This is a genomic window from Parasulfitobacter algicola (assembly GCF_013315265.1).
GTDB lineage: Bacteria > Pseudomonadota > Alphaproteobacteria > Rhodobacterales > Rhodobacteraceae > Parasulfitobacter > Parasulfitobacter algicola.
Genome location: NZ_JABUFE010000011.1, coordinates 56,293 through 113,963 on the forward strand (window position 1 = coordinate 56,293; position 57,671 = coordinate 113,963).

At 53.0% G+C, this 57,671-nt stretch carries 57 protein-coding genes and 1 tRNA gene (2 of these 58 only partly in view); 36 read left to right on the forward strand and 22 right to left on the reverse strand.

Annotated features, from left to right (window positions below; genetic code table 11):
* From purN to HRQ87_RS15840, 3 genes are all read right to left on the reverse strand, one after another.
* On the reverse strand, positions 1–546 hold the 5' portion of the coding sequence (gene purN / locus HRQ87_RS15830) for a phosphoribosylglycinamide formyltransferase (protein ID WP_174139416.1). The gene continues 42 nt to the left of window position 1, outside the view; 546 of the gene's 588 nt are visible here — the first part of the coding sequence; the start codon lies at positions 544–546; its stop codon lies off the left edge, out of view.
* Positions 543–1,589, reverse strand: a complete 1,047-nt coding sequence (purM, locus tag HRQ87_RS15835) for a phosphoribosylformylglycinamidine cyclo-ligase (RefSeq protein WP_174139417.1) — start codon at positions 1,587–1,589, stop codon at positions 543–545. The genes purN and purM overlap by 4 nt, the downstream gene beginning before the upstream one ends.
* A 68-nt stretch (positions 1,590–1,657) precedes the next feature.
* Complete coding sequence (locus HRQ87_RS15840; protein ID WP_174139418.1) at positions 1,658–2,074, reverse strand: ABZJ_00895 family protein; 417 nt, start codon at positions 2,072–2,074, stop codon at positions 1,658–1,660.
* Between the two features lie 105 nt (positions 2,075–2,179).
* On the opposite strand from HRQ87_RS15840, the gene HRQ87_RS15845 reads away from it, so the two are divergent.
* Together HRQ87_RS15845 and HRQ87_RS15850 are read left to right on the forward strand one after the other, a co-directional pair.
* Positions 2,180–2,256 (forward strand) — tRNA-Ile (locus HRQ87_RS15845).
* Positions 2,257–2,517: 261 nt separating this feature from the next.
* On the forward strand, positions 2,518–4,221 hold the full coding sequence (locus HRQ87_RS15850) for a VWA domain-containing protein (RefSeq protein ID WP_174139419.1): 1,704 nt from the start codon (positions 2,518–2,520) through the stop codon (positions 4,219–4,221).
* A gap of 280 nt (positions 4,222–4,501) precedes the next feature.
* Here HRQ87_RS15850 and HRQ87_RS15855 read toward each other — a convergent pair whose 3' ends face one another.
* From HRQ87_RS15855 to kynU, 5 genes are all read right to left on the reverse strand, one after another.
* Positions 4,502–6,121: an AMP-binding protein gene (locus HRQ87_RS15855; protein ID WP_174139420.1), complete on the reverse strand. Its 1,620-nt coding sequence runs from the start codon at positions 6,119–6,121 to the stop codon at positions 4,502–4,504.
* Positions 6,122–6,161: 40 nt separating this feature from the next.
* Complete coding sequence (locus HRQ87_RS15860; protein ID WP_174139421.1) at positions 6,162–7,265, reverse strand: glycine cleavage T C-terminal barrel domain-containing protein; 1,104 nt, start codon at positions 7,263–7,265, stop codon at positions 6,162–6,164.
* An 89-nt stretch (positions 7,266–7,354) separates the two neighbouring features.
* Positions 7,355–8,176 (reverse strand): alpha/beta hydrolase, encoded by an 822-nt coding sequence (locus HRQ87_RS15865; RefSeq protein WP_174139422.1) that lies wholly within the window; start codon positions 8,174–8,176, stop codon positions 7,355–7,357.
* A gap of 11 nt (positions 8,177–8,187) precedes the next feature.
* Positions 8,188–9,027, reverse strand: a complete 840-nt coding sequence (gene kynA, locus HRQ87_RS15870; RefSeq protein ID WP_174139423.1) for a tryptophan 2,3-dioxygenase — start codon at positions 9,025–9,027, stop codon at positions 8,188–8,190.
* Entirely contained in the window at positions 9,024–10,202 is a 1,179-nt protein-coding gene (gene kynU / locus HRQ87_RS15875; RefSeq protein ID WP_174139424.1) for a kynureninase, read from the reverse strand. The genes kynA and kynU overlap by 4 nt, the downstream gene beginning before the upstream one ends.
* Positions 10,203–10,378: 176 nt before the next feature.
* Here kynU and HRQ87_RS15880 point away from each other — a divergent pair, with 176 nt between their 5' ends.
* From HRQ87_RS15880 to HRQ87_RS15950, 15 genes are all read left to right on the forward strand, one after another.
* A complete protein-coding gene (locus HRQ87_RS15880) occupies positions 10,379–12,670 on the forward strand; it encodes a bifunctional salicylyl-CoA 5-hydroxylase/oxidoreductase (RefSeq protein WP_174139425.1) in 2,292 nt (763 codons plus the stop codon).
* Complete coding sequence (locus HRQ87_RS15885) at positions 12,667–13,410, forward strand: SDR family NAD(P)-dependent oxidoreductase (protein ID WP_174139426.1); 744 nt, start codon at positions 12,667–12,669, stop codon at positions 13,408–13,410. Before HRQ87_RS15880 ends, HRQ87_RS15885 begins: the two co-directional genes overlap by 4 nt.
* Positions 13,407–13,880: a MarR family winged helix-turn-helix transcriptional regulator gene (locus HRQ87_RS15890; protein ID WP_174139427.1), complete on the forward strand. Its 474-nt coding sequence runs from the start codon at positions 13,407–13,409 to the stop codon at positions 13,878–13,880. The genes HRQ87_RS15885 and HRQ87_RS15890 overlap by 4 nt, the downstream gene beginning before the upstream one ends.
* Before the next feature lie 2 nt (positions 13,881–13,882).
* Positions 13,883–14,677, forward strand: coding sequence for an enoyl-CoA hydratase family protein (locus tag HRQ87_RS15895; protein ID WP_425501592.1), 795 nt, complete (start codon positions 13,883–13,885; stop codon positions 14,675–14,677).
* On the forward strand, positions 14,677–15,831 hold the full coding sequence (locus HRQ87_RS15900) for an acyl-CoA dehydrogenase family protein (protein ID WP_174139429.1): 1,155 nt from the start codon (positions 14,677–14,679) through the stop codon (positions 15,829–15,831). Before HRQ87_RS15895 ends, HRQ87_RS15900 begins: the two co-directional genes overlap by 1 nt.
* Positions 15,828–17,465 (forward strand): AMP-binding protein, encoded by a 1,638-nt coding sequence (locus HRQ87_RS15905; protein ID WP_174139430.1) that lies wholly within the window; start codon positions 15,828–15,830, stop codon positions 17,463–17,465. Before HRQ87_RS15900 ends, HRQ87_RS15905 begins: the two co-directional genes overlap by 4 nt.
* A gap of 39 nt (positions 17,466–17,504) precedes the next feature.
* A complete protein-coding gene (locus HRQ87_RS15910; protein ID WP_174139431.1) occupies positions 17,505–17,741 on the forward strand; it encodes an Lrp/AsnC ligand binding domain-containing protein in 237 nt (78 codons plus the stop codon).
* 43 nt (positions 17,742–17,784) lie between these two features.
* Positions 17,785–18,921 (forward strand): ABC transporter substrate-binding protein, encoded by a 1,137-nt coding sequence (locus HRQ87_RS15915; protein ID WP_174139432.1) that lies wholly within the window; start codon positions 17,785–17,787, stop codon positions 18,919–18,921.
* Between the two features lie 57 nt (positions 18,922–18,978).
* Positions 18,979–19,899: a branched-chain amino acid ABC transporter permease gene (locus HRQ87_RS15920; protein WP_174139433.1), complete on the forward strand. Its 921-nt coding sequence runs from the start codon at positions 18,979–18,981 to the stop codon at positions 19,897–19,899.
* A complete protein-coding gene (locus HRQ87_RS15925; protein WP_174139434.1) occupies positions 19,896–20,879 on the forward strand; it encodes a branched-chain amino acid ABC transporter permease in 984 nt (327 codons plus the stop codon). Before HRQ87_RS15920 ends, HRQ87_RS15925 begins: the two co-directional genes overlap by 4 nt.
* A complete protein-coding gene (locus HRQ87_RS15930) occupies positions 20,872–21,621 on the forward strand; it encodes an ABC transporter ATP-binding protein (RefSeq protein ID WP_174139435.1) in 750 nt (249 codons plus the stop codon). The genes HRQ87_RS15925 and HRQ87_RS15930 overlap by 8 nt, the downstream gene beginning before the upstream one ends.
* Entirely contained in the window at positions 21,618–22,307 is a 690-nt protein-coding gene (locus HRQ87_RS15935) for an ABC transporter ATP-binding protein (protein ID WP_174139436.1), read from the forward strand. The genes HRQ87_RS15930 and HRQ87_RS15935 overlap by 4 nt, the downstream gene beginning before the upstream one ends.
* A gap of 3 nt (positions 22,308–22,310) precedes the next feature.
* The gene (locus tag HRQ87_RS15940; protein ID WP_174139437.1) at positions 22,311–22,727 is read left to right on the forward strand and encodes an acyl-CoA thioesterase; all 417 of its coding nucleotides are present in this window, start codon (positions 22,311–22,313) and stop codon (positions 22,725–22,727) included.
* A complete protein-coding gene (locus tag HRQ87_RS15945) occupies positions 22,717–23,118 on the forward strand; it encodes a RidA family protein (RefSeq protein WP_174139438.1) in 402 nt (133 codons plus the stop codon). Before HRQ87_RS15940 ends, HRQ87_RS15945 begins: the two co-directional genes overlap by 11 nt.
* 84 nt (positions 23,119–23,202) lie before the next feature.
* A complete protein-coding gene (locus tag HRQ87_RS15950) occupies positions 23,203–25,842 on the forward strand; it encodes a WG repeat-containing protein (RefSeq protein WP_174139439.1) in 2,640 nt (879 codons plus the stop codon).
* 2 nt (positions 25,843–25,844) lie between these two features.
* On the opposite strand, the gene HRQ87_RS15955 is transcribed toward HRQ87_RS15950, so the two are convergent.
* The 7 genes from HRQ87_RS15955 to HRQ87_RS15985 form a co-directional block, all read right to left on the reverse strand.
* The gene (locus tag HRQ87_RS15955) at positions 25,845–26,186 is read right to left on the reverse strand and encodes a hypothetical protein (RefSeq protein ID WP_174139440.1); all 342 of its coding nucleotides are present in this window, start codon (positions 26,184–26,186) and stop codon (positions 25,845–25,847) included.
* A gap of 177 nt (positions 26,187–26,363) precedes the next feature.
* Positions 26,364–26,735, reverse strand: a complete 372-nt coding sequence (locus tag HRQ87_RS15960) for a hypothetical protein (RefSeq protein WP_174139441.1) — start codon at positions 26,733–26,735, stop codon at positions 26,364–26,366.
* Positions 26,736–26,880: 145 nt separating this feature from the next.
* A complete protein-coding gene (locus HRQ87_RS15965; RefSeq protein WP_174139442.1) occupies positions 26,881–27,570 on the reverse strand; it encodes a DarT1-associated NADAR antitoxin family protein in 690 nt (229 codons plus the stop codon).
* Positions 27,570–28,106 carry a DarT ssDNA thymidine ADP-ribosyltransferase family protein gene (locus tag HRQ87_RS15970; protein ID WP_174139443.1) on the reverse strand — a complete coding sequence of 179 codons (537 nt, stop codon included), beginning with the start codon at positions 28,104–28,106 and terminating at the stop codon, positions 27,570–27,572. The genes HRQ87_RS15965 and HRQ87_RS15970 overlap by 1 nt, the downstream gene beginning before the upstream one ends.
* A 103-nt stretch (positions 28,107–28,209) precedes the next feature.
* A complete protein-coding gene (ettA, locus tag HRQ87_RS15975; protein WP_174139444.1) occupies positions 28,210–29,865 on the reverse strand; it encodes an energy-dependent translational throttle protein EttA in 1,656 nt (551 codons plus the stop codon).
* Between the two features lie 36 nt (positions 29,866–29,901).
* Positions 29,902–30,861 (reverse strand): hypothetical protein, encoded by a 960-nt coding sequence (locus tag HRQ87_RS15980; RefSeq protein ID WP_174139445.1) that lies wholly within the window; start codon positions 30,859–30,861, stop codon positions 29,902–29,904.
* 69 nt (positions 30,862–30,930) lie between these two features.
* Positions 30,931–32,220 (reverse strand): reverse transcriptase family protein, encoded by a 1,290-nt coding sequence (locus tag HRQ87_RS15985; protein WP_174139446.1) that lies wholly within the window; start codon positions 32,218–32,220, stop codon positions 30,931–30,933.
* Positions 32,221–32,547: 327 nt separating this feature from the next.
* Here HRQ87_RS15985 and HRQ87_RS15990 point away from each other — a divergent pair, with 327 nt between their 5' ends.
* Positions 32,548–33,516 (forward strand): OmpA family protein, encoded by a 969-nt coding sequence (locus tag HRQ87_RS15990; RefSeq protein ID WP_174139447.1) that lies wholly within the window; start codon positions 32,548–32,550, stop codon positions 33,514–33,516.
* A gap of 48 nt (positions 33,517–33,564) precedes the next feature.
* On the opposite strand, the gene ggt is transcribed toward HRQ87_RS15990, so the two are convergent.
* Entirely contained in the window at positions 33,565–35,358 is a 1,794-nt protein-coding gene (ggt, locus tag HRQ87_RS15995) for a gamma-glutamyltransferase (RefSeq protein ID WP_174139448.1), read from the reverse strand.
* Between the two features lie 163 nt (positions 35,359–35,521).
* Between ggt and HRQ87_RS16000 the strand changes: the two genes are divergently transcribed.
* A complete protein-coding gene (locus HRQ87_RS16000; protein ID WP_174139449.1) occupies positions 35,522–36,568 on the forward strand; it encodes a serine hydrolase domain-containing protein in 1,047 nt (348 codons plus the stop codon).
* 69 nt (positions 36,569–36,637) lie between these two features.
* Here the strand turns inward: HRQ87_RS16000 and mmsB are convergent, their stop codons facing one another.
* The 5 genes from mmsB to HRQ87_RS16025 form a co-directional block, all read right to left on the reverse strand.
* Positions 36,638–37,504 carry a 3-hydroxyisobutyrate dehydrogenase gene (gene mmsB, locus HRQ87_RS16005; protein ID WP_174139450.1) on the reverse strand — a complete coding sequence of 289 codons (867 nt, stop codon included), beginning with the start codon at positions 37,502–37,504 and terminating at the stop codon, positions 36,638–36,640.
* The gene (locus HRQ87_RS16010; protein ID WP_174139451.1) at positions 37,501–38,544 is read right to left on the reverse strand and encodes an enoyl-CoA hydratase/isomerase family protein; all 1,044 of its coding nucleotides are present in this window, start codon (positions 38,542–38,544) and stop codon (positions 37,501–37,503) included. The genes mmsB and HRQ87_RS16010 overlap by 4 nt, the downstream gene beginning before the upstream one ends.
* The gene (locus tag HRQ87_RS16015; protein ID WP_174139452.1) at positions 38,541–39,683 is read right to left on the reverse strand and encodes an acyl-CoA dehydrogenase family protein; all 1,143 of its coding nucleotides are present in this window, start codon (positions 39,681–39,683) and stop codon (positions 38,541–38,543) included. The genes HRQ87_RS16010 and HRQ87_RS16015 overlap by 4 nt, the downstream gene beginning before the upstream one ends.
* A 127-nt stretch (positions 39,684–39,810) precedes the next feature.
* Positions 39,811–40,728: a hypothetical protein gene (locus HRQ87_RS16020; protein ID WP_174139453.1), complete on the reverse strand. Its 918-nt coding sequence runs from the start codon at positions 40,726–40,728 to the stop codon at positions 39,811–39,813.
* Positions 40,729–40,777: 49 nt separating this feature from the next.
* Positions 40,778–41,890: a carboxylate-amine ligase gene (locus tag HRQ87_RS16025; RefSeq protein ID WP_343035346.1), complete on the reverse strand. Its 1,113-nt coding sequence runs from the start codon at positions 41,888–41,890 to the stop codon at positions 40,778–40,780.
* A gap of 135 nt (positions 41,891–42,025) precedes the next feature.
* On the opposite strand from HRQ87_RS16025, the gene HRQ87_RS16030 reads away from it, so the two are divergent.
* Together HRQ87_RS16030 and HRQ87_RS16035 are read left to right on the forward strand one after the other, a co-directional pair.
* Entirely contained in the window at positions 42,026–43,009 is a 984-nt protein-coding gene (locus HRQ87_RS16030) for a glycosyltransferase family 2 protein (RefSeq protein WP_174139455.1), read from the forward strand.
* Between the two features lie 304 nt (positions 43,010–43,313).
* Positions 43,314–44,291: a glycosyltransferase family 2 protein gene (locus HRQ87_RS16035; RefSeq protein WP_174139456.1), complete on the forward strand. Its 978-nt coding sequence runs from the start codon at positions 43,314–43,316 to the stop codon at positions 44,289–44,291.
* A gap of 79 nt (positions 44,292–44,370) precedes the next feature.
* Here the strand turns inward: HRQ87_RS16035 and HRQ87_RS16040 are convergent, their stop codons facing one another.
* Positions 44,371–45,870 carry a CoA-acylating methylmalonate-semialdehyde dehydrogenase gene (locus HRQ87_RS16040; protein WP_174139457.1) on the reverse strand — a complete coding sequence of 500 codons (1,500 nt, stop codon included), beginning with the start codon at positions 45,868–45,870 and terminating at the stop codon, positions 44,371–44,373.
* 127 nt (positions 45,871–45,997) lie between these two features.
* Between HRQ87_RS16040 and HRQ87_RS16045 the strand changes: the two genes are divergently transcribed.
* The 15 genes from HRQ87_RS16045 to HRQ87_RS16115 all read left to right on the forward strand — a co-directional run.
* On the forward strand, positions 45,998–46,432 hold the full coding sequence (locus HRQ87_RS16045) for a CBS domain-containing protein (RefSeq protein ID WP_174139458.1): 435 nt from the start codon (positions 45,998–46,000) through the stop codon (positions 46,430–46,432).
* A 78-nt stretch (positions 46,433–46,510) separates the two neighbouring features.
* Positions 46,511–46,999, forward strand: a complete 489-nt coding sequence (gene coaD, locus HRQ87_RS16050) for a pantetheine-phosphate adenylyltransferase (protein WP_174139459.1) — start codon at positions 46,511–46,513, stop codon at positions 46,997–46,999.
* A 474-nt stretch (positions 47,000–47,473) separates the two neighbouring features.
* Positions 47,474–48,709, forward strand: a complete 1,236-nt coding sequence (locus HRQ87_RS16055) for a tyrosine-type recombinase/integrase (protein ID WP_174139460.1) — start codon at positions 47,474–47,476, stop codon at positions 48,707–48,709.
* Positions 48,702–49,436 (forward strand): hypothetical protein, encoded by a 735-nt coding sequence (locus tag HRQ87_RS16060; RefSeq protein ID WP_174139461.1) that lies wholly within the window; start codon positions 48,702–48,704, stop codon positions 49,434–49,436. Before HRQ87_RS16055 ends, HRQ87_RS16060 begins: the two co-directional genes overlap by 8 nt.
* Positions 49,437–49,499: 63 nt before the next feature.
* Positions 49,500–49,703: a helix-turn-helix transcriptional regulator gene (locus tag HRQ87_RS16065; RefSeq protein ID WP_174139462.1), complete on the forward strand. Its 204-nt coding sequence runs from the start codon at positions 49,500–49,502 to the stop codon at positions 49,701–49,703.
* An 84-nt stretch (positions 49,704–49,787) separates the two neighbouring features.
* Positions 49,788–52,262 carry a hypothetical protein gene (locus HRQ87_RS16070; protein WP_174139463.1) on the forward strand — a complete coding sequence of 825 codons (2,475 nt, stop codon included), beginning with the start codon at positions 49,788–49,790 and terminating at the stop codon, positions 52,260–52,262.
* Positions 52,263–52,951: 689 nt separating this feature from the next.
* Entirely contained in the window at positions 52,952–53,458 is a 507-nt protein-coding gene (locus HRQ87_RS16075; RefSeq protein ID WP_174139464.1) for a hypothetical protein, read from the forward strand.
* Positions 53,459–53,460: 2 nt separating this feature from the next.
* Positions 53,461–53,865 carry a hypothetical protein gene (locus HRQ87_RS16080; RefSeq protein ID WP_174139465.1) on the forward strand — a complete coding sequence of 135 codons (405 nt, stop codon included), beginning with the start codon at positions 53,461–53,463 and terminating at the stop codon, positions 53,863–53,865.
* A 2-nt stretch (positions 53,866–53,867) separates the two neighbouring features.
* The gene (locus HRQ87_RS16085; RefSeq protein WP_174139466.1) at positions 53,868–54,134 is read left to right on the forward strand and encodes a hypothetical protein; all 267 of its coding nucleotides are present in this window, start codon (positions 53,868–53,870) and stop codon (positions 54,132–54,134) included.
* Positions 54,118–54,273 (forward strand): hypothetical protein, encoded by a 156-nt coding sequence (locus HRQ87_RS16090; RefSeq protein ID WP_174139467.1) that lies wholly within the window; start codon positions 54,118–54,120, stop codon positions 54,271–54,273. The genes HRQ87_RS16085 and HRQ87_RS16090 overlap by 17 nt, the downstream gene beginning before the upstream one ends.
* Positions 54,273–54,551 carry a hypothetical protein gene (locus HRQ87_RS16095; RefSeq protein ID WP_174139468.1) on the forward strand — a complete coding sequence of 93 codons (279 nt, stop codon included), beginning with the start codon at positions 54,273–54,275 and terminating at the stop codon, positions 54,549–54,551. Before HRQ87_RS16090 ends, HRQ87_RS16095 begins: the two co-directional genes overlap by 1 nt.
* Before the next feature lie 28 nt (positions 54,552–54,579).
* Positions 54,580–56,019 (forward strand): terminase large subunit domain-containing protein, encoded by a 1,440-nt coding sequence (locus tag HRQ87_RS16100; protein WP_174139469.1) that lies wholly within the window; start codon positions 54,580–54,582, stop codon positions 56,017–56,019.
* 24 nt (positions 56,020–56,043) lie between these two features.
* Positions 56,044–56,868 carry a hypothetical protein gene (locus tag HRQ87_RS16105; RefSeq protein ID WP_174139470.1) on the forward strand — a complete coding sequence of 275 codons (825 nt, stop codon included), beginning with the start codon at positions 56,044–56,046 and terminating at the stop codon, positions 56,866–56,868.
* 148 nt (positions 56,869–57,016) lie between these two features.
* Positions 57,017–57,208 (forward strand): hypothetical protein, encoded by a 192-nt coding sequence (locus tag HRQ87_RS16110; RefSeq protein WP_174139471.1) that lies wholly within the window; start codon positions 57,017–57,019, stop codon positions 57,206–57,208.
* A 334-nt stretch (positions 57,209–57,542) separates the two neighbouring features.
* Positions 57,543–57,671: the 5' portion of a type II toxin-antitoxin system death-on-curing family toxin gene (locus tag HRQ87_RS16115; RefSeq protein ID WP_174139472.1), read on the forward strand. The gene runs 291 nt beyond the window's last position; 129 of the gene's 420 nt are visible here — the first part of the coding sequence; its start codon is at positions 57,543–57,545; the stop codon falls past the right edge of the window.

Here is a 57,671-nt window from a genome sequence, read left to right on the forward strand (position 1 = left end):
GCGCAGAACGGTGGGGTATAGAATATGTTCCTGCACCAGAACGCGGGCTGTCAAAGTTTGCACCGTGTCTTTCGCCATAATCGGCACCCGCGCCTGCCCCAAAACAGGGCCGTCGTCCAGTTCAGCCGTTACTTCATGCACAGTGCAGCCGTGTTCGGCATCACCCGATTCAATCGCGCGCTTGTGGGTGTGCAGACCACGATACTTTGGCAATAGCGACGGATGAATATTCAGCATCCGCCCCTGCCAGTGCTTTACGAAACCCGGCGTTAGCACCCGCATGAAGCCTGCCAGACATATAATGTCAGGCGACGCTGCGATCAGCTGATCTTTTAGGGCTGTCTCAAAGCCTGGGCGATCCTCAAACCGCCGGTGATCCACTGCCTGGGCTGGGATTCCCATCGTGCGGGCTTTGTCCAGACCACCTGCTTTTGGATCGTTTGACAATACAAGAACCGGTCGTGCCGGATGGTCGCCAGTCATGCTTTCAGCCAGCTTGACCATATTCGACCCCCCGCCTGAGATCAGAATGGCAACACGCTTCAAATCAGACGACCTGTCGTTTTTACGCCCTCACCGGTTTCAACCCGACCAATCACACTGACCGTTTCGCCCGCATCCTGTAGCTGCTGCAAAAGACCGTGCATGCGGTGTTCATCCACCACCAGCACCATGCCAATCCCTGCGTTAAAGGTTTTCAGCAACTCCGCCTGATCCAGGCCACCCGTGTCAGCCAGCCATTTGAAAACCGAAGGCAGTTCCCAGCTTGACAGATCAATCGTTGCACCCAGCCCATCGGGCAAAACACGCGGCAGGTTTTCCGTCAAACCACCGCCCGTGATATGGGCCATGGCATTCACACCACCCGCCTTAACTGCCGCCAGTGTGGATTTTACGTAAAGCCGTGTCGGTGTCAGCAGCGACGCACCCAGGGTCATGTGATCAAATGGGGCCGGATCATGCCAACCAAGGCCCGATACTTCGACAATCTTGCGCACCAGCGAATAACCATTCGAATGTACCCCGTCCGAGGCCAAGCCAAGCAGCACATCGCCCTCACTGACAACACCCGGCAAATCTGCGCCGCGCTCAATCGCGCCTACGGCAAAACCGGCAAGATCAAAATCGCCAGCCGCATACATGCCCGGCATTTCAGCGGTTTCCCCACCAATCAGTGCGCAACCTGAATGCAGACACCCTTCGGCAATGCTTTCAATAATCCGAGCGGCTTGATCTTGATTCAACTTGCCAGTGGCAAAATAATCCAGAAAGAACAAAGGTTCTGCGCCTTGACAGATCAAGTCATTCACGCACATGGCAACCAGATCAATTCCAATGCTGTCAACCATGCCCGTTTCAATGGCGATCTTCAGCTTGGTGCCTACCCCGTCGGTCGCAGCCACCAGAACCGGGTCATCGTATCCCGCCGCTTTCAGATCAAACAAAGCGCCAAAACCGCCAAGCCCAGACATCACACCAGGTCGCTGTGTCCGCTTGGCGGCCGGTTTAATCCGCTCGACCAAGGCATTGCCTGCGTCTATATCAACACCAGCATCTGCATAGCTTAAACCGTTTTTGCCAGGCTTCATCCCGTGTTCCCTATGATGATAATGATTTATCGATGTGCTAGCAGGCAGCACCGCGCTTGTCCACGCAGCTATTTGCGGATTAGTTTTAAATATCCCCATGCACCCATGCGGAAAAACATCCAGGTCAGACCCACATAGGCACACAAAAGAACAGCCCCCATCATCAGCAGGCCTCCGGCACTTGGCATCGCCAAAACGTCCAGAGCGCCCACAGACAATAAGACCGGAAACAACAGGAATAAGCTGACAGATACCATTATGAAACAGACCCAAAACGCTTCAAGCCGCTTTGGTACGCATCCTGCACGTCGCGCAAAATAACCGCCTGTATAAACCCCAGGTAAAGCGGCGGTCGCCGCCATGACAAGCGCTCCCATGTGTAAAATGTCCCCCGCAGAACGACCCTGCAAGACAAACCAGGCGGATGCGGCCGTCATGGTGAAAACCAACAGATAGCGTAAAACAAGTCCAAACAGATGATCCATACGCACCCCATTGCGTTTATCACCCGCGCGTATTGCCCAATCCGAAGCCACAAAGCAACTTGCATCTTGACCTGTCCGCAATGTCTGTTAGGCAGCAGTTTACGGGGGCCTGTAGCTCAGCTGGTTAGAGCAGTCCGCTCATAACGGATTGGTCGCAGGTTCAAGTCCTGCCGGGCCTACCAAAACATTAAAATATCATCCCTGAAATTCATTGATATACGATGACATGTGACTGCAGACCGTATTTGAAGGTGTGGTGATTTGATTTGGGTGTATAAATCACCTACTCAAACCCATTCGTCATTTTGTCACCTGTCCCGAACAACATGCAGATCTATCCGTGTTTTATAAAGACCCCCGCACACCGTTCAGCAATCATCTTGTAGAGCACACTTTGATCCACTAGCCTTAAGGCAAGGAATTTATGTTTTTAGGAGATTTTCATGCGCCTTACATTGTTCTTTTGGATTTTCTTGACTCTTTTCATCTCTGCCGTCTCTGCCCAGGAAACTACAGATACTGACAACGATATCCTGTTTATTCTGGATGGATCGGGGTCGATGTGGGGTCGCGTCAATGACGTCGAAAAAATTGTAGTAGCCAAAAATGTCATGGCTGGTCTAATCGAAGAACTACCCGAAGAGATTCATACCGGATTGATCACATACGGTCACCGAACACGCGGGTCTTGCGATGATATCGAATTAATCGCAGTTCCCGGCACCACGGCACGCACAGATTTGCTGTCTGCGCTGGCCGATGTAAACCCTTTGGGCAAAACGCCAATTGCAGGCAGCCTGATACGTGCTGGCGAAGCCCTTCGCGAAACCGAAAACGCCGTTTCGATCGTTTTGGTATCAGATGGTATTGAAAGCTGCGAAGGTGATCCCTGCGCAACGGCCGCGTTATTGCGCGAACAAGGGATTGACGTAACCATCCATGTGGTCGGGTTTGATGTTGATGCCGAGGCCGAAGAACAACTTAGCTGTATCGCCAAGGCAGGCGGCGGCGAATACTATCAGGCAAGTTCTGCAGATGCGCTAAGTGGCGCGCTGGCCGATGTTCGCACAAGCATTGTTGAGCCTGCGCCAGAACAGGTCATACAGGAAACCGTCACAATTGATCCGAATGTACGTCTTGCCGAAGATGTCATCGGCGGTGTGAATGTCGTTGCTATTGTATCAGGTGAAACGTTGTTACGATTGGCCGGAACAGCGGCCGAGCAAATCCCACCAGGATCTTATCAGTTTGAATTTGATAACTTTCTGTCGCCTGCAATCATCATAGAAAAAGACGAAGAATATGTTATTTCTGCCGCACAATTTGGTCTTTCGATTGTGCAACTTGATGGCACTCAGATCCAAAACGTTCGTGTTTTTGATAATGCGACCAATGAAGAATTGACATATCTTTCAGGAACGATACCCCAGCAATTTCCATCCGGATCATATCGGTTTGAATTTGCTAATTTTACGTCACCTCCATTTCTGATTGAGGCCAACCAGACCTATATTATTTCCCCTTCAGATTTCGCGCTTGCCCAGATCGCAATGGATGGCACACAGTTTACAAATGTCTACATCATCGATGATGCAACCGCTGAAAGGGTAACGTTTCTGAGTGGAACATCGCCAAAAAAGATCCCACCTGGTACCTATCGGTTCAAATTCGCCACCTTCACATCGCCCCCGTTTATTGTCGAAGGAAATGGCAACTATACAATCTCACCGTCAGATTATGGTGTGGCACAGATCGCCATGGATGGCACGCAACTTAAAAACGTATATATCATTGATACCGCAACGGGTGAAAGTCTGACGTATCTCGGTGGGACATCTCCAAAGTTAATCCCGGCGGGCACCTATCAGTTCAAATTCAACCACTTCACATCACCCCCATTTGTTGTCGAAGAAAATGGGATCTATACAATTTCGCCATCAGACTATGGTCTTGCAACGGTACGCACAACGCGCGCCATTTCGGGGGGATTACAGTTACAGCAAGATGGCAAACGCATCGGTACGATTAGGGGTAATAGTCCCATACAAATTGCCCCGGGCGTTTATACTCTGGTCCAGAAGAACGTTGAACTGGATACCGTCACGATTGAACCCGGTGAAACGCGCGTTTTTGAACTTGAGCCATAACCACAGTTTTAATTCTGACGTGGCATCAGCGCTCAAAGTTCTGTCCTTTTACTACTTATCCAAAGGCCCCCTCTGATAATATACCAGAGGGGGAGTTGGCCCGTGAGCGGACAACAAGGAGAGCTTGGAGGCTTCTCGGATGCACCTGCCTCTCAAGGCGTTCCCTCGCCGCCGACAGTTAAAGCGGCGCCATCCGAGACTTCGTTTGATGTAAGATCAACCGGCTCTCTCATAGGAAAGACGTTTCAGAACCAATTTTATTCTCGTAAAAAGAGAATTTTTATACTTTACTCGCGCGATCGCGCAAAACGTATTTCTGAATTTTGCCAGTTGATGTCTTGGGAATATCACCAAAGACAACTTTTTTGGGTGTTTTAAATCCAGCCAAATGCTTTTTGCAAAAGTTGATAATTTCGGCCTCTGTCGCGTCATGCCCCTCGCGCAGTTCAATAAAGGCACAGGGCACTTCGCCCCAACGATCATGCGGGATGGCAACGATAGCGGCGGCCTGAACAGCGGCGTGACGATACAGGACCCCTTCAACTTCAATCGACGATATATTTTCGCCGCCTGAAATAATCACATCCTTCAGCCTGTCGCGGATCTGAACATAGGTATTGTCATGCATTACAGCCGCATCCCCCGTCCAGAACCAACCATCCTTAAAAGCGTCGTCCGTCGCTGCGGCGTCTTTGTAATACCCCTTCATGATCGGATTTCCTCGCACAGCGATTTCGCCCTGGGTCACGCCATCACGCGGAACATCCTGACCTGTCGATTTATCAGCCACACGAACCTGTTCCAGAATTGGAAAGCCCACGCCTTGCATCGATTGCATCTGCGCCTGTTCATCTGCAGAAAGATCAGCCCATTCATCGCGCCACAGACATTCAGTAATGTGGCCAAAGGTTTCTGTCAGGCCGTAAACCTGCATGACATCCAGCCCCATAGCCTGCGATTTCTGCAAGATCGCGGGCGGTGGCGGTGCGCCGGCTGTAAAAACCTTGATCGGCGGCGACACGGGTTCTTCTGCGTCCTTTGCGCTTTCGATCAGCATTTGCAACACAATCGGCGCCCCGCCGAAGTGGGTGACCTTATGGTGTTGAATGGCGTCCCAAATCCGTTCCGGTACGGGATCACGCGTATAAATGATTTTAGCGCCGATACTGGCCAATGCCCAAGGGTGGTTCCAGCCATTACAATGAAACATCGGCACAATGGACAGATAAACGGTGTGTTCCGTCATGGGCCATGTCACAACAGTGCCAAGCGCCATCAGATACCCGCCACGGTGATGATAAACCACGCCTTTGGGCCGCCCTGATGTGCCAGATGTATAATTCAGCGAAATGGCTTGCCATTCATCATCTGGCAGGTGCCACGTTGCATCTGCATCGCCGGTCAGCAGAAAACTTTCATAATCCGTTCTGTCTGATCCGGGCGGCGTGTCTGCTTGGTCATCGACAATTTCAATCACCTCTATATCGCGCCCCAAAATATCAAAAGCGTTTCGCAGCAGGTCAGAAAAAACCGTGTCCGCAATGATCAGCTTTGTGTCCGCATGATCCAGAATATAAGCGACCGTTTCGGCCTCAAGGCGCGTATTGATCGTGTTCAGCACAGCACCCGATACCGGAACTGAAAAATGCAATTCGAACATTTCAGGGATGTTTGGCACGATCACCGACACGGTATCGCCCGCAGCAATGCCGTGCTGTTTCAACGCATCGGCAAATCTGCGACACCTGCCAGCGACCTGCGCCCAGGTACGGTGGATTTCGCCATATATAAAAGCCGTGCGGTCGCCATACACTGTTTCCGCCCGTTTCAGGAATGAAATCGGCGACAACGGTACATAATTTGCGGCAGCCTTTCCAAGCGCCTCGTAATGTTTTTGCATCAGCGATCCCCCCCTTTTTGATCGTCATTCCGGACGATGACTAAACAAACGGCATATCGACCAACTTGCCGCTTACCTGCCCATCACTGCGTATCGCAGTCACATCGTCCCCTGATGCAACATCAACCGAAACCAAAGCATAACCAATGTTTTTCTTCAATCGGTACGACCAAACACAATTGGTCATCTGACCAACAGCGCGATCCCTTTGCCGCAGCTCTTCCCAGATCGCACCCATTGGCTCAGGCGTATCGCCCTCAAGGATGATACCCAGTTGGTGCCGCTTTTGACCTTCCTCGCTGATCTGGCGCAGGGCTTGGATGCCGATAACATCATCCTGCACATCCAAATTTATGTACTTGCCCAATCCCAATTCAAACGGGTTTGTCGTCTCATCTGTATCAGCACGTACGGACAACAGCCCACTTTCTGTGCGTTCCGACGGATTTGGCGTGCCCGGGCCGATATCCCATTTTTGCCCGGCTTCTTTGAAAATATTCCACAGCTGTGTGCCCTTGCTGCCATCGCGCAGATAAATCTCAAAACCACCCTGCTTGGACCAACCCGATCTTTGCACAGCGATTGGAATACCCTCAATCACGGCTTCAAGAAACCAGAAATACTTAATGTCGCGCACCCAGTCACCCATCACGTGGGCGACGACATCTTCGGCTTTTGGCCCCTGCAAAGCCATCGGTGACACATCAGGTTCGGTAATTTCGACATCCAGACCACGCTCTGCGGCAATCGCATGAGACCAAAGCCAAATATCCGAGTCAGCGATAGATAACCAATAAAGATCATCCGCCAGCTTAAGAAGAATCGGATCATTGATCAGTACGCCGTTATGACTGCACAGGGGCGCATATTTGCCCTGCCCCACCTTACAGTTCGAAAAATCACGCGGTGACAGTATTTGCGCAAGTCTGGCGGCATCGGGCCCCTTGAACTGAACCTGACGTTCCGCGCCGACGTCCCATTGCGCGACGCCCTTGATCAGCCGCCAGTATTCAGCTTCAGGATCGCCATAACCGGTTGGCAGAACCATCTGATTGTAAATCGTAGCAGACACCAGACCATCGGCCTGGGTGGCTTGATAAAACGGAGAAGGACGAATTCGTACGGACGGAGCGGCTGAAAACATGGGCGGCATCCCCAGCAAAAAGTATGTCAATATGATGACTTAGACACGGAATTTTGAGTCGCACAAGCATTCTGTGCGGCTAGTAAAATTCAGGTATCCGCCAAGGCAATACGACACATGTCGGAATTCACATCCATCAGCCCGTCAATAACATTGAAATGATGTCTATCAGGCTCAGTCACCTCGGTCGTTTTGATCCCTAAACCCCGCCAAATATTAGCCAGCAATGCGTTTTGACGCAAAAACTCTTGTCGCTCGGTACCGCCAACCCAAGCGGTCAGTCGGACATGCGGCAGCGGCATTCCTAAAGCGGGGCTACTGGAATGTGCGGTGGCTTCGGTCAACCGCAGATCACTGTTACGACTGGTCCGCAGCATCGGCCGCAGATCATGCACACCCGAAATCGACATGACATGGCGCAACCTGTCGGCAACATCACCTGCCAGGGGCGTATCTGCGCACATCATGCGCGACACCAGATGCCCGCCCGCGGAATGCCCGGACAAAACAATCGGCCCGTCAATACGGCTTGCGGCATGGGTAATCGCCTGTCCAACACTCTGTTCAATTCGCGGGATGGTGACATTAGGACACAGATCATAGGACGGCATCGCCACAGCCCATCCCGCCGCAAGCGGTCCTGCTGCAAAATGCGACCAGATGGATTTATCAAAGGCCACCCAATACCCGCCATGTACAAAGGCGAACAGCCCTTTGGGATCGCCTTTTGGCAAAAACAGATCGTACACCGACCGATCTGTCGCGCCATAGCTGATATCCAACTCGCCCTTATGACTGGCCCGGAAATCAGCCGCCGCCTGTTCCCATGTTGCGATGAAGCCATCACCATTCGGAATATTGGTCCGGTTTTCATAAGCCGCGTCCCAATCGGTAATCTGATCAAAATTCATCACGTATATCCTTAAAGAACGGTGCGCACGCGCCAAAGTTCAGGGAAAAGCTCAACCGCTAGCATGCGTTTCAAGTAATCAACGCCGCCCGTGCCCCCTGTGCCGCGTTTAAAACCGATAACACGTTCCACCGTTGTGACATGGTTAAACCGCCAACGCCGGAAATAGTCTTCGAAATCAACAAGTTTTTCAGCCAACTCATACAGATCCCAGTGATCAGACGGATTGCGATAGATCATTTCCCAAGCGTTAATCACTGTCTGATCAGGCGTATAGGCGCGCGATACGTCACGGGTCAAAACTGTGTCTGACAAGGGCAACCCCCGTCGCGCCAGGGCACGCAAAGCTTCGTCATAAAGGCTTGGTTCTTGCAGTTCAGCTTGTAGTTTTTCAATAATCTCACCGCGATGCGTATGGGGTTTAAGCATCGCAGCATTGCGATTGCCCACAGTGAATTCGATCAGCCGGTATTGCCAGGATTGAAACCCTGATGACTGTCCCAGCCCATCGCGAAAGGCCGTGTAATCACTGGGCGTCATCGTGCGCAATACATCCCAGGCATTGTTCAATTGTTCAAAAATACGGGCCACGCGGGCCAGCATTTTAAACGATTGATGTAACTGATCAGCTCGCAACGCTGCACGTGCAGCACCCAGTTCATGCAAAGCAAGGCGCATCCACAATTCGGACGTTTGATGCTGAATGATAAACAGCATTTCATCATGTACATCCGTGCGTGGATGCTGGGCTGTCAGAATACCGTCCAGCGCCAGATAATCACCATAGGACATCTGCCCATCAAAGCCGACATGCGCGCCGTCATCGGTTGGATCATAAGGGCCACTGGTCATGTCACCGCAGCCTTAACCATGAATTTCGGCTGATCCCATATACGATTTTCCAGAATATCGGCCAAAATCGCCACGGCGCGCTTTACATCCGCTTTGTCATTATAAAGCGGCGCAAACCCAAAGCGCATGATGTCAGGCGCACGAAAATCGCCCGTGACGCCTGCGGCAATCAACGCCTGCATCGCAGCATATCCGTGATCAAACCGAAACGATACTTGACTGCCGCGCTTTTCGGGATCACGGGGACTGGCCAAGGTCAGCTGCGGACAAGACGCTTCAACCAGCTGGATAAAAAGCTCTGATAAAGCAATAGATTGCGCACGGATATCGGACATATTCACCTGATCCCAGATGTCCATCGATGCCTCAAGCGCGGCCATCTGGATAACCGGCGGCGTTCCAACCCGCATTCGTGTGATGCCCTGCGCCGGACGGTAATTCTGTTCAAATGCGAAAGGCGCATCATGCCCCAGCCATCCGGCCAATGCGGGATTGATGTGATCAGCCAGATCAGGACGCACATAGATAAACGCAGGCGCACCCGGCCCGCCGTTCAGATATTTATAAGTACATCCAATCGCAAATTCGGCCTGACACGCGGTCAGATCAACAGGGACAGCCCCGGCAGAATGTGCCAGATCCCAGATCACAACGGCACCCGCAGCATGGGCTTTGGCAGTCAGTTCGACCATATCGTGCATTCGACCTGTGCGATAATCGACATGGGTCAACATCAGCACTGCGACAGTTTCATCAATGGCATCTGCGACAGTTTCAGGCTCAACAACTTTTAATTCATGACCGCGATCCAGCGTTTTGATCAGCCCGTCCGCCATGTAAAGATCGGTCGGGAAGTTACCATTATCACTTAGCACGATCCGCCGATCCGGCCGCATATCAAGGGCGGATGCCAGCGCCTGATACACTTTTACAGACAGCGTATCGCCCAACACGACGGTATGTTTTGGCGCGCCGATCAGACGGCCCAGACGGTCGCCCAAAATACCGGGCTGCGCCATCCAGCCGGCCCTGTTCCAGCCACCAATCACCATCTGACCCCATTCATCCTGAAGGGTGCGCATCACGCGGTCAGCCACTGTTTTCGGCAAAGGGCCCAGCGAATTACCATCAAGATAGGTCACATCCTCTGGCAACAAAAACTGATCTTTCGTCATATGTCCCCCGCTTACCAGATACCCGTTTTATTCCATGCCGGGCTCTGAATTACCATCAGAGCAATTTGATCACAGATTATACTTGAAGTCTAAAATATTTTTACTTGAAATAAAAATATCCTCGGCCTAGCCTTTGATTGTCTGATCCATGTCAGAACGATACTCAAGGAGATCTGATGCGCATTGCCTGTCTTGGCGGCGGACCCGCCGGTCTTTACTTCGCCATCTCGATGAAGTTGCGGCAACCCAATGCGCAAGTGGTTGTTTTCGAAAGAAATCGCCCAGATGATACATTTGGGTGGGGTGTTGTTCTGTCAGATGAAACACTGACAAATCTGCATCAAAACGATCCTATCAGTGCGGCCACAATCAAGGATCATTTCGCCTATTGGGATGATATCGCAGTACATCACAAAGGCCAGAAAATGCTGTCCACAGGGCATGGGTTTTGCGGAATCGGGCGCAAGCGGTTGTTGTTGATCTTGCACGAACGGGCGAAAGAACTGGGCGTTGATCTGCGGTTCGAAACCGAAGTGGGCGCCGCTGCGGATTACATGGATGACTACGACGTGGTCGTTGCGTGTGATGGTCTGAATTCTAAAACCCGGATGGAATTTGCAGACCGTTTTCAGCCCGATATCGATATGCGCACTTGCCAGTTTGTTTGGCTGGGCACGCGGCAAAAATTTGATGATGCGTTCACTTTTATCTTTGAAGAAACCGACAAAGGCTGGGTCTGGGCACATGCCTATCAATTCGATGATGACACCGCGACCTTTATCGTCGAATGCTCGCAACAGACATACGATGCCTTTGGGTTTGCGGATTTATCCCAGCACGACAGCATCGCCATTTGCCAGGACATTTTCAAAGACCATCTTGGCGGTCATGCCCTGATGACTAATGCCAAACACATCCGCGGCTCCGCCTGGATCAGGTTTCCGCGTGTGTTATGCGAAAGATGGAGCCATCGGAACGTGGTCCTTTTGGGAGATGCCGCAGCGACTGCGCATTTTTCCATCGGGTCGGGCACAAAACTGGCACTGGAAAGCGCGATTGCGTTAGCCGATGATCTTAGCCAAAGCCCAGCGGTGGCGGATGCTTTTGCCAAATACGAAGACACCCGCCGGCTTGAGGTTCTGCGCCTGCAATCGGCCGCACGCAATTCCGTCGAATGGTTCGAAGGTGTGGAACGATATCTGCATCTTGATCCCGTTCAGCTGAACTATTCCCTGCTGACGCGATCGCAGCGGATTAGTCATGAAAACTTGCGGGAACGGGATGCAGGGTGGTTGTCATCGGCCGAAAAATGGTTTCAAGATGAAGCGGGTGCTGACAGCAATGCACCTGTACGGGCACCAATGTTCGCACCGTTCAAACTGCGCGATATACATCTGAAAAACCGCGTTGTTGTATCCCCAATGGCCCAATACAAAGCGGTGGACGGTTGTCCAACCGACTGGCATCTGATCCACTATGGCGAACGGGCCAAGGGCGGCGCGGGACTGATCTATACCGAAATGACATGCGTATCGGCACACGGGCGGATCACCCCCGGTTGCCCGGGTCTTTATGACCCAGAACACGAAATCGCATGGGCACGTCTGAACCGGTTTATTCACACTGAAACAGAAGCAATGACCTGTTGCCAGATCGGCCATTCGGGGCGCAAGGGATCAACACGCCTAGGGTGGGAAGGCATGGATAAGCCTTTGCCATCGGACAATTGGCCGATCATCTCGGCCTCGGCCATTCCATGGTCAGACGAAAACGCCGTGCCCAGGGCAATGACCCACGATGACATGGATCAGGTGTTGTCAGACTTCGTCACTGCCGCAGAAATGGCCGACCGCGCGGGCTTTGACATGATCGAACTGCATGCAGCACATGGGTATCTGATATCGTCTTTTATCTCGCCCCTTTCCAATACGCGCGACGATGAATACGGCGGATCTCTGGAAAACCGCATGCGCTATCCGTTGCAAGTTTTCAAAGCCATGCGGGACGTCTGGCCGGATCATAAACCGATGTCCGTTCGCATTTCAGCCTGTGACTGGACCGAAGACGGCATCACGCCTGATCAGGCCGTTCAGATCGCCCGTATGTTCGCAAAGGCGGGCGTGGATATCATCGACGTCTCGGCGGGTCAGACATCCACCGATGCGCAGCCTATCTATGGCCGGATGTTTCAAACACCGTTCTCTGACCGTATCCGGAATGAGGCGGGCATCAAAACCATGGCCGTCGGTAATATCTATGAAGCTGATCACGTCAATTCGATCCTGATGGCCGGACGCGCCGATCTGGTGTGTCTGGCACGGCCCCATCTGGCCGATCCCTACTGGACACTGCATGCCGCAACCGATCTGGGGGACCGTCTGGAAACATGGCCCCTGCCCTATGAAGCGGGGCGCGATCAGGCATGGCGATTGGCGGATCGTCAGGCGGAAACGGTGGATAAGGTATGACCGTCGCGGGCCAACATGTGGTGATCACTGGCGGCGGCACAGGGGTCGGTGCGGAAACGGCGCAAACCTTTGCCATAGCGGGTGCCAAGGTCACGATCATGGGCCGGACCGAAGGCCCTTTAAAAGCACAAAATCTACCTTATCAGATATGCGATGTCACCGATGCGACCAATGTGCGTGGCGCTTTCGATGCAGCCCGCAAAATCCAGGGACCGATTACAATCGTTATCGCGAATGCAGGCGCGGCCACCAGCGTGCCGTTTGCAAAAATGACTGCAGCGGATTTGACTGCAATGTTGGATGTAAACCTGACGGGTGTGTTCAATGTCTGGCAAACCGCCCTGGCAGATATGAAAGCGGCAAACACGGGCCGGATGATCGCCATCGCTTCGACCGCTGGGCTAAAGGGATATCCCTATGTTGCGGGATACTGCGCAGCCAAGCACGGTGTCGTGGGCTTGACCCGCGCATTAGCCAAAGAATTGGCGCGCACGGGCATTACTGTTAATGCCATCTGTCCCGGCTTTATCGAAACGCCGATGCTGGACCGGTCCATCACCAACATCACCGAAAAAACCGGCATGTCGGCCGAAGATGCTGCGAAATCTTTGAAAAAAGACAATCCGCAAGACCGTTTTATCCAACCATCCGAAGTCGCAAACACAGCACTTTGGCTGTGTTCTGATGCAGCCAGATCCGTCAACGGCCACGCCCTTAGTTTGTCCGGAGGTGAAATATGAGCGTTACGCAACCCGTTCACCCCGACAACGCATCAAAAGATCGCTTGCGTCTTTGGCTCCGGATGTTGAAAGCCAGTCGCATGATCGAAACTCAGCTGCGCGAAAATCTACGGGCAGAATTTCAATCTACCCTACCCCGCTTTGATGTCATGGCCGCCCTGTCACGATACCAGGACGGCCTGAAGATGAGCCAGCTATCAGATGTGCTGCGTGTCTCAAACGGGAATGTCACCGGTATCGTGGACCGACTGGCCGATGATGGCTGTGTCGTACGCGTACCCGTGCCCGGCGACCGGCGGGCTTCACTTGTTCGTCTGACCAAACGCGGTCACGAAGAATTCGCCGTTCAAGCCAAAGCACACGAGGATTGGATCAACGATATCCTATCTGAATTCAGTGCCAATCAAGCCGTCACCGTCTCGGGGCATCTGGACGCATTGGTCACTGCGTTGGAAGGAAAAGCCCCATGACAATGCGCACTGATGTTCAATCGTTTCTATGCGCCATTCAAGATGGCATCGCCACGGTTGCGCTGAACCGGCCTGATCGCAAGAACCCTCTGACATTCGAAAGCTATGCCGAGCTGCGCGATTGGTTTCGTGATCTGGTCTATGCAGATGATGTGAATGTGGTGATTTTCGCTTCAAACGGTGGGAATTTCAGCTCAGGCGGGGATGTGCATGACATCATTGGCCCGCTGACCAAAATGACCATGAAAGAGCTTTTGGCCTTTACCCGCATGACCGGCGATCTGGTCAAGGCGATTGTGAATTGCGGCAAGCCGGTGATCGCAGCAGTGGACGGGGTCTGTGTCGGTGCGGGCGCAATTATCGCCATGGCATCCGACCTGCGTATCGCGACACCTGATGCAAAATGCGCGTTTCTGTTCACCCGCGTGGGGCTGGCCGGGTGCGATATGGGCGCCTGCGCAATCCTACCCCGTATCATCGGCCAAGGCCGCGCAGCCGAACTGCTTTATACTGGTCGATCCTTCAGCGCAGACGAAGGCGCTGCGTGGGGATTTTACAACAAAGTTGCCGCTGATCTGGACGCCGAAGCACTGGCCATGGCCACCCGCATCGCGGCAGGCCCGAATTTCGGCCATATGATGACCAAAACGATGCTGGCACAGGAATGGTCAATGTCCATCGATCAAGCGATCGAGGCCGAAGCCCAAGCGCAAGCCATCTGCATGCAAACCGCCGATTTTGAACGCGCCTACAATGCCTTTGTGGCCAAAGACAAACCAGTGTTTCAGGGGGATTGATGGCAGATCGCAGCTTTCTTGACTGGCCGTTTTTCGAAAACAGGCATCGCGATTTGGCGGATGCACTGGATGCTTGGGCGAGTGCCAAGATCAACGTCGATCACAGCGATACGGACGCCGCGTGCAAGTCACTGGTGGCAATGCTGGGGGATGGTGGCTGGCTGACACACTCTGCTGTTGATCCCGAAACCCCCACGACGCTGGATGTGCGCAGCCTGTGTCTGATCCGCGAAACGTTGGCCCGTCATGATGGTCTGGCTGATTTCGCCTTTGCAATGCAAGGTCTGGGAACGGGCGCGATATCACTGTTTGGAAAACCTGAACAACAGACAGAATGGTTGCCGCGAACCCGCGCGGGCCACGCCATTTCCGCCTTTGCCCTGACCGAATCCCAATCAGGGTCAGATGTGGCCAACTCCACCATGACCGCCACAGCGGACGGCAACAGTTATGTTTTGAACGGCGAAAAGACGTGGATTTCCAATGGCGGAATTGCAGATGTGTACACCGTTTTTGCACGTACGGGCGACGCACCGGGCGCAAAGGGACTTTCGGCATTCATCGTCCCTTCGGACACGCCAGGCCTGACCATTGCGGATCGTATTGACACAATCGCACCGCATCCCTTGGCAACGTTGCGCTTTGCTGATTGTCGCATTCCGAAATCTGCGATGATCGGTGACAGCGGTGCGGGTTTCAAGATTGCCATGTCGGTTTTAGATGTCTTTCGCCCAACAGTCGCCGCCGCGGCCCTTGGCTTTGCCCGTCGCGCGCTGGATGAAACCTTGACCCGCGTGACAACCCGCCATGTACAGGGCGCGCCCCTGTTCGATTTGCAAATGGTTCAGGGCCACATCGCTGATATGGCGGTGGATATCGACGCCAGTGCTCTGCTGATCTATCGCGCGGCCTGGGCCAAGGATAACGGCGCCCCGCGCATCACGCGCGAAGCCGCGATGGCCAAGCTGTTTTCAACCGATCAGGCGCAAAGCGTCATCGACAAAGCCGTGCAATTGCATGGCGGTGATGGCGTGCGATCCGGCGAACCTGTCGAAAAGCTTTACCGGGAAATCCGCGCCCTGCGGATCTACGAGGGTGCATCGGACGTACAGCGGGTCATCATCGCGCGGCAAACAATGGGGACGCACATATGATACGAAACCCGCCCCTTGGGCCAACTGCCCATATTGATAGCTTCGCGCGCGACAACCTGCCTCCTGCGGATCAATGGCCCGACTTTCTGCTGGATGGGTTTGATTATCCCGATATTCTGAATGCTGCCGTTGAATTGACCGACGCAATGGTCGCCAAAGGCTTTGGCGATCACACAGCCCTGATCGGCAACGGCCGCCGCAGAACTTATAAAGAGCTGACGGATTGGACCAACCGTCTGGCCCATGTTCTGGTCGATGATTTGGGTGTGAAACCGGGCAATCGCGTTTTGATCCGGTCGGCGAACAATCCGGCCATGGTCGCTTGTTGGCTGGCTGCGACCAAGGCGGGTGCGGTTGTTATCAATACAATGCCGATGTTGCGGGCGGGTGAATTGGGCCAGATCGTTCAAAAAGCCCAAGTCACCCATGCGTTATGCGACACCCGGCTGATGGACAACATGGCTGAATGCGGCAAATACAACGCCATTCTTGGTTGCATCGTCGGGTTTGACGGCACATCAAACCATGACGCAGAACTGGATCGTATGGCGCTGGAAAAGCCCGTGAAATTCGACGCAGTGCCGACGGGCCGTGATGATGTGGCGCTTTTGGGCTTTACCTCGGGCACCACCGGGTCGCCCAAAGCCACTATGCATTTTCACCGCGACCTGCTGATCATCGCAGATGGTTACGCCAAACAAGTCCTGGGTGTCACGCCCGATGACGTCTTTGTCGGATCGCCACCCTTGGCTTTTACCTTTGGGCTTGGTGGATTGGCGATCTTTCCCCTGCGGTTCGGAGCGGCGGCGACACTGCTGGAAACGGCATCCCCACCGAACATGATTGAAATCATTGAAAAATACAAAGCGACCGTCAGTTTCACGGCCCCCACGGCCTATCGCGCGATGCTGGCTGCAATGGCGGATGGCGCAGATCTGTCCAGCCTGCGTGCCGCCGTGTCTGCGGGCGAAACTCTGCCCGCGCCTGTCTATCGGGACTGGATCGCGAAAACTGGCAAACCCATGCTGGACGGCATCGGCGCGACTGAAATGCTGCACATCTTTATCTCAAACCGTTTTGACGATCACGCGCCCGCCTGTACCGGCAAACCGGTCCACGGATATCAGGCGAAAATCGTCGATGAAACCGGACAGGAATTGCCACGCGGACAGATCGGACGCTTAGCTGTTCGCGGCCCGACAGGCTGCCGTTATCTGGCCGATGACCGACAGGCTGGATATGTTCAGAACGGCTGGAACATCACTGGCGACGCGTTTTCCATGGATGCAGACGGCTATCTGCATTTTGCCGCGCGCAACGATGATATGATCGTCAGCTCAGGTTATAATATCGCTGGACCCGAGGTCGAGGCCGCCCTGTTGTCCCACGCCCATGTCGCCGAATGTGCCGTCATTGGTATACCGGACGCAGAACGGGGCATGATCGTACAGGCGCATGTCGTCCTGCGCGATGCAACCCCCGGACCACAGATTGCAGAAATGCTGCAAAATCACGTCAAAGCAACAATTGCGCCTTATAAATACCCCCGCCGTATTGAATTCTGTGATGCTTTGCCCAAAACTCAAACCGGGAAAATACAGCGCTTTCTTTTGAAGAAAGATGGGGGTCTATAATGCAGCGAAACGAATGTTCCGAATGGAAAGGATAATCCGATGACCTGTGTCTTTGTTCAGATCCGTTGTAAGCCCGGCAGTACGTATTCCGTGGCCAATGCAATCACCCTGCGTGAAATCCATTCCGAGTTGTATTCAACCAGCGGTGCATTCGACCTGCTGCTGAAAATCTACATCCCCGAAGGCGCGGATGTGGGCATGTTTATTAATGATAACCTGCTGGATATCGAGGGGATCGAGCGGACTTTAACAACGCTGACGTTCAAAGCGTTCTGATAACCCTTAAGCAAAAAAGACTTTCCGAACAGGGAGATACACAATGAAACTGAAGACACTGGCCCTTGTGGCCTCATTCATGGCGCTGCCAATCGCTGCGTTTTCTGAACCCGTAAAAGTGGGCATTATCACAACGTTGTCCGGCGGCGGTGCGGGTCTTGGAATTGATGTGCGTGACGGTTTTATGTTGGCGGTCAAGCAATCGGGCAATACTGACATCGAAGTGGTGATCGAAGACGATCAGCGTAAACCTGATATCGCCGTACAACTGGCCGATAAGATGATCCAGTCTGAAAAAGTCGATGTTATGACTGGTATTATCTGGTCAAATCTGGCGATGGCCGTCATTCCAAGTGCCGTGGCGCAGGACAAGATCTATCTGTCACCTAATGCGGGTCCATCAGCGCTGGCAGGCAGAGGCTGTCATCCCAATTATTTCAATGTCGCATGGCAAAACGACAATCTGCACGAAGCAGCAGGCGCCTATACTAATTCTGCAGGATTCCAGAATACCTTTATCCTTGCACCCAATTATCCTGCGGGCCAAGACGCGCTGACAGGTTTCAAACGCCAATACCAAGGCGAACTAGCGGGTGAAATTTTTACCAAGCTAGGTCAAACCGACTATGCCGCTGAAATTGCACAAATTCGGGCATCGGGCGCAGACAGCGTATTCTTCTTTTTGCCCGGTGGCATGGGAATTTCGTTTCTGAAACAATATGCTGACAGCGGTGTTGATCTGCCTGTTGTCGGTCCTGCGTTCAGCTTTGATCAAGGCATTTTGCAAGCCGTGGGCCAGGCCGCGATAGGTGTAAAAAATACGTCACAATGGAACAAGGATATCGACAACCCAACCAACGCGGCTTTTGTGGAAACCTTTCAGGCCGAATACGGACGACTGCCATCGCTTTACGCCAGTCAGGGTTTCGATACGGCCAATCTTTTGCTAAGCGCAATGGCCAAGGCTGATATCTCAGATCGCAATGCCTTTCGTGCGGCGTTGAAAGAGGCCGATTTCCATAGCACACGCGGTGATTTCGAGTTCGGCAATAACAACCACCCGGTCCAGAATATCTATGTCCGCGAAGTCATCAAGGAAGGCGACGTTTATACCAATAAAATCATCGGTGTTGCGTTGGAAAATCACGTAGATGCCTATGCAGCTGACTGCCAGATGTAAGTAACTCGACCGGGGCGCGGTGACCCTGCGCCCCGGCCTGCACAAAGGCAATCATTCATGTCCTTCATCCTTTTTGCCGAACAGGTTTTGAACGGCCTGCAATTCGGTGTCATGCTTTTCTTGATGTCCGCTGGCCTGACGCTGGTCTTCGGGGTTATGGGGCTGATCAATCTGGCCCATGGATCTCTGTTCATGATCGGGGCCTTTGCTGCAGCTGCAGTGGCAGGATTGACCGGATCGTTCGTGCTGGCGCTGATGGCCGCGCTGGCCGCTGCCGCCGCTGCTGGCGCATTGGTCGAAGTTCTGGTGATCCGGCGGCTTTATGATCGTGATCACTTGGATCAGGTGCTGGCCACATTCGCACTGATCTTGATCTTTTCCGAAGGCACCCGCTGGATTTTCGGATCTTTCCCGCTTTTTCTGAATATTCCCGATTACCTGTCTGGGCCCGTCACCCTGCCCGGCGGCATTCAATATCCGCTGTACCGTCTGACGCTAATTGGCATCGGTCTTGCCGTTGCAGTGGGGCTTTTCCTGCTGATCTCGCGCACACGGCTTGGTATCCAGATCCGCGCAGGCGAAAGCGACCGCGAGATGATCGCGGCCTTAGGCGTTGATATATCAAAGCTTTACACCATCGTTTTTGCCTTGGGTGCCGCACTGGCCGGGCTGGCAGGCGCGCTGGTGGGTGCTATCCAATCAGTCCAGGTCGGCATGGGCGAACCTGTGTTGATCTTGGCCTTTGTCGTGATCGTCATCGGCGGGATCGGGTCTATCAAGGGCGCGCTGATCGGGTCCATTCTGGTGGGGTTGACCGACACATTGGGCGGGCTGTTCATGCCTGCGCTATTTGCGCTTTTCATGGATAATTCATCGGCTGCAACCGCCGGATCTGCACTGGCATCAATGTTGATCTATATCCTGATGGCGGTCGTGCTGATCGTGAAACCATCGGGCTTATTTGGGGCGCGCGCATGACCCGGGAACGCAAAATCAACGCCGGTCTTGCGCTTGCTCTGTTGGCGTTTCCGCTGTGGGCGTATTTCGCGAATGAACCTTTTATGATCACGCTAGCGACCAAAGTGGCGATCTTGGCATTGGCAGGCGTTGGCTTGAACATCGCGCTTGGTCAGGGTGGTCTGGTCAGCCTGGGGCACGCAGCATTCTTCGGGATCGGTGGCTATGCCATGGGTATTTTGGCCAGCCACGCCCAGACCTTTGATCCGATTGCCGAATGGCCGTTCCTGATCGAAGGCACAAAATCCATGCCGATCATCTGGATCGTGGCCGTTCTAACATCTGGTCTGGCGGCCCTGTTGATCGGCGCGCTTAGCTTGCGAACATCGGGCGTGTATTTCATCATGATCACCCTGGCTTTTGGTCAAATGTTTTATTATTTCGCGATCAGTTGGCCCACCTATGGCGGCGAAGACGGTCTTTCGATCTATGTCCGCAACGGCTTTCCGGGGCTAAATACACTGGACCCAATCCAGTTTTTCGCCATCACATTCGTAATCCTGATGTTGGCGATGGGCTTTGCCGCGATGCTGGCCAAATCACCTTTTGGTCTGGCCCTGAACGCCGCACGTCAATCACCGCAACGGGTCGAAACCGTGGGCATGACGCCCTATCGCCTGCGGCTGGTGGCGTTCGTCATCTCGGGCATGATCACGGGTCTTGCGGGCGCACTGTTTGCCGATCTGAACCGCTTTGTCAGCCCCACGATGTTCAGTTGGCAAACCAGCGGCGAGATTATGGTTTTCATAATCATTGGCGGCATTGGTCGTCTTTATGGCCCGCTTGTGGGGGCCGCGCTTTTCATCGCGCTGGAACATATCCTTGGCGGTCTTAGCGATTACTGGCACATTTATCTGGGCGTTCTGTTGTTGCTGATCGTGCTGTTTGCACGTGGCGGCGTGATCGGCAGTCTGGCCGGACGGGGGCATGCCCATGACTGATGCGGTACTTGCCACCAAAGGCATCAGCAAAAGCTTTGGCGCACTACAGGCCAGCCTAGATATTAGTATTGATCTGCGACCGGGTGAAATCCACGCGCTGATCGGTCCCAATGGAGCGGGCAAATCAACACTGATCCAACAGATCGCGGGCGGTATGAAACCCGATGCCGGACAGATCTTTCTGAACGGTCAGGATATCACAGCGCTTGGCACGGCCGCACGCGCAAAACGCGGGCTTGCGCGCACGTTCCAGATCTCGGCGTTGGCGATGGAAGATACGGTGCTGCAAAACGCAGTTCTTGGCGCACTTGGCGCGCAAGGCCGCCCGTTTCAGGTGTTCGGCACGGCTCTTGGCAAAGCCGACCTGCGCGCAACAGCCGAACAGGCACTGGACCGCGTGGGTCTGATGGATCACGCAAAAACCCGTACATCTGAACTGTCACACGGCCAACGCCGCCAGCTTGAGGTCGCGGTGGCCCTGACCCTGAACCCCAAAGCTTTTGTCATGGATGAACCCATGGCCGGTCTGGGGACGCGCGGATCAAAACGGCTAACTGGCTTTTTGGATAGCTTGCGCGAACAGGCCCCGATACTGCTGGTGGAACACGACATGGATGCGGTCTTTACACTGGCCGACCGCATCAGCGTACTGGTTTACGGTCAGATCATTGCCACGGGCACAGTCGATGACATTCGCGCCAACGCGGATGTCCGTCGCGCCTATCTGGGGGATGACACATGACGCTTTTGAACGTCACGAACATCGCGGCCTTTTACGGTGCCACGCAGGCGCTGTTTGATGTGTCACTTCGCATTGATGCCGGTCAGGTTCTGGCCCTGATGGGGCGCAACGGAATGGGCAAATCGACCACGGTCAAAACTATCTGCAAGATGATCCCGGTCAGCAGGGGGCAGATCACATTCCATGGGCAGGATCTGCAAAAAGTCCCGTCCTATAAAGCCGCGCGTCTTGGGCTTGGGCTGGTGCCCGAAGGCCGCCGCTGTTTTCCCAATCTGACGGTCGAAGAAAACCTGATCGCCGCCGCCCGCCCCGGCCATTGGGATTTTGCACAGGTGTCTGCCCTGTTCCCGCGACTTGAAGAACGCCGCACCCAGGGGGCTGCATCGCTGTCGGGGGGGGAACAACAAATGCTGTCCATCGGACGTGCGCTGATGACCAATCCCAAACTGCTGATTTTGGACGAAGCCACCGAAGGTCTGGCCCCGCTGGTCCGTCAGGAAATCTGGGACGCAATCGCGACGCTGAAACATAAAACCGGGCTGTCCATTCTGGTGGTGGATAAATCGCTGAAAGAGCTGTCGCAAATCGCCGACACCGCCATGATCCTTGAACGCGGCGCAACCGCGTGGTCCGGGGCCATGGGCGATCTGACAGACGACATCACCAACCAGTATCTGGGAGTTTGACACATGGCTTTCACGGTCAGACAAAAGATCCTGTTCAAACATTGCGACCCGGCGGGTATCGTCTTTTATCCGCGCTATTTTGAGATCATGAATGACTGTACCGAAGCCTTTTTTGCGGATGCGCTGCACTGGCCGTTTGAGGAATTGCTAAAAACTGCGGCCATCCCCACCGCGCAGATCAGCGCGCAGTTTCAGGCCCCAAGCCACCATGGCGATCACCTTGATATCGCCCTTGGCATTGCGCGCCTGGGGCGGTCCAGTGTCGACCTGACATTCCACGCAACATGCGGCGATGAAACCCGCTTTACTGCGCAATCAACCCTTGTTCACATCAGTCAGAACGGCCGTTCGCAAAGCTGGCCCGATGCCCTGCGCCCGGCCTTTGTGCCCCACATTATCGGAGATCAAAATGACAGCTGACATCATCCAACCGGATGGCTGGGCGCCCGCCAAAGGATATGCAAACGGTATGCTGGCCGCGGACGGCACGCTTTATATCGGCGGACAAATCGGCTGGACCAAGGATCAGGTTTTTGAAACCCATGACTTTATCGGCCAGATGGAACAGGCGTTGCGCAATATCGTGGCCATTGTCGAAACCGCAGGCGGACAGATCACCGATATCACCCGATTGACATGGTTTATTCTGGACAAAACCGAATATCTGGCCCGCCAGCCCGAGGTGGGGGCTGTCTATCGCCGTGTGCTTGGCCGTCATTTTCCGGCCATGTCAATGCTGATCGTGGCCGGTCTGATCGAAGACGACGCTTTACTGGAAATCGAAGCGACCGCCTTTTTGGGAAAACGTTAGACTTGCGTGCCCATTGATATAAAATTGTCCGATAAAGCATAACGAGTCGCGTCTGTTTCAGCGTTTATTTTCAAGGGCAATTAGATGAAAAAATCAGTTTTATTCGGCACGATTGCGGCGGTCGTCATCATTATCGCAATCACTGCATTCGTTATAATTCAAAACCGATCCAAGCTGACATCTGGCACCTATGTCATTGATAGTATTAATACAGAGTCCGTGGGTCCAATCGATGATCCATTCGCAAAATCCATATATGAACAGCTTGTCACTGATATGGAACAGGCAAAGGGCGCGTTCTATGCGGAACTGGACGCTGGCAAACAGACCGTTTCGATGTTTCGCCCTGATTTTGATGACCCAAGGACAGCCGTGATCGATCTTGAAAACGGCACATTCAGCGACGGTGAAACGACCAGCAGCTTTGTCATACGTGATGACACCACCATCGAACTGGGCGTCGATCTTCCATTTGATCTGATGGTGACAATGATTTTGCGTCGCACAGACCCAGACAGCCAGTTGGTTTCTCAGATAAAAGACAATATCGTGTCAATCCGGAAAGCTACCAATGCTGCCCGCCAGGCACAGCAAGATGAACTGCGCGCGTTGCTGGCTGCTCAGCCCGTTCAAGGCATCCGTATGCCGTTTCTGGTTGGGCAAGGGTCTATGATCCTGCCAATATCGTTTCAGATACAAAACACGTTCTTCCAACCTTTTCAGGATTTTGCAGACACAGCACAGGTCATCACCGGAAGCAATTCCAGCGCCACCATTGTAATGCGTGCTTATACAGGGGCGGATGCCGCCGCAGGTATTGAGTTGACTAAGACGTCGCTGAATATTGATCCTGATCAGATGATCCAGACAGACGACGGGTCCGTTCTGGGCCGGGACGTTTTTGGCGAATATCGCTATGTAACGGCCAAAGCCGATGACGATGGGCATCTGATGATCTGGGTTACAGCCAAGACAGCAGATGACATTCAAGACGCCATCAGCATCATCGACAGCTATGACCCGGCAGAATTGTCCGAACCCGACTACAATGCCATGATCGACCTTTCAGCCGCCCAACAATGGCGGTTCAACGAAACCGAACTTAACGCCGCCCTGACCGAAATACTGTCCGAAGAAACGAACCCGACAACGTTCGTTTCAAACGAACTCTTTCGGTTTACCATTAGCACCCAGATGACAACGCAAAATGGTCAACAAAAATCGGCTATCGGTCTTCAACAGGAATTTGTAAAATCTGACGTTGGCACGCAACTGACACCGCGCACAAACGAAACAGTACTGCGCCAAGGCGATGCGACGTTACTTTTGCAACAAGAAAACGGATGTATCACACGATCTGCTCTGCCCGTCAGCATTCCCGGAATAGACGCGCCCTTTTCAATCATGCTGATCTATGACGGGACAAAATCTGATAATGCGGCCAGTATGTTTGATTGTGCCGCATCCTATTTCGCCTTTGAACATTTTGCGTCACAGCGTCAGGGTCTACTGACGGCCCCCGCCATTGACCCCGGTTTTCTGGACAGCTTTCGGCAATATGACAACGCCGTCAGATATGGTGACGCCAACAGGATAATCGTTGAGAAAGATGAGAAAGAGGGCGTCTTGAGCCTGACTGGCGAGCTGATCATCCCAATTCTGTACGAAGATATCGACATCCAAGAATACGGCATCAAATTAACCCTTGGGGGGAAAGTCGGATGGGCCAATCTGTCCGGTACAGTCCTGGTCGAGCCAGAATATAGTAACGCCTATATGTTGATCGACTCAGACAGGCTTCTGATGCTAATCGACGATGATGCTACCCTTTACGACGTGCGCAGCGAACGCATGATCATTTCAAACGGGTACATATCCTTTGGCATGATGCCATCGGGCAACGGTGTAATTGCCGGTGCCGACACATCGAAAGACGCATTCGACCTGAGCGGCACCAGACTGAACACCGAAGACCTGCGTGATATCAAACATCTTGGGGAATCCGGCAACTTCATCGTGCAGCAAACCGATGAGCAGTGGAAATTCGTCGGCCCCGATTTTGAACCGATCAGCGATATCCGTCTAGCTCGCTACTGGGTGCATTGGACGCCGAAACTGATCCTGGTCACCTATCCGGACGACACTAAGGCTTATGTGAATTTCGACGGCATCCGCATCACCCCGCCCACCATGACGCCGCGCTATGCGCCGTCAGATGCGGGCTATATCACGGTCGTGGATAATGAGACGAAAAAATACGGCCTGCTGGACAGTCAGGGCAATATCGTGCTGCCGCTGGAATACAAACAGATCCACGTCGAAGGCGACGGCGTCGTGCCTGTCAAAAAGGACCTGTTCTTCGGTCTTGTCGATCTGAACGGCACAGCTTTGACCGAGCTTGAATTTCAAAACCTGAAACCCAGTGTCGATAATCTGGTCTGGGCGCGAAAGCGCGGATATTGGGGAATTATCAATCATTCCGGGGAAACCGTATCCCCGTTTGAATACTTGGATATCGGACGTTTTCGCCAAACATCCCACCACGAAACCCGCGAAAATATCGACGTTGCAATCGCGCAAAATGACAGCGGCTTCGGACTGGTCGATCGCCAAGGGCAGGTTGTGATACCGTTGGAATATCAAGGCGATATCCGCAGTCAGTTTCTTGAGCTGAAGGATCAGGACGGTCAGATACTGGAATATCCGCATGACTTCAGAAACTGAAATCAGGGGTTATAAGGCGGGATCGTAAAGTTGATCTTTTCGATGCACGCCCGTGCCGCGTCACCTTCCAACCCATCGCAAGGCGCCATCAGCTTGCTGGCCTCATTCAGCGCGAAGTTCTGCAAATCCTGCTGCGCGGGTCCGGCTTGCATCAGGTCAAACATCACCATCTGCGGCACAACGGTGCGCACGGTAATGTTCATCTGTGGATCATCCAGGATAAACTCCATCACCATTTCCGTACCGCCGTTTTCAATCATCCGACGAGTATCATCAGCGGTCTGCACAGGTGCATTAGCCCTGCTCTGCCCCTCAGCATAACCATCCTGGAAACTTGTATACATATTAAACCCAAAATACCCGAGCCCCCCAATGCAGGCGATAACGATAAGGGCCGTAAGAGCGGGATTTTGGGGGTTGCCTGAGGACATTTTAGAAATCCAGTTTTTATGAAACTTATATGTTATCTGTGTCCTGACGCCGTAAACCCATGCAATATCATCAAATTTTGCGCAAACACGTTATACCTTACGCACGAAGAAACCCGCAATAAAATAGCAGATCACCCATATGCAGGCTCCGAAAATACCGCTTAGCGCAGCGGTGTCCCAATTTAGGCCACCGGGTTGGTCCACACTGTACTGCGGGTAGAGCTGCCATTCGTAAAGCAAATCGAAAACTTTGGCCTCCCAATTTGTTTTATACATCAAGAAGAAAATCGGAAAGACCACGATAGCAATGGCAAAACCAATCTGGCTCTGGCGTTTCTGGCGGTCTTTCTTTTGTTGTTTCAGGCGTTTGGGATCATCCACCTGCACATGTTGATGCGCCTGATGGGTCGGCCCAATCCGATTGAGCCTGTCCTGGAAGTCGTTCTTATTTCCGTTAGTCATCTTGGGGTCCGGTGTTGGTTTCTATTGTTTCGAGCAATAAAGCACTGAATTTACATCTTTGAAACCAGAATATCGACTGGTCCGCCCGGTGGGTACCACGGTAATCCCAGAGCGACCAGACAGGTTTCAATCGCACATTATAGCTCTACAGTTCGTCTTCACGCTGAGCCATCTGCAGCAACGATTTAAACTGATCGAAATCACGAGCACATTCGATTGCTTTTCCCCTCATCGATAGAGCATGAAATTCTGCAACAGCCCGAGCCTGACAATTCAGAGACTTATCCGGTGTAAACTCAATGTCGGAATATGCCTTATAATTTAGATTTTCTTTTATCCATTCTTCGTGCGGTGCAATAGCACGCAAGTAGAGCCAATCATAAAAGGCGTTCTTGGGCTCAGTATCGTATTTTTTTCCTAAGAACCGAAAAGCAATAATTTGTCCTTTACCTAACTCTCTAATGCTTCGCTTTGATTTGAAAGAATCCAAATCCATGAGAAACTCATGTTGGCCAGATTCAGAAAAAACTTTGCAACTCTGATAGACACTTTCTAGGGATTTCATATCACCATCAACTTCAATCTTCAGGTTAAATGCTGACAGGCGACGCCCAACCTCTTGCATAGACTTAGTTGAGATTTCGAGCACAGGATGTATGCCCATGCCTAGAGCTTTTTCATGAATAGCTGAGATATTTTTTTGTTTCTGGGAAACAGCAAAACCGCCGTGCCATTTTATCTCAATATCAACCCGTTCAACCAAAGGGCCTGATCTAAAACGACCATCATGGCCTTTACGCCCCTCCAGAGGTACAAAAATTGGACGAATTGCCATTATTTATCGATTACTCGCTGAATTATGTTAGTAGGAACTGCATTGGGGATTAGTATCTCATATTTTTTTACTTTCTTTAATCGATCTTGTATCTCAGCATTTTTCCAATCTGTTCGATCATACAATACAGCAGTATCGATTTGAGGGAGTATATCTGTCAGCGCTTGCAAACTCACTCCGGTCTTGTTTGCTATATCAAAGCAAAAAAGAACACCTTCTTGATTTAATACGATAGGGTCGATGCAGATGTCGCATGGATCAGATATTCGTTGTTCCACTACAGCGGTATGGCACATAGGATGATCACGTGTCATACAAATAGACACGTAGTCTGATATTCCTTTTATGTCGTCTGCATCCCAGCTCCATTGGTTTCCAGACGGTTTAACAGGCCAAAAACCACGTCGCTTCATTTCGTTTTTTGAAAGAATACCATGCTGATTTATCGAAGTTAGGTTTTGTCTATCCGTGAAGTGATATAAAGACTTCAGCACATGGCCAGCTCTTATTCTCTCTATAAATTTCGTCAATGTCACAAAATCAACTCCTGATAGAACCTCTAAGTCGCTGGCTATCAGAAGATGATTGAATCGGTCTAGTGTTGGTAAGACACAATACAGGATTGGTTGTATACCTATCTCACCTCGCAAACTTCTTATGCTTGATCCGCTTCGGCTCAAGTGCGTCGGGACCAAGCCGACGTTTTTTGTCCTCTTCGTAGTCCTCGAAATTGCCCTCGAACCATTCCACATGGGCCTCGCCCTCGAACGCCAGGATGTGGGTACAGATGCGATCCAAGAAGAAGCGGTCGTGGCTGATGACCACGGCGCACCCCGCGAAATCGACCAGGGCGTCTTCCAGGGCGCGCAGGGTTTCGACGTCAAGGTCGTTGGTGGGTTCGTCCAGCAGCAGCACGTTCCCGCCCGACCGCAACAGTTTCGCCATATGCACCCGGTTGCGTTCACCACCCGACAGCAGACCCACCTTTTTCTGCTGGTCGCCGCCCTTGAAGTTAAAGGCCGAGCAATAGGCGCGGCTGTTCATTTGCGCATCACCCAGTTGGATCACCTCGCCCCCGCCCGAGATTTCCTCCCACACGGTTTTATTCGCATCCAGCGCATCGCGGGACTGATCGACATAGGCCAACTGCACCGTGTCACCATAGGTCACTGTGCCTTCATCCGGTTGTTCTTGCCCTGTCAGCATGCGGAACAGCGTGGTTTTGCCCGCACCATTGGGGCCGATGACGCCGACGATCCCGCCGGGGGGCAGCGCAAAGCTGAGATTTTCGATCAACAGCTTGTCGCCCATTGCTTTTTTCAGATTCTCAACCTCGATCACCTTGCCGCCCAGACGGGGGCCATTTGGGATGATGATCTGCGCACGGCTCAGCTTTTCCTTTTCCGACTGGTTTGCCAGATCGTTATAGGCGTTGATCCGGGCCTTGGATTTGGCCTGCCGCGCTTTGGGCGACTGGCGCATCCATTCCAGCTCGCGCTCCAGCGTTTTCTGCTTGGATTTATCCTCGCGCGCTTCCTGTTCCAGACGCTTGGCCTTTTGTTCCAGCCAGGCGGAATAGTTGCCCTCATACGGAATACCGCTGCCGCGATCCAGTTCCAGGATCCAGCCCGTGATATCATCCAGAAAATAGCGGTCGTGGGTGACGATCAGAATTGTGCCTTTGTAATCAATCAAATGCTGCTGCAGCCACGCGATAGTTTCGGCATCCAGATGGTTGGTCGGTTCGTCCAACAGCAGCATATCGGGCGCTTCCAACAACAGTTTGCACAACGCCACGCGCCGCTTTTCCCCGCCCGACAAGGTCGTGACATCGGCCTCATCCGGTGGGCAGCGCAGGGCCTCCATGCTGACATCGATCTGGCTGTCCAGATCCCACAGGTTTTCGGCATCGATCTGGTCCTGCAGCTGTGCCATTTCATCAGCCGTCTCGTCAGAATAGTTCATCGCCAGTTCATTATAACGATCCAGAATGTCTTTCTTGGCCTTCACGCCCAGCATCACATTGCCGCGCACATCCAACGATGGATCCAGTTCGGGTTCCTGCGGCAGATATCCCACATGTGCCCCTTCGGCCGCCCAGGCTTCGCCGGAAAAATCGGTATCAATCCCCGCCATGATCCGCATCAGGGTCGATTTACCGGATCCGTTCACGCCGACAACACCGATTTTCACGCCGGGCAGAAACGACAACCTTATATTTTCAAAGCACTTTTTCCCACCGGGATAGGTCTTGGATACGCCGTCCATGTGATAGACATATTGATAAGCTGCCATCGAAGTGCTCCTGCGGAATGAATAGGTTGGCTTTTCCTATCGTTCCTCAAGCTGGCTTTCAATGACCTGCATGCCCTGCGGGTCCATATGGTGAAAAAGTTCGTCATCCAACACAGTATGGAACGGAATAATTTCAAACGGTTTTTCTTCAAACACGGCATCGGCCCTGACCGGGCGCACCATCGGCATGCCCATTAAATGCTTTGTCAAAGCGGGCTGATCACCCGGCTTGCAGGCCACAGCCCGCGGCACGCGCGTATCTGGTTTGAAGTGACCCGAAAAATGGTCACAGAAATGATCAAAAGGCACCAGATCGTAATACTGTTGCCTGCGTTTCAGAAACCCGGATTTTGGTGCAGTATTTGTCCGTGATATCAGCAGAATATCGACCTGGGGGCACAGCATCGGCACAGCATCGCCGCCCCAGATTGCGAAGGTCTGCAACCGGTTGTCCAGCATCATCAGCTGGACACGTGGCACGAACAGATCTTCGCCCAGACCGTCAGTGAATGCGTCACGATCAAAGTTCCAACGCCAGATCGCCTGTAACGCAATCGTCGGCATCCGGAGCGATGCCACCAGATCGGCATCCTGGGACCGCAATGCGGAAATCGCGACTTGGGCATGGCTGACATAAGGCTGTACCAACTCTGCTGGATCGCTGTAACGATCAATCAGCAGATCAGACTGCATATCATAAAACATCACTGCCAGACGCTTGGACAGGGCGATCAGAACATGCGCGGCTTCTTGTGCAAACGGCGTTGGCCGGTTGAAATTCAAAACCAACGTTGCAAGCTGCCCCCCCGGCATATCATCAGGATTGTAAGCATCATCAGCACCGATAATCCATTGAAAGTGAACGCCACTCTTAGGATTTTCGTAGTCAATCGTATTTTGATATTGGGTCGCATAAGGATGTGTCAAAAGATGATCCTGCAGATCATTCTGATCGACCTGACCGTTTCTGGACAGCACAATAATGTCGTAACTCATCCAGCGGCCCTATAGAATCGATATATGACTATAACAGTTGTGTCTTTTCACATAGTTTTGCCAGAAAACCTAATGCTGGATGATCTGGTCAAACTTTTCACGCAGCTTGGCCCCTTTGCCGGGATTGATCTGTTCGACCCAGCCGATTTGACCAGACAGGCTTTTCAGAAAGGCAGGATCGCCGCGGCGCGGATCTTTGGGTTGGATCAGGTGATGTAACACGGCCTTTAGATAATCGTAGGTTTCGCGCGGCAGATTGATATGGCTGTTCACCACGATACCTGTTGTGACCTGCCGGCCGTGTTGACCCTGACACCGTGTTTTAGTCGGGTTCAGTGCAAAGCCTTCGGACGTCACGATCTGTGGCACGACTTTCAGAATGGCGTTGGCCATGCGGCGGTCGCCTGAAAAGGTCAGATCATCGGCATAACGCGTGAACCGCGCGTCCAGACTGTGCGCCAAACCGGACAGACGGCAATCAAGCCGGTGACACACCAGATTGGCCAACGCGGGTGACGTGGGCGCGCCTTGGGGCAGATGGCGCGCCTCCAGCCCCCTGCCATCATCATAAGACATCCGCGCGCGGATATGGGGCGGCGTGCGTATCGTGCACAATCCACACAAGTGATGCGCCACCCCATCGGGATAGCCCAGCGCACGAAACAGCCCGTAAATTCGGCCATAACTGACCGACGGAAAGAAATTCCGCAGATCAAAGCCGATGACCACCTGTTCGCCCGTATGTCTGGCCGCCGCATCCCGACATGATCTGCCCGGCACGAACCCATACGCCTCATCATGCACCGGCACCTTGTTCAATATCGTTTGAAAGACCCGTCGTTGTAGGGATTTCAGTACTGGTTTCGGTTCCTCGATCAACCGCTGGCGACCGTTGCGTTTGGCGATCAGGTGAAAACGGTAATGCGGCGCAAAGACGTTGTCAGTGCCATTCGACAGCCCCATAAGATCCGTAAACCGCACCAATTGATCTGTGTTCAACGCCAGATAATCAGCCAGATCAGACAACGTGGTCATCTGCGGAATATCCAGCCCTTCAAACGCCGGGATCGGCGCGAACCGGGCACTGTCCAAAATCGGACTGAACCGCAGGTCGTGCTTCATGGCGTGATCCAGAATTCGGGTTAGATAATCGCTGGATATCAAACGCTGAACCAACGCTGCTTGCGACGGAACATAAGGCGCGGGAAACGCTGCAATCAGCTCTGATGCCAGATTGGAGGCCGTTTTGGACCAACCGCTTGGCAAACGGGATGTCAGATGGTGTTCAACGGCCCAAAGTGTCCAATCACAGCAGACCAACGACCCCGCCAATGATTGCGCAAGGTTGGCCCTGTTCATCGACAATCAAAGATGGAACAGACGCTTAACCTGATCTGGACTGGCAAAGGCTGCCTTGGGCAGCGCCCAATCAAGCCTTTGCGCCGAATGCTGCAAGTAAGGTTGGTTCGGATGGGGAAGCCCCACCCGGTCGGGACAAGGCCCCGATATCTTAAGCGCTGTTCCATCCCCGCTTTGCTGGCACAACGGCCGCAGTATCGCAAGACCCCGAATTCCGCTTACACACGGGGGCAGTCCGCCAAAACGTCTTACCGCCGGCATCAAATTCCACTATAAATCGACAAATATTATCGTTTTGTACAAAAAAACAGGGGGTTACCCATTTACATGTCTGGTCTTTTCAAACAGTTGCTCGCATTGGCAGTTATCCTCAGCACGCCCGTTCTGGCGCAGAATGATGTAGACGGCAGCGCCGATCACAGCCTGATTGGGCGATACCCTGGCTTTTATATCAGCAACTATCATACCGTTGAATTTGACAAGGCCGAGATCATGACCGGGCCTGTGTTCGAAGATGACAGCGGCACCGAACAGCTGCAGCTACTTGCGCTGGAAGGCACGGTGACAAACATTCAGTATCGTCTGAATGATGCAACAATATCGACCTTTCAGATCATGAAAAACTATGAACAAAGTCTTGCCGATCTTGGGGCCGACACCTTGTTTGCCTGTGACGGTCCCGACAGCTGCGGTTCGCTTGGTATTTTGATCAACAACATGATCAATGATCGCGGCAGTATATTTCGTGGTATGCCCGTTGACATCCCGGATGACTTCGCAATCCTGACCGCGAAAGTATCGCAGGGTGATACGACATCCCACATCATGCTGATTATCGGTGCCGATGATGGCAACGAACAGCGCTTTGTGAACCAATCGATTGTCAGCTCAAGCACGCTAGAGACTGGCAAAATCACCATCGGCAGCGTGGAGGAGGTTCAGGGCGGTCTGCAGCAAACGGGCTTTATCACATTGGATGGTGTTCTGTTTGACCATGATACGGCCAGTTTGACCGACGCATCGACCCCCGTTCTGACAATTTTGGCCGACTATCTGACACAAAACCCAGATATCGAGGTATTCATCGTGGGTCATACGGATAATTCTGGAAATTATGCCTATAACCTGGATTTGTCGAAAGATCGCGCAGATGCCGTTGTTGAAAATCTGGTCGCGCAGGGCATTTCGGCGGATCGTCTGACCGCTGTGGGTGTGGGCCCCGTTGCGCCAAAGGACACCAATCTGACCGATGCAGGCCAGGCGTTGAACCGGCGCGTTGAAATGGTTCTGAAATAATCCGTCAGGATGCTGCTGCAGAGAATTTTCCGCAGCAGCATCAAAGGTTTATTGCCCCAATGCAATCCCTTCACGCCGCGGATCTGCGCCACCGCGCAACCCGTCTTCACCGATGGAAATCGCGTGCAGACCTGATGTCAGATCACGAACGTTGACCTCAAAGCCCAACGCCTCAAGCGCGGCCTGGCGGTCTGTGGCGGTCGTGCCTTGTTCCAGATCATAGGTGCCAAAGCGATTGACAAGATGCGGCAGATCAATCGCCTGCTGCACGTCCAAACCCCAATCCAGATGCGCGATGATCGTCTTGGCAACATAACCGATAATCCGGCTGCCGCCCGGCGATCCCACAACCAACACTGGCTCACCATCTTTCAGCACAATGGTGGGCGCCATGGATGATCGGGGCCGTTTACCCGGCTCAACCCGATTGGCAATCGGCACACCGTCCGAATGGGTGCGAAATGAAAAATCGGTCAGCTCATTGTTCAGCAGAAAACCCCGCACCATCAGCCGTGATCCAAAGCCGTTTTCAATCGTTGTGGTCATCGACAGCGCATTGCCATCCGCATCCACAATAGAAATATGCGAGGTCGACGGAAACTCGATCGACTGATCATCCGCCCACATCAGCGCATGATCAAATTCCGGCGTGCCGGGGGATACTTCGGGCAAGGCATCATCACCCGCCAGCAACTCGGCGCGACTGGCGATATACTCGGGCGCAACCAGACCCTGCGTCGGCACTGGCACGAAATCACTGTCAGCCATATAGCGACCGCGATCTGCAAACGCCAATCGCGATGCATCACCAAGCAGGCGCCAGGCGTCATCACTGTCAGCGCCAAGCGTGGCCAGATCATAGCTGTCCAGCATCCCCAAAATCTGCCCAACCGTCAGCGCACCTGACGATGGCGGACCCATGCCGCAAACATCATGTTCGCGGTATTTCACGCAAACGGCAGGGCGTTCCTTGACCTGATAAAGTGCCAGATCGATGGAGGCCAACACACCTGGGTTACCCGCCGCAGTCCGCACGGTTTTCACGATATCATCGGCAATCGGACCGCTGTAAAAGACCCCTGCCCCTTGTGCTGCAATACTGCGCAGCGTATCGGCATAGGCCGCATTACGCAGCGTGTCACCTTCGGCAACAGCTGTCCCACCGGGGAAAAAATAATCACGCGTGGGGCCAAATCGCGACAGTCGGTCTTCGCCACGTGTCACCATCGCAGCCAGACGTGGCGATACCGGGAAACCGTCGTCGGCCAACACAATCGCATCTGCAAACAGGCTGGCCCAGTCGGACTTGCCCCAGCGATCATGTGCCTCTTGCATCAACGCAGGTGTGCCAGGCGTCCCGACAGACCGCCCGCCGACAACCGCATCGAAAAACCCCATCGGTTCGCCAGCGTCATTCTGAAACAAGGTCGGCGTTGCGGCCAAAGGCGCGGTTTCGCGACCGTCCAGCGTCGTCACATCACCAGTGCGGGCATCGTACCAGACCAGAAACGCACCGCCGCCCAAGCCGGACGACTGCGGTTCAACCAGACCCAGCACAGCCTGCACCGCGACCATGGCATCTGCGGCCGATCCGCCCGCCTCAAGTATACGCGCGCCAGCTTCGACCGCCAATGGATTGGCCGCAGCAACCATCCAGTTTTGTGCCTCAACCGGCTGACCGCCTGCTTTGGCATCCAACGCTGCCTGAACCACAGGTGATACATCCCCTGCCCCAGTCGCAGACCCGGCTTCCGGCGCAACCGCGTCAGCGGCCTCTTGCGCGAAAACAGGTAAAACAGAAAAACTCAGAACAAACGGATACAATAAATGGCGTGATAACATCGCACTCTCTCCTATTGTTTATCGTGACGCAGTACAGCTTTGTGCGTGCATACCGGCGCACCTTGGGCCAAAAGCGGTCTTGCGCGCAAGCGATGGTTTCGTCTTGAAGATCGGATAACACTCGTTATCCTTCCCTGACGGCAACGCTCACAGAGACATACCAATGAAATCTGTCATAAAAGGCGTAAAAATATGCGCAGTTTTAACCTGCATCAGCGGATTTTTGCACGCCGAGACACCGCATGACGCTATATCGCGCCTGACCGATGATCAGCCCTCTGTCATTGCCGGTTTAATGGTGACAGGCAGCGAAAAACAGACAATCGAAATCGAGATGTCACAGTTTCATTCCGTCGATGTGGCCGATCCATTGGTTGATATCGGGTCTATTACCAAATTCATAACCGCAGTGGCTGTCTTGCGGTTGGTGGATGATGGGGCCTTCGCGCTGGACACACCGATTTCGCAGCTGATTAAAAATGTACCGACCGATAAGCAACAAATCACGGTTCATCAACTTTTGACGCATTCAAGCGGGTTGATCGAAACAACAGGATCTGACGAAGAACAGCTGGACCGCATTGCATTTTTAGATCGTGTGATGTCGTCAAAGCTGATGCATGCACCGGGCCAGGAATATCTTTATTCAAATGCAGGCTATTCGCTTCTTGCAGCCCTGATCGAAGTGCACTCTGGCTTGTCTTATGAAGATTACTTACAGCGTCATCTGCTGGCCCCCAATGATCTGCCTCCGATCGGATACCAATCGGTTTATGACGAAGAAAGGTCCGTCAAAAGCAACCGCAGCCTTTTAACCTTTTTCCAAAGATCAGGGATCGCTGATGCAAGCTGGGGTGGATCTGCGCCAGGCTGGAACCTGACCGGAAACGGGGGGTTGGTCACAACAGCCGAAGGTTTTTTGCAGTTCTGGAATGCCTTTCACCAAGGACGGCTTGTGTCACCTGAACTGGTCAATCTGGCCTTGACGCCCCATGTGGATGAAGGCGACGGTGATACGTTCTATGGCTACGGTCTGGTTGTCCAAAACAGTCCGATCATGGGAACGGTTTACTGGCACGATGGTGGCAATGATCTTTTTTCGGCAGAATGGCGCCATATTGCAGATCGCAATCTGACGTTCTTTGTGGCCGGTCTTGGTGAAAATGCTTTTGACGGAATGTCGCGCCTAATGACGTCAATTCAGGATTGATCGAATACGAATTTCTCAATTTCGCCAAACCAAAGTTTGTACAAAAATTTTAGTACAAATTATACAAAACTACCGCGACCGGCTTGAAAACCGTGGCAGCATGGCGCTGAAATCACGGCCTTTGCCGTCTTCGTGTTCGACAAACTGCTCGTAAAGCGCAGTTGCGCGTTCGCCCATGGGCGTGTCGGCATCGACAGCTTCGGCCGCTTGCTGGCTAAGCCTAAGATCTTTCAGCATTAATTCGGCGGCAAACCCGGGTTTATAGTCATTATCCGCAGGGCTTTGCGGCCCCACACCCGGCGCGGGACAATAGGCGTTCATCGTCCAGCTGTAGCCCGAAGATGTACTGACCACATCAAACATCGCCTGTCGATCCAGCCCTAATTTATCAGCCAAAACAAAGGCTTCGCAGGTGGCAATCATCGTTGCACCCAAGATCATGTTGTTGCATATCTTGGCCGCCTGTCCGTTGCCCGACCCACCACAATGCACAGCCTTTTGCCCCATGATATCAAGCAGTTCCGCGACTTTGGCAAAACCTTCATCAGTCCCCCCCACCATGAATGTCAGGGTTCCTGCCTGCGCCCCGCCGATACCACCACTGACCGGTGCATCCATCGCCAAAAGCCCTGCATTTTCAGCGCCTTGCGCAACAGCGCGGGCACTGTCCACATCAACAGTTGAACAGTCCAACAGAATCGCCCCCGTATCCATCGCGGGGATCACCTGATCGGCCACAGACCGCAATATTTGCCCGTTCGGCAGCATGGTGATCACAACGTCAGCATCCCTTGCCACATCAGCAGCCGAAGACGCAGCAGGTATCCCATCCGGCACCCCCACCGGATCAAACCCGGTCACATCATGCCCCTCTTTGATCAGATTGGCCGCCATTGGACCGCCCATATTGCCCAGTCCGATAAATCCGATTTTCATGGCGTATCCTTTTCAAAACGCAGCGTTTCTTCGCCCAATGGCATCAACATCTGGCTGACAGCATTGCCCGGAATACTATCCAGATCATGCTGCCATTTCGGATTGCGATCCTTGTCGATAATCGCGGCCCGGACACCTTCCAGAAAGTCGCCATGCTCCATCGACCTGTGGGTAAAGCGATATTCCAGTTCCAATGCGCGGCGGATATCTTCGCTGCCGCGCATCCGGTGGATCATCTCAACTGTGCATGCCATCGACAGCGGCGCATTCCGCGATATGGTTTTCAACACGCTGGCTGTAAAATCTGTATCCTCTGCCCGCAACGCGCGCAGGATATCCCCCAGCGTTTCACCTGCGAAATACCTATCTATTTCAGACATTTGCGCGGCCATTACGCTGTTTTCGGGTGGTTGGGCCATCGCATCCACTGCCCCCCAGTCCCCCGTCGCAATCAGCTTTTCTTTCAAAGCAGGCCATTGTGTCACAGGCACAAAATAATCGGCAAAGCCTGCAAAAATTGCATCGCCCGCCCCCATTCGCGCAGCTGTCATGCCCAGATATTCGCCCAACCGCCCTGGCGCTTGTGCCAACAACAGCGACCCGCCGACATCAGGCACCAATCCGATCCCCGCCTCGGGCATCGCAATCTGGCTGGTCTCGCAAACAATTCGGTGCGAGCCATGACAGCCCACGCCCACACCGCCGCCCATGGTAAAGCCCTGCAGAAAGCTGACCACGGGCTTGGGGAATTCAAACAGCTTGGCATTCATGCGGTATTCATCGCGCCAAAACCGTCGGCCATAGCTATAATCGCCCGTTTTACCGCTTGCATACACTTGGGCAATATCGCCGCCTGCACAAAAGGCCCTTTCCCCTTCGGCATCAATCAACAACAGCTTGACCTCATCGTCATCCAGCCATTGATCCAGCGCCTTTTCGATCTGCAAACACATGTCGTATGTCAATGCATTCAAAGCCTTAGGGCGGGTCAATGTGATCCGGCCCGCAGTACCGTCTTTGCGGATCAGAATATCTGTCATGTGGTGGCCAGCATATGCCGCGCGACGATCAGGCGCATAATTTCGTTGGTGCCTTCCAATATCTGATGCACCCGCAGATCGCGCACGATTTTTTCGATACCATAATCGGCCAGATACCCATAGCCGCCGTGCAGTTGCAGGCATTGATCGGCGACTTTCGATCCGGCCTCGGTCACGAATTTCTTGGCCATGGCGCAGAATTGCGTGGCGTCGGGCGTGCCGTGGTCCAGCTTCCATGCGGCTTGACGCAGGAAGGTGCGGGCGGCCTGCAGTTCGATCTCCATGTCGGCCAGACGGAATTGCAGCGCCTGGAACTGGTCGATCGGTTTGCCGAAGGCCTGCCGTTCGCCCATATAGGCCAGCGTCGCGGTCAGGGCCGCCTGCGCGGCCCCAAGCGAACAGGCCGCGATGTTCAACCGCCCGCCATCGAGGCCCATCATCGCATAGCGAAATCCGTGGCCTTCGTCGCCCAAAAGGTTCTCGGTCGGGACGCTGCAGTCATCAAGCTGGACTTGACGGGTGGGTTGGCTGCGCCAGCCCATCTTGTCCTCAAGCCCGCCAAAGCTAAGCCCTGGCGTGTCATCTTCAACAATCAGGGCGCTGATACCCTTGGGGCCAGCATCGCCGGTGCGAGCCATCACGATGTAGGCATCAGAATATCCCCCGCCCGAGATAAACGCCTTGGTCCCGTTCAGGGTATAGCCTGCGTTGGTGCGGTCCGCGCGGGTTTTCAGGGCGGCGGCATCGGACCCGGATCCGGGTTCGGTCAGGCAATAGGAAAAGAAGGTCTGCATCGTTAGCGCGTCGGGTAAAAAACGTGATTTCACATCATCGCTGCCAAAGCTGTCGACCATCTTGACGCACATATTATGGATTGACAAAAATGCTGCGACCGAAGGGCACGCATGGCTAAGGGCCTCAAACACCAATGTTGCGTCCAAACGCGATAAATCTGCGCCGCCGCTGTCTTCGCTGACATAAAGCCCGCCAAAACCCAATTCGGCCAGTTTGGACCAAAGATCCTTGGGAATATTTTCGTCTTTTTCCCATTGCAGCGCAAACGGGGCGATATGTTCATCACCAAAGGCTTTGGCCATATCAAAAATAGCGATTTGTTCTTCGGTCAGTGCGAAGTCCATTTATGTCCCCCCCTCGCATGAATTGAACACTTGTTTATTTATTGACGCGCACAAGAAACATTGCAAGCCATTAAAAACAACGATCCAATCATGGAAAAACACGCGCTTTGATTGGGTTATATCATGCCTAAATCTGATGATCGGAATAAAGTCGTTTAAGCCGAAAATGTCGCATAGCGAAACGCCCATATCGATAGACAAATGGAACGATCAGACCACCACCACAAACAATCAAAATCATTAAAGTCCCGTGATCAATCGGCTTTTCCAGTCCGGCACCGATCCATGCAAAAAACCATAATGCGATCCCGAAAAGAAAAAATATCACACAAAGCTGGTACAATGCATGGCTGTTAAACCGCGGCAGCCCTAGTCCTGCTTCATATTCTTTTGTCACACTCAATGGACCAAGGGACAAAAGAATATATTCTGGATCGGTAAAGGTTTCTGATGTTGCGGGTATTGTGAGTGTATCGGGGTTGTATCGAATGATATTTTTGATAACAGCCGTCCGCCCACTGGCCGAAACCTTTGCAATACGCGCGTGCGATTGATCATTTTGGGCCGACATAAGCCTGTGCCAATGATAGGGGATCTGAACCGCACCCCTGTCACGAAAAGGCGCGTTGATATCAACGTGATAATTCAGTTCTTCATCGCTGCTGTTTTTAAGATCAAGTGATACGATATCAGCGTTTGTCAAATCCTTGGCATGGGCTTTCATCATGTGCGGAAACAAAGTTGCAAAAGCCAGTTTTTCGCGGCGCAGGCAGGCGATAGAAATATAGATCCCAACAGCGCAAATTAAGATGGCAAAACTGCCCAACCCGATGATCTGAGCGATGGACCCGTCATAATCGATTGCGTAAAAAAAGATCGCGCCACCTAAACCAAACGTTGGCAGCACAAAAAACGAAAACAGCGTTAAACCCATGCAAAATACCTTAAGCAAGATCATTTGCTTGCGATGGCGTATGGCGCGATGAACCCAAGACCATTCGGCAGGCGTCAGATCACTTGGCTGCAATTCATTCAGGGGGGACATCAATATTTATCAATCACTTTTGGACAGCATTCAAATAACTGAAGTGTGTCTATAAATCTTGGTGAAATTCTTCAATCAGATGCCGAACAACCGCTTTCATCGGATCCGTTTGTGCATCTGACGCGACACGCCTTTGGCGATCGGCACTGGTGCCATGGCTGACGATGCCACGCAGGGCTTCGACCTCGGCCAGACAATCCAATGCTTCTGCGTCTTGATGCACCAGATCGATCAATTCATCCATCAATTCTGGAAAAGGAACGATCTGGCGACGGCCGAAATCAATCAGCCCGTCTGTCACGCCGTAGCGCTGTGCACGCCAGCGATTTTCACCGATCAAAAAGCGGTCATATTCACGCCAGCGCAGGTTTTGTTCTTTCATCCGCCACAGCATCCTCAGCAAGGATTGGGTCAGCGCCGCAAGTGACAGCGTATGCTCCATCCTGGGGCTGACATCGCATATACGCGTTTCAAGCGTGGGATAATGATCAGACGGGCGCAGATCCCACCAGATTTTAGTTGTATCCTCGATCAGATCCAGATCGACCAGAACCTTGGCGGTGTTCTGATAGTCCGCCCAGCTTTCAAATTTGGGCGGCAGGCCGGTACGCGGCAAATTATCAAAGACACTGATACGGTAAGACGCAAGCCCGGTGTCTTCGCCCTGCCAGAATGGCGACGATGTCGATAACGCCAGCAGGTGGGGCAGAAAATAACTCATCTGCGGCATCAGATCCACGCGCAGCGCGTCATCTTCCAAACCCACATGCACGTGCATGCCGCAGATCAACATGCGCCGAGCAACACCGCCCAGATCTTTTTCAAGCGCATTATAGCGATCTTTATCGGTATGACTTTGATCCTTCCAATCCTCAAACGGATGGCACGACACGGCAATGGGGGCCAAATTATACTTGGCCGCCTGACTGGCAACACACGCCCGCAAACGTCGCAGGTCTTCGCGCGCCTCGGTGATATTCTTGCAAACCCGGGTACCGATTTCGATCTGACATTGCAGAAATTCGGGGCTGACCTGATCCTGCAATTCAGACTGGCATGCGGCCATCAGCCCGTCCGGTGCTTCGGCCAGGGCCAGGCTGTCGCGATCAACCAACAGATATTCTTCTTCTATTCCCATGGTGAAACTTGGCTGTGTTGGCACGTTATTTTCCTTCATTTCCCACAGAATTTAATCGGTTGGTCAGGCGTATGCAAAGAAACGGATACCTTGTGGCAGCGGATGCTGACCAAGATTTTCCGGCTCAATCTTGTAAGCATACTAAGGAATTTAACGATAATGACAATTTCAAGAATCGGCGTGGGTATCATAACGCATCGTAGGCCCGAAATGTTTACCGACCTTCTGGACAGTTTCGTACGTATGCAACACCCCGATGGGGCCGAACTGATTTTTCTGATTGTCGAAAACGATAAAAGCAAAACTCTTGAAGCCACAATTGATGCATTCCGCGCAAATGCAGGCGCGCCTGTTATCTATGAACTGGAACAGACCCCAGGCATCCCACATGCACGCAACAAAGTTCTGGATCTGGCCGTCAGACAGGGGTGCGATTTCATGACATTTGTCGATGATGATGAATTCGTGGACAAAGACTGGCTGGTCAAAATGATCGCAGCTATGCAAACGCGCGCGTTGGATTTGGCGGGTGGCCCAATCCGGCAGGTGCCTGAAACCCATGATTTGGGATATTGGCAAAAGCGTCTTATGGAAGTCACGGATAGCGCCCTGAAGAAAAGACACCATCAACGTCTGAATGCCTTTAAGAATAACATGGATAGGCACCTAAATATATATACGCATAACTGGTGTGTCAGACTGTCTGCCGTTCTAAAATACAACCTTGGTTTTGATCCAGATTTTGTTTGGTCAGGGGGTGAAGACACCAAATTCTGCAACGATCTGAGAAACGCAGGCGGTATGGTTGGATGGGTGCCAGATACCTGTGTCACGGAAACAGTTCCGATCAAGCGTTTAACAATTAGATATTATTATAAACGCACGCGAGATCTGACAATTTTGGGGCAGCAATTCAAACCACTCCCGCGCCGCAAATTGGCTTTAAAGGTTTTCAAAAGATCAACAGAGGCTGTTTTAGCAACACTGGCAATCCCATTCAAAGGCCCATCGTATTTTTTAAAAGCCATTAGAAAGCTGGCGTTAAGCGTTGGCATCGCAATGGTATTGGTGGGACGAAAAAGCAATCATTACAAAGCCACGTCAACCCAAGGTCAGCGTCTGAAAGTGGTTTCAAAAATCTAAATATTGAAACCTGTTTTAGCAGCAGCTTAGCAATCCCGCAAATATGGGCAAACTAATCTTGTGCCTTGCAAATTTTGGCCGCCTCAGTCACTGAGACATGCAATTGTACGGGTAAAACATGGCTAAAATCAAAGTTGGCATAGGGGCAATCACGCAGCAGCGACTTGAAATGTTTCAGAAATTATTAGGTGGCTTTACCGCTATGAAGCACCCAGTGCGCTTCGATTTTTGCTTGGGATGAAAAGCAACCATTATAGCGCCGCATGATGTATATTTTTCCACATGATCCGTCCATGGCAAAGGGATGAGCGAGATGAAACCAAAATCCAGCGTCGAACGCATTGCCATAGCTGCCGCAACACGTGGGCGGCCCCGTATGTTCGATCAATTATTGAAGACTTTGGCACAACTTCAGGTGCCCGATGATGCACAACTTGAATTCATATTTGTCGAAAACGATCAGGCACTTACGATTACCGATAGGGTAAACCAGTTTCAGTCAGACACCGGCTGGCCCGCCAAACCCGTTCTTGAAACTGAACAAGGTATCCCTTTTGCGCGGAATACGGCGCTTGAAACTGCGTTGGCGGATGGATGCGACTGGTTGGCGTTTCTGGATGATGATGAAGAAGCCGCATCCGATTGGATTGCGAAACTGGTTGACGGCGCGCGTGATGGCGGTTTCGATTTATGTGGTGGTCCCGTCGAACAACTTCGTCCTGTCGGTGATCTGACTTGGGTTCAAAATGCGGTTTTCGACTATTTCGAACGTATGGCAACAGAGCGGGCTGAAAAGCGAGCCGCAGGGCAGCAGACGAATTTGCATCTGGCCACAAATAACTGGCTGTGCCGTTTGGAAAAAGTCCGCCAGACAGGATTACGTTTTGATAACGGGCTAAGATTGACAGGCGGTTCAGACACCGACTTTTCGCGACGTGCCGAAGCTGCGGGATTTCGTCTGGGCTGGGTGGATAATGCGCGCGTACGTGAAGAAATTCCAGTGCAGCGTCTTAGCGTCGGCTATTGCTTTCGTCGGGCTCGCGATCAAACGATGGCTAAATATCACATGACTTACCGCAAGAATGGCAAGGCAAAGGTCGGCAAGGCCGTTTTTCACTTTATGTCCAAAACGCTGACAGGCAGCATTCGCGCCGCTTTGTTTCCGGTTTTGGGCAGCTATCAAGGGTTGAAAGGGGTTCGGTCCATTGGTGTGGGCGTGGGCTGGATCAGGGCCGCGTTGGGTCGTGAAAGCCGGTTATACGAACAGGTAACTGGCGATTGATCCTGCGCCGTCCCGGACATGATCCGGGACCTGTCACAGATTTCATCAGGCCCCGGATCATGTCCGGGGCAGCCAGCCCTTACTCCATCACCGGGATGCTGAATTCGCCACCCTCTTTAATACCAGACGGCCAGCGGGCGGTGATGGTTTTGGTGCGAGTATAGAATTTGAAGGCGTCCGGCCCATGCTGGTTCAGATCGCCAAAGGCCGATTTCTTCCATCCGCCGAAGGTATGATAGGCCAGTGGCACCGGGATCGGCACGTTGATCCCCACCATCCCGATATTCACGCGGTTCGCAAAGTCGCGGGCCGTATCGCCATCGCGGGTATAGATCGCGGTGCCGTTGCCGTATTCATGATCCATGGCCAACGCCAATGCCTCTTCATAGGTTTGGGCGCGCACGGTTGTCAGGACGGGGCCGAAAATCTCTTTTTGATAGATGTCCATATCTTTGGTCGCATGATCGAACAGATGGGCGCCAACGAAAAACCCGTCCTCATAGCCCTGCAAATTAAAGTTCCGTCCATCGACGACCAGCTTCGCGCCCTGATCAATGCCCGTTTGCACCAGCCGTTCGATATTGGCCTTGGCCGCAGCGGTTACAACGGGGCCATAGTCCACATCATTGCCGGATGTATAGGGACCGACTTTCAATGCCTCGACCCGCGGAACCAGCTTTTCGATCAGCCGATCGGCGGTATCATCACCGACAGGGACAGCCACCGAAATCGCCATACAGCGTTCGCCTGCGGCTCCATAGCCCGCCCCCACCAGCGCATCCGCGGCCTGATCCATATCGGCGTCGGGCATGATGATCATGTGGTTCTTGGCCCCGCCAAAGCACTGCACACGCTTGCCGTTGGTGCAGCCGCGACTGTAGATATATTCGGCAATCGGGGTCGATCCGACAAAGCCCACCGATTGGATGACCGGATGATCCAGGATGGCATCGACGGCCTCTTTATCGCCATTGACGACCTGAAGAATGCCCTTGGGCAGCCCCGCTTCCGCCAACAATTCAGCCAGCATCATCGGAACGGATGGATCGCGTTCCGACGGTTTCAGGATAAACGCATTGCCACAGGCAATTGCGGGGGCAAACATCCACATCGGGATCATGGCGGGAAAATTGAACGGCGTGATGCCGGCCGTGACCCCAAGCGGCTGACGCATGGAATACATGTCAATCCCGGGGCCAGCGCTGTCGGTGAATTCACCCTTTAGCATTTGCGGTGCACCGATGCAGTATTCCACCACTTCAAGCCCGCGCTGCACGTCGCCTGCCGCATCTGGCAACGTTTTGCCATGCTCGCGGCTGAGTGCTTCGGCCAGTTTATCCATGTCGCGGTTCAGAAGATGCACGAACTGCATCAGCACCCGCGCACGGCGCTGCGGGTTGGTGGCGGCCCAGGCGGGCTGAGCCTCGGCGGCGATCTGAACGGCGCGGTCCAGTTCATCTGCGCTGGCAAGCGGCACCTGCGCCTGAACCTCGCCTGTCGCTGGATTGAAAACATCGGCAAACCGATTTGACGTGCCTTTGACGTGTTCGCCGCCTATGTAATGTGCCAGCTCTTGCATCTTATCCTCCCTGATTTGTCGCGACATTATCCGGATATACGCCCATGTAAAGACGGGATGACTTGACAGATGTACAATCAGAAAGCGACCTTAGGGAAATGATGCATCACTTTTGGGAGGAATATCTATGACTGTCTATAAGATCCTGCAAAGCAAGGCCGACGAAACTGTCATAACCGTGACCCCAGATGTGACGGTCAGTGATGCCGCAGGCGTCTTGTCTGCCAAGCGGATCGGGACTGTGGTTATTTCCCGCGATGGCAAAGTGGCCGAGGGCATTTTATCAGAACGTGATATTGTCCGAGAGATCGGCAAACGCGGGCCCAGTTGTTTGTCAGAAAAGGTGACATCGATGATGACCACCAATATCGAAACCTGCAAACGCGCTGACCGCGCTGATGATATTCTGAAACGCATGACGGATGGACGCTTTCGTCACATGCCCGTTGTCGAAAACGGCGAAATGGTTGGGCTGATTACAATTGGCGATGTGGTCAAAATGCGTCTGGCCGAACTTTCCATGGAAAAAGATGCGTTGGAAGGCATGATCATGGGGCATTGACCCCAGTTTCTCTAAAACATGGGTTGCAATCCTGCGCGCAATAATGTTGCGTCCGCCCTAAGGTTTGCGGAGGAACACATGCGTATTGGCCTTTATCCGGGGACGTTCGACCCCATCACCTTGGGGCACCTTGATATCATAAGGCGCGCATCGGCCCTTGTGGACCGCCTTGTGATTGGTGTGGCGATCAATCGTGACAAAGGCCCGCTTTTTTCACTGGAAGAGCGCGTGACCATGATCGAAGCAGAATGCACCGATCTGATGGCGCAAACCAATACAGAAATCATAGTGCATCCGTTTGAAAACCTTTTGATCGATTGTGCAAATGACGTGGGCGCTGGCATTATCATACGGGGGCTGCGCGCTGTTGCTGATTTTGAATACGAATATCAGATGGTTGGCATGAACCGTAAGCTGGATGACAGTGTTGAAACCGTCTTTCTGATGGCCGAAGCCGAACACCAGGCGATTGCGTCGAAACTGGTCAAGGAAATCGCACGGCTTGGCGGGGATGTATCAAAATTCGTCACACCGCAGGTCAATCAGGCGCTGTCGAATAAGTTCTGATACAAACCCAGCGCAATCACCAGTCACTGCGTAAATAGATTCGCACTGTCCCGTTAGAGTAGTATCAACGTTAATAGTGATGTCTGTACATTTCGAACGACCGGCAAATATCCTCGATACTGATAATGGTAGAGTGGTGAAGGCTTATGAAGCGCGGGTCGGCAACAACGATCTGGCATGCAACGAAGCCCCATCTTCTTACGCGAAATTCCCGCGTAAGCACGAAACCCCAAAAGGGGCAATGGGATAAGATATTGATTTACTATAATAAATGGCGCACCCGACAGGATTCGAACCTGTGACCTCTGCCTTCGGAGTTCTGCTTACTGCATAACATACCGTGCCATCTAATGACAAAATAGTCCTTATTTTACAGAGGATATTGACGAAACCCTGCCAAATCATCACATATCAAATCACACGGAATACACACTTAAAAACACATCCGTGACACATATTAGGTGGATTTGACAGATGACAAAGAAGAAAGTGACGTGGACCGATCTTGGGCTGAAGAAGCTGGCAGCGCCCAAAGATCGACGCTTTGTAGATCACGTGGACCCTGACAACCGGGGTCTGAACCTACGGGTCAGTGAGACCGGCACCAAATCTTGGTCCGTCCTTTACCGTGTTGTGGGCGAAGGCAAGGTGTCGGCATCGGGGCGTGTGCTACGCGGAAAGCAGAAGCGGATCACCTTGGGCACCTACCCTGCTGTCACTTTGGCAGATGCACGGGACCAAGCCCGAAAGATCAAAGACGCAGCGGATGCTGGCATCGACGCCAAAGCCCCTGCTGTTCGTGCTAAGGTAGACCGGAAACCAACCTTCGTTCGGGTCGTCGTCAAATTCCTTTCCTACAAGAAATCGGAAGGTCTGCAGTCGTACACGAAAATGCGTTCGATGTTTCGGATGCATATCTGTGCAGCCCAAGGAAAGTTGCCTCAACTGGGGTCGATGGCGATGGATGACATTCGCCGCGCGGACATTCAAAACCTGCTGGACCACTATGATCAGACCGGAAGACGTGGCACCGCAAATGAAATGCAAAAGTACCTGCGTCAGGTGTGGAAATACGCCCGACAGCGGGACATCGTATCTGATAACATCATGCAAGACTTCGAACGCACCCTGAAGAAGAACCCTCGAACCCGGACCTTGTTCGCGCATGAATTGAAGGCGGTCTGGCAAGCAGTTTTGGGCAAGGCTTTCCCGTCGCCTGACCGTGAATTCGTGCAGGTGCTGATCCTTTCTGGGCTTCGCAAGAATGAATTGGCAAAGGCCTGCTGGGATGATCTGGACGAAGATCACAAAGCGCTGCGCCTTTCAGCCGACCGCACGAAGACCAGCCAACGGATGCTGCACCCGTTTTCCGACTTAGCGTGGGACATCTTGCAGACAATCCCCCGTTTTGATGGGCCGTTCATCTTCACCAAGTCTTTTGGAATGGTGCCTATGAGTGTGGACAGCAAACTGTTGATCAAACTGCGCAAAGTGTCGGGCGACATCGAACACTTCACGCTGCATGACTTTCGGCGAACGATCCGCAGCCAATTTTCGGCCCTTCAGGTCGCCCAGCATGTGGCGGAATACAGCATCGGCCACAAACCGCAGGGGATCGTGGCAGTCTATGATGTTCATGACTATCTGGCTGAACGCCGGGACGCCTTCAACAAATATGCGGATTACGTGAAGGGGTTAGTCGATGAGTGATGCAGAAGAAATCTTTGCGAAGATACCTGAACCTGAATTCTGGGCAGCCCCCCTTCTGCAAGAAATCCGAACGGGCTGGCAGCAGGAAACCGGAGCATTCAATCCTGATCCATCGCTACAAGACACTGGCGTGAACGCTGGTATAGTGCCCATGTCGGAAGACCCCGCCATTGAGTTGTCGATCAGGCAGGAAATCGCCGCTGAGCAAGCGTTTGATCCGAAAGACGCAATCGAACAGATCGAATGGCTGTTGTCGATCATACATGGTTCTGAAGGGATGCACACCTTTAGTGAGATGCTGACTAAGCCGGTTCGCCGTAAACCTGAAGACTTTGGTGAATACGCCCAATGGGTCACTCAAGACTACATCGAAGACCAGATGTCTTGGGAATTTGCCGCTGCGCAAGGCCGTGGCAGCGGGTCAAAGGATGAGGGTCGAACGTTCCTCAAACACTGGCTGCGATTCATTTATCACCACTTTGGGCAAAGACCGTTCAGGATTGGTGGGAAAGACAGGGGTAGCCTGATGCGTACCGGCGAAGGTGAGCCATCGGATGATCAGGTTCTTGAAGGCATGAACCCCGCCATGCGATTGGGCTTCTGGACCGCGAAAACCAAGTACCCCGGCCTTAGCCACCGCGACGTGACACAAGTAATTAAAGACAACTCAAAAAACACGCCCTTTTGGATCGATCCGAACGGTGGCAAGTTGTTTTCCCCCGAGTAGATAGGCCCATTCGCGCTGTGATTAACACTGGTCAGTTTCAAATTGCCCAGTGGAGAATGATCAATGGCAGAACGACTTATTTCGAAGGAACGGGTGTGCGAACGCACGTCCATCAGTCCGCGCAATTTGCGTGAACTTGTTGCCCAAGGCGCCTTCCCAAGCCCAGTAAAAATCAGCGCCCAAATGCACGCATGGGTCGATAGCGAAGTGACCGCTTGGATTGACCGTAAGATCGCTGAAGCAGGCAAAGCAACCCCAAAAAATTAATCCCTTGGACCGTAATCCGCAAAACGACCCAAGGCATATGAAGTGGTTGATTTGACAGGTCCTTTCTACGCGAAAGGCGAACAAATGACAAGAAAAAATGCAGGAAAAGCACAGCGAAAACAACGCACTCCGATTGATTTCATGAAGTTGATGCACCCGGAAGGCCCTTGGTGCCTGACCGCGATCAGCTTGGACAAAAAGACCACGACCTGGACCTTCTGGGCTGGTGATGAAGAAGACATGAAGGAATGGATCGCCGCGCGTGATAGGGTCGAAAATCTCTACTTCCACACGAACCCTGTCATGGGCCGGTTGAAGAAGAAGGCCAGCCGCGAACACATCCAAGCCGTCACCCACCTTCACGTGGACGTTGACCCGGAACCCGGCCAGTCAATCGAAGAAGAACAGGATCGCATCCTTGCACTGTTCACCACTAATCTGCCCAAGGGTATCCCAGAACCCACGATGCTGGTCTTCAGCGGCGGCGGGTATCAGGCATTCTGGAAGCTGGAAGAACCCATCGGTATTGAAGGCGACCTTGGGCTGGCTGAAGACGCCAAGCTATACAATGTCCAGATCGAAAACGTCTTTGATGCCGACAACTGCCACAACATCGACCGGCTGATGAGACTTGCCGGGACGATGAACCTACCTGATGAAAAGAAGATCGCAAAGGGCCGGGTCAAAACCCAGTCAGCGGTGATGTTCCATAACCCCAAGAATGTCTATCCGATCACCCAGTTCAAGAAAGCCCCGCCTGTCCAGAATGATGGGCTAGGGTCTGGTTGTGATCACAACGATGTGGAAATCAGTGATAACGTCGAAAAGATCACCGATCTGCAATTCCTGCGCGAAGAACCCTACAACGTGCCAGACACAGTGATCGTGGCCATCAACCATGGTGGGGATGAAAACAGCACGCGGGAAGGCGACAAGAGCCGATCCGGGTGGGTTCATTACGTCTGTGGTGCATTGGGCCGTGCCGGGGTGCCCGACGATATCACCTTCAGCATCTTGACCGACAAGGGTTGGGGGATCAGCGCAAGTGTTCTGGAAAGCAAAGACCCTGCAAAATACGCCAAGCGTCAGATCGCACGGGTCCGGGCGAAGAATGATCCCATGTTCAGGATTGCACAGGAAATCAAATTCGGCATCACACAGGTCATGAAAGGCGATATCGGTAATATCGCCGTCGATACTGACGTGATCCAGAACATGATCGACGGCGCTTTCTGGTCAGGCACAAAGTCGAAAATCTTCTTTCTCAACAAGGAAGAAAACCTTGTTCAGTTCAAAGACGGCGAAGCATGGAAATTCCTTGCCCGCCGGTTCGGGCAAGCCGTCAACCTGTCTGAGTTGGAAGTTATGATCAACGCAGGTGATGGACCAAAGGCTGAGAAGCTGAAGGCCCTGCGTTACGCGGCCAGCAACCCAATCATCGATCACATCAAGGCTGAAAACCAACGGGATGAAATCGAATGGTCTGTGGACATGTTCGCCACCAAGCCCACTGTGAAGCTGATGGAAGATAAGGTCAGGATCACCTTGACACACAAGACCCTGCCCGTGGTGGGCGACATCGCACCGGAATGCTTGGCAGACTACAAGGAACACTTCCCGCTGATTGATGATGTGCTGGAATTCATCGTGGCCAGCCGGTTCGCCCAAGATCGCAAGAAATCCTATCTCTGGATGCACTGCGACAGCGACTGGGGAAAAGGCTTCCTTTTGGGCATCCTGCGCGAACTGGGCCTTGTGGTCGAAATGAGCGTGAAGGAAATTGAAGCCATCTTCGAAGGCAAGCCCGCCGGTCGCCGACCGGAAGACTTCAAACGCGCCTTCGTTCTGGCCGTCGATGAATTCCAGACAGTGAAAGCTGAAATCAAACAGCTTCAGTCGGAAATGCAGCTGGCACCAAAGAACATGCTGACCAGCCGCGTGGAAATATTCACAAAGCTGTTCCTGTCGGCTGAAAGCGTCCCATCGCTTGAAGGCGAAAACGGCGTCGAAGACCAGTTCGCAAACCGGATGTCGAAGATCACTGGACAAGGGTCGATTGACACACGGCCCTTGTATCAGGAAAGCCAGCAAAGGTACTTCAGATCAATCAAGGCATATGTCGCTGAAACCATGAACCGACTGATCGAAGAACATCGTAGTCTGGGCCATGAAGGGTCACAAGATCGGGCAAACAGCTACCTGAAAGCATTCATCGACAAGCACGGACTGGGGGTCCACTTTGATCGTCTGTCGGACAGGTATGGTGATATCGGAGAACAGTTCCGACAGTGGATTTTCAACGAAGGTGCGAATTGCAGCAAAGTTCATATCGTGGAAGATGGCAAGCGCACCTTTCTAAAAAGTCCAGCAGGCGCATTTGGGCAGTTCCTGAAAGATCATATCGACTTCAGCGAACAGCGCACGATTTCCAAGAGAAAGGACGACATCCTGAAGGCGATGTCAGTCGATGGGAAGGGTTTCCACACTTATCGTGTATCCGACGGTCCATCGGATAAAATCAAAGCGGTGTGGATCGCTGGGGATGATATCCCGTTCTAATGCCCCGTTTGGGCGTATGTGGGTGATGGTCGATGGCCCCGGATTGATGTGTCAGTCTGGGGTTTTTCTTTGGGCGATTTGCCCAAATGAAGCTGTCACCAAAGCGTCACCTGCGTGTCACCAATTTTGTCACCGCGATTTTCATTTAATCTCAAATACTTAGCCATGTCACCAATGTCACCGCGATTTTGCCTATATACATACTATTTCCCAGAACACTGTGGCGTACCCATATTCCCTGTTTTCTCACTTTTTTCTCAGATTATAGGGGAAGTCTGGTGACATGGTGACATTGTTGAAAACAAAGGATTTTCTTCTGGTGACAAGTTGGTGACAGACGGTGACAGGTCCTGAATTCTGGTGACAAACAGGTTCATCTGCTGCTTCTGGGCAAGTGGTCCGACCCTCTCTGACGGATACTCAATATGTCAATATTACTGAACTATATGCCATTTTGAGGTGCGCAGAACCCATCAGGCAGCGCACCAAAATATATTACCGTTTAATATCATTTACTTAATAAAATCCGCTTCCAAAATTCCACCGATTATGTGTCGCAAATGTTTTTCTGCGATAAAACCGCCCTGATTTGGGCTTCCCACAGCTGGTTTTCCCCCGAGTAGATAGGTCGATTGGCGCTGTGCCATAAGCCTTCAACTCAACGAAACAGAAAGTGGAATGATCGTCCCGTGACCACCAACCTGCCATCAACAACCCTTGCCTATCGCGACACGACCACTGGTTCGCCGTGGATCGTTACGCGCGAAGGTCTACAGGTCATCGCCGAGCGGACCCGGAACGGTGTTTCCATGGCCCAGATTGCGATGGAACTGGGCATGTCGCCCCGGACCCTTGATCGCCTGATCGGGACCGATGAAGACGTTCAGGATGCCATCGCTATGGGCAAAGGTGGCTTGGAAACAGAGATTGTTGGTTTGATCCTAAAAGGTGCTCGTGATGGCGATGCCAGCCAGCAGCGGTTCCTTGCTCGTAATGTCTTGGGTTTCAGAGACACAGGCCGGGAAAGCCGGACACCGGCTGGTCCTCAGCCATCGCCTGTCACGATCAACATCCCCGGCACGATGACCGACGAACAGCTGGAAGTCCTCACCGCGAAGTATCGCGACGTGACGCCTGCGGACACTGACGACAAGGCCGTCACTCCGCCGTCCATCACTTCAATCGAAAGGAACTGACTATGACAAGCCGCGATGTGAGACCATTGGGCATGAACGCGAAGGCCCATATCTGGAACCAGATCGACAATCTGGATACCAGATGGGTAATCGAAGCCTTATCGAAGGCTGCTGACACTACAGAGAAGAAGCAGACCGTAAAGCTGCTGAAGGACTGTGATCTATTTCAGACGATCCGCCTGCAGGCTGCTGAAGCCAAGCTGGAACATATGCGTGTTCTTGCTCGCTACGACATCCAGCATCAGCAAGCTGATATCGCCCTTCGCAAGGCTGAGAGCAACGAAGCTGTCGCCAACGCAAAGAAGCGCCTTGGCCGTGCAATCTCGAACAGTGAAGTTCTTCCACAGGACTGGCCGAACGGCAAAGGGCCATCGGCACCCACAAAGCCCCCACATTTGGAGCAATGACAATGACCGCTGCAAGCACAACCGATCCCCGCCCCATCGACACCACTGATCCATCCCACCCTTGGGAAATGGATTTCACTGAAGCCAAGCAGATGATGACCATCATCCTGCGCGATAACGTGGACACATCGGAAGAAGTCGAACTGTACGCCCAGATGGGCGCATTCCTACAGTCCCCGCTGTTTGATCAACTGATCGAATGCCAGCGGCTGGCCTTCTGCTGTCGCCAGCAAGGTCAGGAGGTATCCACCAATGACAAAGGCAACTGAGAAGAATCCCCGCGACATGCGAAAGGAATTGCACAGCGCCGAACTCAGTTTCGACCGCGCCGTGGAAGCGGCCACATCCGACGCTGAACTCGCCCTGATCCGTGATCGCCTGAAGCAATTTTTGAAGGAGATTTCCTGATGACAGACTTCCCACGGCAGATCGACGCTGAAGGCCAAGAGTACCTTTTTCGCGAAGGTGACCTTGGACGCCTCGAACCACGCGCTGCACCCGGCTACCGCGATGCCCGCACCGGCGAACAGCTGATTGGGCTGTATCGCACCGGCAACGCGCTGTTCACCGGCGGCATGAACGCTGATGGCTCACCTACCTTGGCCAAGGGTGTGAAGTCCCTGTCACCTGACGCGATCCCTGCCGAAATTCCGTGGCCAAAATCAGTCGGCCCCGATCCCCGATAACCTGAAAGCCCATCCCATGATGAACACCGTGACCAAACCATCAGATGCACCAGCTGCCGTCGCACAGGCGATGGAACACAACGTCAAGACGTTGCTGGCCGATCAGTATTGCCAGAAGCTGGATGTCGTGCATCATGGCGGCTCACGGGGAAGCGGGAAAACGACAGGGATGCTTCTGACCATCGTTCGGGTGATCACCCAGCAAGGTCACAGGTCCCGTGTGTTCTTGGGCCGCGAAAGCCACGCCGGGTGCATCCAGATCGGGAATGAATTGTTCCTGATGCTGTGTATGGCCTTTGGGAAGCAGAACGTCACGCGAAACCAAAACGCGGGCACGATCAGCATCCAGTTTCCTGATGGGATCGCCAGTGTCGAAATCCGACCCTTCAGCGACACGAAACAGTATGCCTCTATTCAGGGGAAGACCTACACCGCTGCTTTCTTTGATGAGGCCGGAAACTATTCCAAAGCCGGGTGGGACATGATGTGGACAATCCAGTCCAATATGCGTGGGCCTGAAGGCTGGCATCTGCCGGTTCTGATCCTCAGCAACCCGTTCGGTTCCAGCCACGGGCGCATTGTCCAGACATTCCTAAAACACGGCATCCTGAAGCCATGGTCCGACGAAAGTGGGCTACGCTACATCAATGTGCATTCGACCCTCAGAGATAACGACCACATCGACCAGACGGCCTATATTGCCCGCCTGAAGCGGGCATGTAAGGGCAACCCGGACAAAGAAGCGGCGTGGATCAAGGGTGAATACAACCTGAACCTGTCCAGTTTCTTTGGTGGACAGTATGACCCCAACATCCATCTGTTGCCGGAAAGCCTGACCGTGCAGGAACTGCTGCGATATGGCCCGGTTCTGCGCGGTGGTGGTGACTGGGGGACACGATCCGCCTGTTGCTTCCATCTGGGCCTGAAACTGAACCGTGACATCATTCTTGAAGAAGGTGGTCGCACGTACCGTGCCGGTTCTCTGTTCATTATGGCCGAAACCCATACGCTGGCCGATCCAGAGAACGATCTGTCATTGGGCACCGGGATTGCGCCGGAAGGTTGGGCCGAACTGATCAAAGACCTTTGCCTGAACCAGTGCGGTCTTCGCGCCGTGCCGCCGACCCGTCATGACACAGCCCGTGGGCTGAATAACGATCTGGTCCATCAACTTCTGAGCCAGTCGGGTGTCCCATGCTATCCGCCGACCAAGAACCGTGCGCAAGGCTGGGCCTTGATCACGCAGATGCTGGACGCGGCTAAACATGACACCGGCCCCGGCCTGTATATCCATCCCCGCTGCACATATTTGCTGGCGACATTACCTGATGCACCAGCCAATCCACACAATCCAGACGACATCGACCCCAAGTTTGCGGACGATCACGCTTTGGACAGTGCTTCCTATCTCGTGACCTTCGCTGGAACGAAGCAGGGCAGCATGGGCAAAATCAAATCACCATACTAACCACAACCCATGAAAGGAAATCCCATGGCTGAACAACCAAAGATCAACACGAAGCTAGGTCCGAAAGCCTACCGCCCCCCCAATCCTGAACGCTATCCTGCGGGCGCTGAAGCACGTCACCTTGTCACCTATGCTGACACGTTGGGCAGTGCTGGTGATTTAGGCACAGCGATCAGTGATATTTCGATCCGTGCCTTGGAACGGGCCGAACAGACCCACAAGGCCGTTGCTGAGGCCATGACGGCTGTGAATGTCGAACAGGCTGCAATGGAAAAGGCGGGCCACCCCGCTGCCCGTCTGGTGCAGACACCTGATGGTATCCGATCTGTGGGCACCAAGTTCGGGGAACTGGCCGACAGCGCTGATCCACTGCTGGCGAAAGAACAGGAACGGCTGGATGCAGACATCCGCAAGGTTGCCCAGTATCAAGATGGTATCCTGAAGAGAATTGACGCTGCCATCACCTGTCCAACCACCCAGAGTGACGCGCCGCTCCGGTCTGACATCCGCAACCACCTGAAGTCTCTGAAACCGACTGATGCACGGTATCAGGCGATCAAAGCGGCCACGGACGGCGACATGGCCACGGTTAGTGTGATCCTGAATAGCCCACCGCACCTGATGGGTCTGAAGGCGAAGGATGTGGACGCTGTGCGGCTGGAAGCCCGGAAACGGACCAACCCTACACTTTGGGCTGCATATGAGAAATCAGACGTGGTTCTGAAGCACATGACAACCGGGTCCAAGGCCATCGGGAAGAAGAAGGATGCGATCAACGGCTATCGGCTGGCCGATCAGCAGGCTTCCAACGATGCCTTGTCCAAGCTGCACGGTCTAGCCCGCGCATAACAGCATCGCAGCGGGGTTTCGGGGATGTTCCCCTGCTGCCGATCCGCCGGTCCAAGCCCATGTGTGGCCGGTGTGAAGGTCCAGATGATGGTTGGTTTTTTGGGTCCCCGCCGTCGTCTGGACCATTCTTCAACGAAAGGACTGATCAATGCCTCTCGACAATACCAAGTCCAATGCTGGCGGTGGTAAGCGTGTGGTTGCACCTAGCCGCCCTGACATTGCTACGCTGATCGAAAACGATCCCGGCGGTTCGAGCAAGGAAGATATCTATCGCCAGTGTCTTTTGCAGGATGTTGAACAATGTAACTGGCGGATGCGTCGTGCTATGAAGGGAAACTGAAACCTTGCGGTATCAAAACATCTGTAAAAAAGTCGTGTGTGGCCACAAACTTGCCATTCATGGTCTCTAAACCTATTGTATGTAGACGAAACGAAACAAAACGATTCACGAGGCGAGAAATGTCCTTCGTAACGCTCAGTTGCCCAATCTGTGGTCGGTTCCACGGCTCATGTGTGCATGACGCCGCAGATAGTAGGCATTTGTCATCTTTGATCGCGGCCAATACCAACTTCAAAAGTGAGGCAATGCCTACCGAACGTAAGCGCATGTCTGCTCGCGAAGCTATGGAACGCACCAAAGTTCGCTATAAAGAGACACTCGATTATCTGACTTGATGCTCAGGTTCGAGCCTCTAGACGAACTAGAAGATACCAGCTTTCTAACACTGGAAGATGTTGATTTATTTCATGAAAGTGTTCTGAAGCCAGAACAGCTTCGTGGTTTCAAGCGTAAAGATGATCTT

Excerpts from the sequence above, each read along its gene's own strand:
- purM (WP_174139417.1), bottom strand. The coding sequence starts at position 1,589 with ATGAAGCCTGGCAAAAACGGTTTAAGCTATGCAGATGCTGGTGTTGAT.
- HRQ87_RS15840 (WP_174139418.1), bottom strand. The coding sequence starts at position 2,074 with ATGGATCATCTGTTTGGACTTGTTTTACGCTATCTGTTGGTTTTCACC.
- HRQ87_RS15850 (WP_174139419.1), top strand. The coding sequence starts at position 2,518 with ATGCGCCTTACATTGTTCTTTTGGATTTTCTTGACTCTTTTCATCTCT.
- HRQ87_RS15855 (WP_174139420.1), bottom strand. The coding sequence starts at position 6,121 with ATGCAAAAACATTACGAGGCGCTTGGAAAGGCTGCCGCAAATTATGTA.
- HRQ87_RS15860 (WP_174139421.1), bottom strand. The coding sequence starts at position 7,265 with ATGTTTTCAGCCGCTCCGTCCGTACGAATTCGTCCTTCTCCGTTTTAT.
- HRQ87_RS15865 (WP_174139422.1), bottom strand. The coding sequence starts at position 8,176 with ATGAATTTTGATCAGATTACCGATTGGGACGCGGCTTATGAAAACCGG.
- kynA (WP_174139423.1), bottom strand. The coding sequence starts at position 9,027 with ATGACCAGTGGCCCTTATGATCCAACCGATGACGGCGCGCATGTCGGC.
- kynU (WP_174139424.1), bottom strand. The coding sequence starts at position 10,202 with ATGACGAAAGATCAGTTTTTGTTGCCAGAGGATGTGACCTATCTTGAT.
- HRQ87_RS15880 (WP_174139425.1), top strand. The coding sequence starts at position 10,379 with ATGCGCATTGCCTGTCTTGGCGGCGGACCCGCCGGTCTTTACTTCGCC.
- HRQ87_RS15885 (WP_174139426.1), top strand. The coding sequence starts at position 12,667 with ATGACCGTCGCGGGCCAACATGTGGTGATCACTGGCGGCGGCACAGGG.
- HRQ87_RS15890 (WP_174139427.1), top strand. The coding sequence starts at position 13,407 with ATGAGCGTTACGCAACCCGTTCACCCCGACAACGCATCAAAAGATCGC.
- HRQ87_RS15895 (WP_425501592.1), top strand. The coding sequence starts at position 13,883 with ATGCGCACTGATGTTCAATCGTTTCTATGCGCCATTCAAGATGGCATC.
- HRQ87_RS15900 (WP_174139429.1), top strand. The coding sequence starts at position 14,677 with ATGGCAGATCGCAGCTTTCTTGACTGGCCGTTTTTCGAAAACAGGCAT.
- HRQ87_RS15905 (WP_174139430.1), top strand. The coding sequence starts at position 15,828 with ATGATACGAAACCCGCCCCTTGGGCCAACTGCCCATATTGATAGCTTC.
- HRQ87_RS15910 (WP_174139431.1), top strand. The coding sequence starts at position 17,505 with ATGACCTGTGTCTTTGTTCAGATCCGTTGTAAGCCCGGCAGTACGTAT.
- HRQ87_RS15915 (WP_174139432.1), top strand. The coding sequence starts at position 17,785 with ATGAAACTGAAGACACTGGCCCTTGTGGCCTCATTCATGGCGCTGCCA.
- HRQ87_RS15920 (WP_174139433.1), top strand. The coding sequence starts at position 18,979 with ATGTCCTTCATCCTTTTTGCCGAACAGGTTTTGAACGGCCTGCAATTC.
- HRQ87_RS15925 (WP_174139434.1), top strand. The coding sequence starts at position 19,896 with ATGACCCGGGAACGCAAAATCAACGCCGGTCTTGCGCTTGCTCTGTTG.
- HRQ87_RS15930 (WP_174139435.1), top strand. The coding sequence starts at position 20,872 with ATGACTGATGCGGTACTTGCCACCAAAGGCATCAGCAAAAGCTTTGGC.
- HRQ87_RS15935 (WP_174139436.1), top strand. The coding sequence starts at position 21,618 with ATGACGCTTTTGAACGTCACGAACATCGCGGCCTTTTACGGTGCCACG.
- HRQ87_RS15940 (WP_174139437.1), top strand. The coding sequence starts at position 22,311 with ATGGCTTTCACGGTCAGACAAAAGATCCTGTTCAAACATTGCGACCCG.
- HRQ87_RS15945 (WP_174139438.1), top strand. The coding sequence starts at position 22,717 with ATGACAGCTGACATCATCCAACCGGATGGCTGGGCGCCCGCCAAAGGA.
- HRQ87_RS15950 (WP_174139439.1), top strand. The coding sequence starts at position 23,203 with ATGAAAAAATCAGTTTTATTCGGCACGATTGCGGCGGTCGTCATCATT.
- HRQ87_RS15955 (WP_174139440.1), bottom strand. The coding sequence starts at position 26,186 with ATGTATACAAGTTTCCAGGATGGTTATGCTGAGGGGCAGAGCAGGGCT.
- HRQ87_RS15960 (WP_174139441.1), bottom strand. The coding sequence starts at position 26,735 with ATGACTAACGGAAATAAGAACGACTTCCAGGACAGGCTCAATCGGATT.
- HRQ87_RS15965 (WP_174139442.1), bottom strand. The coding sequence starts at position 27,570 with ATGGCAATTCGTCCAATTTTTGTACCTCTGGAGGGGCGTAAAGGCCAT.
- ettA (WP_174139444.1), bottom strand. The coding sequence starts at position 29,865 with ATGGCAGCTTATCAATATGTCTATCACATGGACGGCGTATCCAAGACC.
- HRQ87_RS15980 (WP_174139445.1), bottom strand. The coding sequence starts at position 30,861 with ATGAGTTACGACATTATTGTGCTGTCCAGAAACGGTCAGGTCGATCAG.
- HRQ87_RS15985 (WP_174139446.1), bottom strand. The coding sequence starts at position 32,220 with ATGAACAGGGCCAACCTTGCGCAATCATTGGCGGGGTCGTTGGTCTGC.
- HRQ87_RS15990 (WP_174139447.1), top strand. The coding sequence starts at position 32,548 with ATGTCTGGTCTTTTCAAACAGTTGCTCGCATTGGCAGTTATCCTCAGC.
- ggt (WP_174139448.1), bottom strand. The coding sequence starts at position 35,358 with ATGTTATCACGCCATTTATTGTATCCGTTTGTTCTGAGTTTTTCTGTT.
- HRQ87_RS16000 (WP_174139449.1), top strand. The coding sequence starts at position 35,522 with ATGAAATCTGTCATAAAAGGCGTAAAAATATGCGCAGTTTTAACCTGC.
- mmsB (WP_174139450.1), bottom strand. The coding sequence starts at position 37,504 with ATGAAAATCGGATTTATCGGACTGGGCAATATGGGCGGTCCAATGGCG.
- HRQ87_RS16010 (WP_174139451.1), bottom strand. The coding sequence starts at position 38,544 with ATGACAGATATTCTGATCCGCAAAGACGGTACTGCGGGCCGGATCACA.
- HRQ87_RS16015 (WP_174139452.1), bottom strand. The coding sequence starts at position 39,683 with ATGGACTTCGCACTGACCGAAGAACAAATCGCTATTTTTGATATGGCC.
- HRQ87_RS16020 (WP_174139453.1), bottom strand. The coding sequence starts at position 40,728 with ATGTCCCCCCTGAATGAATTGCAGCCAAGTGATCTGACGCCTGCCGAA.
- HRQ87_RS16030 (WP_174139455.1), top strand. The coding sequence starts at position 42,026 with ATGACAATTTCAAGAATCGGCGTGGGTATCATAACGCATCGTAGGCCC.
- HRQ87_RS16035 (WP_174139456.1), top strand. The coding sequence starts at position 43,314 with ATGAGCGAGATGAAACCAAAATCCAGCGTCGAACGCATTGCCATAGCT.
- HRQ87_RS16040 (WP_174139457.1), bottom strand. The coding sequence starts at position 45,870 with ATGCAAGAGCTGGCACATTACATAGGCGGCGAACACGTCAAAGGCACG.
- HRQ87_RS16045 (WP_174139458.1), top strand. The coding sequence starts at position 45,998 with ATGACTGTCTATAAGATCCTGCAAAGCAAGGCCGACGAAACTGTCATA.
- coaD (WP_174139459.1), top strand. The coding sequence starts at position 46,511 with ATGCGTATTGGCCTTTATCCGGGGACGTTCGACCCCATCACCTTGGGG.
- HRQ87_RS16055 (WP_174139460.1), top strand. The coding sequence starts at position 47,474 with ATGACAAAGAAGAAAGTGACGTGGACCGATCTTGGGCTGAAGAAGCTG.
- HRQ87_RS16060 (WP_174139461.1), top strand. The coding sequence starts at position 48,702 with ATGAGTGATGCAGAAGAAATCTTTGCGAAGATACCTGAACCTGAATTC.
- HRQ87_RS16065 (WP_174139462.1), top strand. The coding sequence starts at position 49,500 with ATGGCAGAACGACTTATTTCGAAGGAACGGGTGTGCGAACGCACGTCC.
- HRQ87_RS16070 (WP_174139463.1), top strand. The coding sequence starts at position 49,788 with ATGACAAGAAAAAATGCAGGAAAAGCACAGCGAAAACAACGCACTCCG.
- HRQ87_RS16080 (WP_174139465.1), top strand. The coding sequence starts at position 53,461 with ATGACAAGCCGCGATGTGAGACCATTGGGCATGAACGCGAAGGCCCAT.
- HRQ87_RS16085 (WP_174139466.1), top strand. The coding sequence starts at position 53,868 with ATGACCGCTGCAAGCACAACCGATCCCCGCCCCATCGACACCACTGAT.
- HRQ87_RS16090 (WP_174139467.1), top strand. The coding sequence starts at position 54,118 with ATGACAAAGGCAACTGAGAAGAATCCCCGCGACATGCGAAAGGAATTG.
- HRQ87_RS16095 (WP_174139468.1), top strand. The coding sequence starts at position 54,273 with ATGACAGACTTCCCACGGCAGATCGACGCTGAAGGCCAAGAGTACCTT.
- HRQ87_RS16105 (WP_174139470.1), top strand. The coding sequence starts at position 56,044 with ATGGCTGAACAACCAAAGATCAACACGAAGCTAGGTCCGAAAGCCTAC.
- HRQ87_RS16110 (WP_174139471.1), top strand. The coding sequence starts at position 57,017 with ATGCCTCTCGACAATACCAAGTCCAATGCTGGCGGTGGTAAGCGTGTG.